Raw genomic sequence first — 55,178 nt, forward strand, 5'->3', positions numbered from 1 at the left:
TCGCCCCCGCTTCGGCGTCTCGGCGACGCGGTGCGGGAGGAGACGCCGGCCGCACCGGGGCCGGCACCCGCCCCGTCCGCTCGCCCCGGCGGGCCGCGGCCTGCGCCGCCGAGCGCCCGGGCGCGGACCACGGCGGGACGGCCGCAGGGGCGAGGATGCGGCAGGCACGGCCACGGTCCGCGCGCAGCGGCCGCCCGACCGCCCCGCCGTGCGGATCGCGCCCCTCACCCCGCGCGGGCCCGGCGCCGCGGCCACGCGCCCCGGCACACGCCTTACCCGCGCTCCTCCCCCGCAGGACATCTCACGCCGCGCCGGCCCTGAGGCGACGTTTTTTTCGTGACCGGGCGGGTCGCACGGGACAACGAGCGGCGATTTTGCGCCAGAACGGCGCATCCCCGACCATGGGCCCGTCCCGGCGACCCCGGGGACGTCAGTTCCATGAGAGGCGCACCACCCATGCACGACACCGGAACCGCCACCCCGTCGGCTCCGGCCCCCGCGAAGAGCCTCACGGCTCACGCGGAGGACCCGCACGGCGACACCGGCAGGCACGCCCGCCGGTTCGGCCTGCCCGTCGCCACCGCGCTGGTCATGGGCAACATCATCGGCGGCGGCATCTTCCTGCTGCCCGCCTCCATCGCCCCCTACGGCACGGTCAGCCTGGTCGCCTTCGCGGTGCTCACCGTCGGCGCCGTCGCCCTCGCCCTGGTCTTCGGCCGGCTCGCCGCGCGCGATCCCCGCACCGGCGGGCCGTACGTCTACGCCCGGGAGGCCTTCGGCGACTTCGCCGGCTTCCTCGCGGCCTGGTCGTACTGGATCACCACGTGGGTGTCGAACGCCGCGCTCGCCGTCGCCGCCGTCGGCTACCTGGACGTGCTGATCCCGGTGGGCGGCCACCGGTGGACCGCGTGTCTGGCCGCGCTGGCGCTGCAGTGGCTGCCGGCCCTCGCCAACTTCGCCGGCACCCGGTACGTGGGCGCCGTCCAGCTGGTGTCCACGGTGCTGAAGTTCGCGCCGCTGCTGCTGGTCGCGGTCGGCGGGCTGTTCTTCTTCGACCCGGACCGGCTCGGGCCGTTCGACGCGAGCGGTCACGGCGCGGTCGGCGCGGTGTCCGCCTCCGCCGCCCTGCTGCTCTTCTCGTACCTCGGCGTGGAGTCGGCCGCCGTCAGCGCGGGCGAGGTCAAGGACCCCCGCCGCAACGTCGGGCGGGCCACCGTCATCGGCACCGCGGGCGCCGCGCTGGTGTACCTGCTGGGCACACTGGCGGTCTTCGGCACCGTCCCGCACGACCGCCTGGTGCATTCCACCGCGCCGTTCTCCGACGCCGTGAACTCGATGTTCGGCGGCGGCTGGGGCGGTACGGCGGTGGCGCTGGCGGCGCTGGTGTCGATGACCGGCTGCCTCAACGGCTGGACGCTGCTGAGCGCGCAGACGCCGTACGCGGCGGCACGCGACGGCCTGTTCCCGGGCGCCTTCACGCGCCGGCGGCGGGGCGTGCCCACGGTCGGCGTCGGGGTGACCGTCGTCCTCGCCTCGCTGCTCACCGTGTACAACTACCTCTCGGGCTCGGGCAAGGTCTTCGAGATCCTGGTCCTCGTGACCACGTTCACCGCGACCGTGCCGTATCTGCTGGCCACCGCCGCGCAGATCTTCCACCTGGTCGCCGGTCGCCCCGAGGCGGTCGACCGGGCACGCCTGGTGCGGGACTCGGCGGTCACCGCGGTGGCGGCCGCCTTCTCCCTGTGGCTGATGGCGGGCGCCGGTTACGCGGCGGTCTACCAGGGCGTCCTGTTCCTGTTCGCCGGGGTCGTCGTGTACGCCGTGATGGCGGCGCGGCGCGAGCGGAAGCGGACCCCGGCCGCCACGGCGCCGTAGAGCGACGGCGGCCGCCCGCCCCGCCACCGCGGTCCGGCCGCCGTGCGGGCCCACCCGGCGGCACGCCGCGACACGCCGGAAAGGCCGGGGGCCGTCCCAGATCGCTCTGGAACGGCCCCCGGCCTGCGTTTCCCCTGTCGGGACGACAGGATGTGAACCTGCGACCCCTTGACCCCCAGGAGTAAGGGGTATCCAGTTTGTCCGCATATACAGCGAGAAAGCCGGGTGCACAGCGTGCGGTGCCGTGCGTGCCGTTCAGGTGCGCGGACTCGCGCTGGCCGAGCACATTGCGATGCACCGGGCGTCAGACACAGGAGCCATTTCGAAGAGGCAGGACGGCCGCGCCCCTTGTGGACCAGTTGGGGACCAGACGGCGGCTCTATTGGTCTCAGGCCACGACGGCCATCTGTCTGCGCGGTCGGGGAGCACAGGGCTCCCCAAGTGTCCGGCTCCCCCCTCGCCTCCGCGGCAGCCGTCGCCGTCGACCTGTATGCCGCAGTGTGCACTGGGCACTGGGGGGGACGCGGGCGCCGCCCTGGATACGGGAAAGGATCTGCGGCCCGAGCAGTTTGCCACAGCTGAGCGGAAGGCACGCCTGAGCACCGACATGGCGCGAGCCTGGTGGGCATGGCAGCGCCCCGCCCAGGCGGCTCAGGCGCTGCTGTCCGCATATCGCGCCGGCCCCGGGGAAGTCCGGGACCGGCCGGCCATCCGCAGCATCGTCAGCGAGCCGGCGGAACGGCACCCGCGCGCTGCCGGGGTCCGGGAACTGCATACCGCCGTCTTCTCGCGGTCGCGCTTCAGCTCCACAGCCACCGCCTGAGATCCCTACCGAACCCGGGGCGGTTCACCCACTCGCGCAGATCGCCGCCGGCTTCGGCATATTCGCCGGCACCGCCCACGCGTACGTGACGGCCGCCGGCGATCACCTGTCCCGGCGGGCACCTGGACTGCTGCGAGTCCTGCGGGAGACCGGTCCTGAACACGTCCTGCTCGACGACACGCTCGCCGAATGCGACCGAGTCGGCGACAGCCGGGCGGACTTCTCCCGGAAGCACCGCTGTCACAGGGTGAATGTACGGGTTGTGACCGATCCCGTGGCAAGCCGCTGTGGATCTCGCCCATGCCGCCCGGCCGCACCCATCACCCGGCCGCGGCCCGCACCCACCATGTCTTCCGGTGTGCGAAGTGGGCCGGGTACGGTCCCGGATTCACCGGCCGTGGCCGGCCCCGCGCTCACGTCAGGTCGCGCGTGCGGCGCAGCGGGGGAACCGCGGCGCGCACGGTGTCGCCGACGCGGTCGGCGATGATCTGGCGGCACTCCTCGGGGCTGAGCTTCTTCAGGAACGACTCCGCAAGGCCCGTCTCGTTGTCGAGCCGCTGGTAGACGTACTCGGTCGCCTCACTGCCCGGGTCGTCGCTCTCGATCGTCTTGAAATTCTCGATCGAGAAATTGAACGGGTTCACGTTCCGGTTGAAGTACAGCAGGATTTCGGAGGCGTCCTCGAAATCGGCGAGAGTACGGTCGAGCGAGGGCGAAAGACGCGGGTCGCCACCGGATTTGGGCACCACATAGGCCGCCACCGCGGACCAGGGCACATGGTTGCGGCCGAGGATGTCGATCAGGCGCTCGTCGGCTCCGCCACTCAGCAGCTGCCGACCGTGCGAGGTCACAACGGAAACCTTGGGGAGCTCGCGTGCGAAAGTGTCGGTCATGACCTTGTCCTATCCGGCGACGAAAGACGGGATATCGCGGAGCGATGGGCTCCGAGGTGCGTTCGGGTACTGCGGCAAGTGCCGGACGGGCCGCCGGCTCACGCTGTACGACCCGCCCGGCAGCTCGATTACTAGGCGCCGGCCTCGCAGCTCGCGCCGGTGATGACCTCGAGGCCGTGCTTCGAGGCCGGCACGAAAGAACCGGCGGCGCGGAAGGCCTCCAGCTCACGGACGCCCATGACGGCGCGCTCGGCGGCAACACCGGAAGGAATGAGCTCGACGAGCTCGTTCTTCGGGAAGGGATTTCCCGCTGCCGGGAATTAACCGGATAGTGACAGCGATCGTCAAGGGACGGCCGCGGCTCCCCGGACACATATACGCCGGGATTTCTTTACCTGGGGCACCCTCGGCGACCCCAACCGAACCCGGACCTCATCGAATATGTCCGGATTGACCCGGCGCACCCACGCCGGACGATGCCGGTGGGCACTTCAAACATGGAAGTCGTCTCGTCTGGAGGGGTGCCGGGGCCGCAATCCCAAATCGCGTCTCACGTGATTCCGTCCCGAAATGCGCTCCCTGCTAGAGTCCCGGCGACGGCAGACCTGACACACCGACACCGACGCAACTGACACACCGGCACGACGGAAGGGTCCGATGGCAACGCTCAACTGGTCGGAGCTGACGCGCAGTCAGAAGAAACAGGACCTGTACGCCCGCGAGACCTGGTTCCGCGAAGGACTGCGGGACGCCGAAGAGGTCCTGGGCCCCCAGCGGCTGCCCGCCGTGCTGCGGGAGACCGCCCTGCTCATGCTCAAGCCGGACGGCCTGGCCGCGGCCAGACTGGATCCGGTGCTGAAGTTCGTCACCGAGCACGACTTCGAGGTGGCCGCGGTCCGCGACTTCCGCTTCGAAGGGCACCACTGGCGGGAGCTGTGGCGCTACCAGCTCACCTCGGCCACCCTCGACCGCCTCGCAGTCAACGAACTCCTGCTCGGCGCCGGCCGCGCCCTGGTGCTGTTGCTGCGCAGCGGCCCGGGTCACGAACTCCCCGCGACCGTACGGATGTCCACGCTCAAGGGGTCGGCCACGGTGGAGGCCCAGCGGCCCGGCACCCTGCGCAGCCTGCTCGGCCAGCCGAACCGGGTGCTCAGCCAACTGCACGTGGCGGACGAGCCCGCCGACCTGCTACGCGAACTGGGCCTGCTCTTCGGCGAGTCCGCCCGCCGCGGCCTGTACGCCGCGCTCGCCGCCGGCGACGCCGCGCCCGAGGACAAGACCACCCTCGACCGCGCCCTCCACGACTTCCCCGCCCCCGGCCGTTCCCTCGCCCTCTCCGACGCCCTCCGCGCGGTCGCCGAGGCCGTCGCCGCCGCCGGGCCCGGACCGGCGAGCGGCAGCGTCCAGGAGGCGCTGGCGCGAATGGAGCGCGGGGAACGCATCGCGTGGAGGCAGTTCACCGCAGACCTCAAGGCCCTCGGCGCCCGCCCCGACCGCTGGGACCTGGCGGTCCTGGGCACCTACGTCATCGAGTACGACGAACCAGGCCACCCCAAGGTGCTCACCAACCCCGACCCGCAGTCCTGGAAGCGAGCGACCGCATGACCAGTACCCCCGCAACACACGACCCCCGGGTTCCGGACGAGGCGCAGTGGTCCGCCCTGACCGCCTCGGCGACCAAGCGGGAGCTGTTCGCCGAGGATCTGTACTTCCGCGAGTGCTGGGCGGACGCCCTTGACGTGTTCGGCGCGCAGCCGCCGGCGGGCGCCGCCGACGGAGCCGGGACACGGGAGCCGGCCGGCGCCGCGGCAGCGGCGGCGCTGGGCCCACTGGGGCTGTTCAGCTTCAAGTGCGACGGCCTGGCGGCCCGCCGCGCCGATCGCACCCTGCGCTACCTCACCGAGCAGGGCTTCAGCATTCTCGCCAGCTCCCGCATCCGGCACAACCGGCACTCCATGCGTGAGCTGTGGCGGTACAACTGGCACGTCTACACCACCGACCGGCTCGCGTTGATGACGCTCATGCACAGCGTCACCGAGTCCCTGCTGCTGATCGTCCACGACGACCGGTACGACCCCGCCGTACCCGGCTCGGTCCGGCTGGCCGACCTCAAGGGCTCGGCCGACCCCGCCGCACGCGGCCCCGAGCACCTGCGCACGGTGCTCGACCCGCCCAACAAGATCATCAACTTTGTGCACGTGGCGGACGAGCCCGCCGACATCGTCCGTGAAGTCGGTATCTTCCTCGACCGCATGGAGCGGCGCGCGCTGCTCACCCGCGTCCGTGAGGCGGACCCGCGAAGGGCCCGGCAGCAGGCGTACGAGGAGGTGGCCCGCCTCGAAGCCGAGCTGCCCGCCAACGACTTCGACCTCGACGCCGCCCTGAAACGGCTGGGAGCCATCGCCGACGCGGACGCCTTCGCCCGCGTTACGTCCGCTGTCTCAGGTGGTGCCCGCCTCTCCTGGGACGAACTGTGCGGCCTGCTCGACCCGGCCGACCCGGCCGTCGACACCTGGGACTTCGTACGGGTCGCCACAGAGGTCCTGGACGCCGAACGGCCGGCCTCCGCCGACCTGCTCCCGCCCAGCTCCGCCGCCGAATGGCGGGGCCGCCGGCACTGGCCTGGCCGGTCCTGACCGTCCCCGGGGCCCTGCACGCCTGAGCAGCCAGTGGCGCGTGCGGGGTCCTGGTGTTTTCAGGGGCGCCGTGGTGTTCCGCTGACTTCACAGGTGAAGACGGACACCGTCCGACACGGCGGATGCGGTTCCGGTCGTAGCCGGTCCTGGAGAACGTGTCGGCGCCGGCGGCACGCTTGCGCGACGGCTTGATGGCGGCGGCGCCACTCCTGGAGCGCCGGCCGCTGTTCTCACTGATCGCCGCCGCCGTCCTCGCACTCCCAGCTGCTGCCACGACCACCGTCCGCCCTGCGGGCCGGCCCGGCTCGCCCCGCTGCCCTGCCCCGAACTCGTACGGCCCCCGCGGGCGTTCGTTCCAGCAGGTCACCTGGCCCTGGTCCAGGCGCCGGCGGGCGACCAGGACGCCGGTGCCGTTCTCCCGCTGTCCGCCGGGGTGTCGCCGGCCCGGACGTCGAGCCGGGCCCGGTCGTACTCGCGGGTGCCGCTCCAGCGCCTGGACCGGCGTCCAGCGGTTCCGGGTGTCCGACTCCGTCAGCAGCCGGTGATCATCTCCATCGCCGTCGCGCGCGTCTCAGGCCGCGCGAAGCAGTCCGCGATCACGTCCATCGCCGCCCCGAACACCCGCTCCCAGACGGCCATACCCTCATCCAGCCCCTGCGGGCAGCAGACCAAACTTCGCCCGTACACGGTTCACTTCATATATGGCATCTGTCGGCAGGCTGGTCAACGCCGACCTCGTCCTTCCGCAGCCACCAACGTCAACCGCACGTCGCCCATGGCTGCTTCGGCGGCCCGCATGTCCGCTACGTCTTGCACGAGAGCCCATTGAGTCCACCGTGCACGAGCTCGTTGACTTTGAAGCAGACCCGGGTCCGGCGCGTCTGGCCTCGGCGGTGTGACGACTGTGACGACTTCGTTCACGAGCAGTTCGGTCAGGAGGTCCCGCACATCCTCTTGAACTTCCTCCAACTCCGCGTCGTAATGGCTCGCCACCACGGTGGAGATTTCCTCCAGCGTTCGAACTCCGTCGATCTGGCGGAATATGAAGGCGGCGGTGTCGCTCAACTCCAGGACTTCGCCCGACCCGGACACTCAGAGGTTGCCCTGGGCTTCCGAATTCGGATATCCACGACCCGGTCGACCACCGCATCCGGCTTGAGTTCCGGTAGGTCAGTCTCGGGCGGTGGCCGAGTTTGCAGCAGGTCACGGCGGCAGTCGAGATGCGTCCTCGGGAGCGGCCGCGGACCCGCCCCACCGGGGTCCGGACGCGCTGGCGCAGGTACACGAGGTTGACGAGTGCACGGCGGTGTGGCGGGAGTCTGCACCGCTGCTGAGTTGAGACGCCGAACACCTCCCTCAACGGCACGGGAGCCCTGTCCGTTGCGCACCCCGAACCCGCCTCGCCTCGGGCGAACCGCTCAGCCGCCCGGAGCCGTAACTCCTCACGGAACTGCTGACGATCGGCGGTCAGCCCGCCACCCGTATTCAGTCTGAGTAACAGAATTCATGCGGTAGTTCGAGGTTGACAACAGATCGGTTAGATTGCCAAGATCGATCCTCGGCGGGAGATGGCGAACCCTTTGCCCATATTCACGATTGACGTGAATTGAGACTCACCCAGAGAGAGTTGATTTTCGGCATGCAAAAACGCTTATATCAGGCTTTAAAGGGACCCTTTAGGCATCTCAATTCCCGTCCTTTACTACTCCTCTCGGCTGCCACACTGGTGAACACCGTGGGGAACGGGATGTTCGTTGCGACGAGTATCCTGTTCTTCACCCATGTCCGAGGGATACCCCCGCAGCAGCTCGGTATCGGCCTCACAGTGGCTGGGATCTTCGGTATCGTCGCCGGCTATCCGGTGGGAATTCTCGCCGATCGCCTGGGGACCGTCCGGGTGCTGACCACCCTGCTCATTGCCGAAGGCATCGGCGTAACCGGATATCTATTCGTCAGCTCCTTTCCCGCCTTTCTCGCGGCCGTCGCCGCTGTTACGTTCCTGGATCAGGGCGCGATCTCGGTACGTAACGCTCTCGTCTACGAGGTATTTCCGCCTGCTGAACGCCTGCGCGGTCGTGCCTACATTCGCGCCATCGGCAATGCCGGCACCGGCCTAGGAGCGGCGCTGGCGGCCATCGCGCTGGTAGCAGACACCCCGCTGGCTTACAGCACCCTCATTGCCGTCGATGCGGCAACGTTCCTGATTACTGCCGGATTCATGGCGAAGATCAGGTCCGTTCGGCCCGGCGATCAACGCGAACCACACGCAAAGGCCGGATCCGCCAGCGTCAACCCGCTACGCAATCCCCCGTTCGTTGGGCTAACGCTGCTGAGCGCGATCCTGGCACTGCACATAGCCATACTGCAGACCGGCCTTCCCCTGTGGGTGACCACAGCCACAAAGGCACCACCTATCATAATCTCCGGTTGCCTCATTCTCAATACGGCGTTGGTCATCCTTCTTCAGGTGCGCCTAAGTCGAGGTCTAGATGACCCGAAGCGAGCCACCACCGCATGCTTTCGCTCCGGAGTCAGTTTCGCGGTCGCCTGCGCCGCATTCGGTTGTGCCGCGTTTTTCGGACAACTGGGGAGCAGCGTGCTGATACTGATGGGTGCGGCGGTGCTCACCTTGGGGGAAATCCAGTCTTCCGCTGGCGTATGGAGCCTTAGCTTCACGCTGGGTAATTCAACGGCATCCAGCTCCTACCAGGGCGTTCTCAACAGTGGAACCGCCACCGGCGCACTGCTCGGCCCCATCGCTGTCACCTCATTCGTTCTGCCGCTTCGAGTGCCTGGATGGCTGACCATCGCCGTACTGTTCTTTCTGGCCGGCAGCGCCTTTCATCCCCTTTCTCGGGCGACCTTCAAGGACAGGGTTGATCAGCGATCCGCCGCGTCATGATCGGCCGGACGAAAGGGCTCTGTCGCTGATCTTGTGAGCGAGTGCATGGACGGCACGAACGACGCCTCGTGGACGCTCCATGCTGAGGTTGAACTCGTGTGTCGTGGGGCGGCCGTGCGGTTCGCCCGGGGCGAGGCGAGTTCGCTGACCGCCAAGGACCTGCGCGTCAGCGTCCGGTCGGTGCGGCGGCGGTGGCGGCAGGCGCGGGAGGAAGGCGGACCGCGCGCTCCGCGGTCACGGGGGCCGGCGTCGCTCCCGGGACAGAGCCGCAAGCAGTTCTCGCGGCTGGAGGCGGAGCCGGCCAGGAGGCCGGCAGTGCACTGCTGGGAGGACCAGCGCCGGACCCCGGGCCGGATCAGAACCGTGCCGGCAGGCGCTTCCGCCTGACCTGCACCATTCAGGGCGTGCGCGAGCTGCTGGGTCCGCAACGGCTGGTCCTGCCAGGCCCCCGCCCGCCGGGCCCTGGAACGCGACGACGAGGCCGCGGCCGGCCAGGGGAAGGAGACCCGGCCCTGCGCGCAAGCCTCGCGGCGGTGAGTGGAGCCTGGCTCGTCCGAGAGGACGAAGCCGGCTCCTCCATGACGCCGCCGCACACGAAGACCTGGTCCCAGCGCGGCCGCACCCCGGCAGTGCGGGTCCGCGGCCGCTCCCGCGGACGCGACTCCATCGCCGCTCTGACCTGCTACAGACCAGGCCACCACCCGAGGCCGATCCACCGGCCCCACCGCGACGACGCAAACCGCGACGGACGCACGAGCTTTTCCTGGCGCGACTACCGGGACCTGTTGATTGCCGCACACCAGCAGCCCGGCCGCCCGACCGTCCTCGTCTGGGACTGCCTCAACCTCAACGTCCACAAGGCCGCCGATCCACGGGAGTCGCCGCCGCCCAAGAATGGGCGACATCACGGAGTTCCCCCTCAGTAGGCAGTGTTCCGGTGGTGATCGCGATGGTCGTACGGCGTGTCAAGTGCCCGGCTGTCGACTGCCCGGTGGTGACGTTCGCCGCAGGATGCACGTGACAGCCGACGGCAGCGGCTCCAGCGGGGACAAATTGATCTTACAAAGCGGATGTCTGCTGGCTCAGTAACTGACGACGACCACGATGTTTGTCAGGAGCAGAGCTACGAGCACGGCGAGGACGAAACGGTTGAACGTTCGGGACCGCCTCACTGCCACAACGGCAACCTCTTCGGCCGTCCTACCATCAGAGTTCGGGTAATCACGCCACCTGCCTGTCGCCGCCCACAGCACCCCCAGGGACACGAGGACGTCGACCGTCCACTCACCCATGCGAAATGGCGTCACCTGCGAAACCCCCTCTTCTCGCCCCGGCGGGGAGCCTAGCGCAGCGGCAGGGGTCCAGAGGTCCGGGCATGTCACGCTGAGCGTCTACAAGCAGGCCGAGGACGAACTCCGTAATCCGCGCGCGCTGGCCCTGCCCGACTGGGACAGCCTCATCGAGCTGGCCGACGCGCTCGTGGCCGCCTCCCACGACCAGTACCGCGGGTGGGGAGACGTCGTCGTCTTCGCCGCGTGCACCGCCGCCCGAATCGGCGAGGTCTCAGGCTGCCGCGTCCAGGACATCGACACCGACCAGTGGATCTGGACCGTGCGGCGCCAGACCACACCCGCACCCGGCGGACTGACCGACAAGGGCACCAAGGGCAAGCGGGCCCGCAAAGTCCCCATCATCGAGGAGATCCGTCCCCTCGTCGCCCAGCGCATCCTGTCCGCCGGCACCGACCCCGACGCCCGCCTGTTCACCGGCCCGCGCGGCGGACGCATCTCCACCGCCGTCCTGCGCGACGCCACCCACTGGGACGACGTGGTCATCCGGCTCGGCTACGAACACCTTCGCCGCCACGACCTCCGGCACACCGGCCTCACCTGGTTCGCCGACGCGGGAGTCCCGGTCCACATCAGGCGGCGCATCGCCGGCCACGGCTCCCTCATGACCACCCAGCGCTACCTCCACCCCGACGTCCACAAGATCACGGCCGCCGGCGCAGCACTCTCCGCACACCTCAGCGCGGTCCGCGCCCCCCGCTCGCTCCCGGGACCAATCGTCATGCCCCGCTGACACCGGTCAAGGGAGCACTGGTCCCCGACTGGTCCCCAAAAACGATCAAGGGCCGGTCTCGGATTGCTCCGAAACCGGCCCTGACCTGCGACTGTCTCCAGTCGGGACGACAGGATTTGAACCTGCGACCCCTTGACCCCCAGTCAAGTGCGCTACCAAGCTGCGCCACGTCCCGCCGCGGATGCACACGGAGTCTCCCGCGTGATCGCGCAGGTCAACCCTACCGCACCCGGACGGGTTCCCGTGCCGTCCCCGGCACGGCGACCCGCGTGGGCGAGCCGGAGCGGCGGACCGGGACGAGGAGGGCGGCGCCGGCCGCGGCGAGGCAGAGGAGGGCGAGCAGCGCCCAGCCGTGGGTGTAGCCGGAGGCGTAGGGCAGGCCCGAGGGCTGGAGCCGGCCGGTGACCAGGACGCTGGTGAGCGCGGCGCCGATCGAGCCGCCGATGGTGCGGATGTTGGCGTTCATGCCGGTCGCTGCGCCGGTCTGCTCGGGCGGGACGCTGCCCACGATCAGGTTGGCCATCGAGGCGAACGCCAGCCCGACACCGAGGCCGAACAAACCCGCGACGACGGCGATCTGCCACTGCGCGTCATGCCACAGGGTGAGGAAGCCGCAGGCCAGCGCGCCGAGTGCGGCGCCGGTGGTGAGCAGCGCCTTGGCTCCGACGCGGGGCTCCAGGCGGCCCGACAGGACACCGGAGACGAACATCGCCACCAGCATGGGAAGCATGAGCAGGCCCGAGGCGGTGACGCTGGCGCCGAAGCCGTAGCCCGCCGCTGCCGGGGTCTGGACGAACCCGGGCAGGAAGGACCAGATCGCGTACATGCCGGCGCCGAACAGCAGGGCGGCCGTGTTCGTGGTCCACACCGCGGGCAGCCGCAGCACCCGCAGATCGATGAGCGGGGAGCGCGAGCGGGCCTCGGCGGCCAGCCACACGGCGAAGAGCACGACCGCGGCGGCGAACAGGCCGAGCACCTTCGGCGAACCCCAGCCCCACTGCCCGGCCTGGCTCAGCGGGAGCAGCAGCGCCACCAGCCAGCCGGAGAGCAGCAGGGCGCCGGTCCAGCTCACCCTGCCCTGCGCCCTCCGGGGCGACTCGGGGACACCGCGCACGGCGATCAGGACGGCCACGGCGACGATCCCGACCGGGATCCAGAACAGCCAGCGGTAGTCGAGCGCCGAGACGATCGGCCCGGCGGCCACCATGCCGACCCCGCCGCCGGCGGCGATCACCGCGGAGAGGTTGCTGATGCTGCCGCTCACCTCCGCCGGGGCGAACTCGTCCCGGATGATGCCGAAGGACAGCGGGAACAGGGCGCCGCCGACGCCCTGGACGACGCGGGCGACGATGAGCACGCCGATGTTCGGGGCCAGCGCGGCGACGAGGCACCCGGCGAGGACGGCCAGCAGGACGGCGACGAGGGTCTTCTTCTTGCCGACCAGGTCGCCGACCCGGCCGAGGATGGGGGTGAAGACCGAGGCGGACAGCAGGTAGGCCGTCATCACCCAGGTCGCGGTGGACTGGGAGGTGTGCAGGGCGTGCTGGACGGTCGGCAGGGCCGGCGCGATCAGCGACTGCAGCATGGAGAACACGCCGGCGCCGGTCGCGAGGATCGCGAAGGTGAGGCGAGTGGACGTGCGTTGCATGGAGAAGCCTCTCCGGAACAGGGACGCGGTGGGTCGGACGGGGGCACGGCCGCCCGGGCCGTGCGGTGGAGTGCGGGCGGGGTGCGCGGGCCGCGTCCGGCCACGGCGGAGCACCCCCCGCACTGCTAAAGTGGAGGTACCCCTCCACTGTAGCGGAGGTGAACCTCCGCTTCAATCGACCCTCTCCCCCTGGAGGCACCAGTGCCGGCCACGTCGTTCCCCGTCAGCGAGATCGTGGCGGCCCGCCGGCCGCACCGCAAGGACGCCGCCCGCAACTACGACGCCCTGCTCACGGCCGCCCGCGAGGCGTTCGCCGAGCACGGGGCGGACGCCTCCCTGGAGGACGTCGCCCGCCGCGCCGGCGTCGGCATCGGCACGCTGTACCGCAATTTCCCGACCCGTCGGGACCTGTTCGAGAGCGTCTACGCCGACGAGGTCAACAGCCTGTGCCGGGCCGCCGTCGACCTCGGGGAGGGGGACCCGTGGGAGGCGCTGACCGCCTGGCTGAACCGGTTCGCCGGGTACATGGTCACCAAGCGCGCCGTGCGGGAGGCCCTCGACGGCACGTCGGACATCTTCCAGTCCTGCCGCGACTCCATGTACGCGGCCGGCGGCCCGCTGCTGGAGCGCGCCCAGCGGGCCGGCGTCGCCCGCACGGACATGGACTTCGGCGATCTGCTGCGGATGGTCGCCGGGATCACCGCGACGGCGTTCGAGGACGACGCCCAGCGCGACCGGGTCCTCGCGATCGCACTGGACGGCGTCCGCACCGCCCGCTGACCGCACCCGCTCCACCGCCCGCACGCCTGATCGCCCGATCGCCTGCGCGCCTGATCGCCCGCGCGCCTGTTGGTCCGCGCGTCTGGTCGCCGGTGCGTCCGGGCACGGCCGGCGGGTTGACACCGGAGTTTGTCCGTACAAAGGTGAGCCGGACGGAACCGGGACCGGTCCCCGCGGAAGGGGAGGTCCCGCGGAGCCGGGATCCGCGCGCGCCGAGCGGGCCCGCGCGGACCGGAGAGGGAGCTGCCATGGCGGACGCGCTGGGTGTCGCCGTCGTCGGGTTCGGCTGGATGGGCCGGGTGCACACCCGAGCGTACGCCCGCCTCCCGCACCACTATCCGCGGCTCGCGCTGCGGCCCCGGCTGGTCGCGGTCGTCGAGGAGGTGCCGGGCCGGGCCGAGGAGGCCGCCGAGCGGTACGGGTTCGCCTCCGCCACCCGCGACTGGCGCGACGTGGCCGCCGACCCGCGCGTCCAGGCGGTCAGCGTCACCGCGCCGAACTTCCTGCACCGGGAGATCGGCGTGGCGATGGCCGAGGCGGGCAAGCACCTGTGGATCGAGAAGCCGGTGGGCCTGACCGCCCGGGACGCCCGCGCGGTCGCCGACGCCGCCGCCCGGGCCGGGGTCCAGGGCGCGGTGGGCTTCAACTACCGCAACGCACCCGCCGTCGAGGCCGCCCGCGAGCTGATCGCCTCCGGGGAGATCGGCGCGGTCACGCACGTCCGCATCCGCCTGTTCAGCGACTACGCGGCCCACCCGGACGGTGCCCTGACCTGGCGGTACGAACGCGCGCGCGGCGGCAGCGGCGTGCTCGGCGACCTCGCCTCGCACGGCGCCGACCTGGCTCGCTTCCTGCTCGGCGACATCACCTCGCTGACCGCCGACACGGCGGTCTTCGTCCCCGGCCGCCCCCGTCCGGCCGGGACGACGGCCGGTCACGCCCTGGCCCCCGGCGGAGAGCCCGGACCGGTCGAGAACGAGGACTACGTCGGCTGCCTGCTGCGCTTCGCCTCCGGCGCGCGCGGGGTCCTGGAGGCCTGCCGGGTCTCGGTCGGCGAGCAGAACTCCTACGGCTTCGAGGTGCACGGCGCCCGCGGCGCGGTGTCCTGGGACTTCCGCCGGATGAACGAACTGCGGGTGAGCCGCGGTACGGGCTACCAGGACCAGCCCGTCAGCACGGTCCACGTCGGCCCCGGCGCCGGCGAGTTCGCCGCGTTCCAGCCCGGCGCCGCCAACGCGATGGGCTACGACGACCTGAAGGTGATCGAGGCGTACCGCTTCGTCCGCTCCATCGCCGAGGGCACGCCGCACGGCGCCACGCTCGCGGACGCCGTGCATGCCGCGGTGCTGCTCGACGCGATGGCGGAGTCGGCGGCAAGCGGCGGATGGGTGGACGTGTAGGCGGGCCGCCGCCTCGGCTTCCTCCGGGGTCTTCGACGGGTGCCCGCCGGTGACCGACCGCGCCCGGGACGCCCTCGGACCCGCCCCGCCCGCCCGCAGCCCCTTCCGCACTCAAGGAGCACCATGCGCATCGGAATCCTCGGCCTCGGCCGCATCGGCGCCTTCCACGCCGAGACCCTCGCCGGGCTCGACGCCGTCGAGTCGCTCGTCGTCGCCGATCCGTTCGCGGACGCGGCCCGGGCCGTGGCCGAGCGCTTCGGGGCACAGGTCGCGGACTCGCCTCAGGCCCTGCTGGCGGCCGGGGTGGACGGCATCGTGGTGGCGGCCGCCACCGACGCCCACCCCGGCCTGATCCTGGCCGGCGTCGAGGCCGGCGTCCCCGTCTTCTGCGAGAAGCCCGTGGCCCGGACGATGCGCGAGGGCCTGGAGGTCCTCAAGGCCGTCCGGGGCGGCGGGGTGCCGGTCCAGATCGGCTACAACCGGCGCTTCGACGCGGGCTTCGCCGCCGCGCGGGCCGCCGTGCGGGCGGGTGAGCTGGGCACACTGCACACCGTCCGCTGCACGACCCTGGACCCGGCGCCGCCGCCGGCCGCGTACGTGGCGGCGTCCGGCGGCATCTTCCGGGACTGCTCCGTGCACGACTTCGACGTCCTGCGCTGGGTGACCGGCCGGGAGGTCGCCGAGGTGTACGCGGTGGGCGGCAACCGGGGCGCGGTCCACATCGAGGCGGCGGGCGACGCCGACACCACCGCGGCGGTCCTCACCCTGGACGACGGCACCCTCGCAGTGGTGTCCAACTCCCGTCACAACGGCCGAGGTTACGACGTGCGCATGGAGCTGCACGGCTTCCGGGACTCCCTGGCCGTCGGCCTGGACGACAAGCTGCCGCTGCGCTCGGCGGAACCCGGGGCCACCTTCCCGTCCGGCGCCCCGCACGACTTCTTCATGGACCGCTTCGCCGACGCCTACCGTGCCGAACTGGCCGCCTTCACGGAGATCGTGGCCGGCGCCCGCCCCTCCCCGTGCACCGTGGAGGACGCGCTGGAGGCCGGCTGGATCGCCGAGGCGTGCACGCTCTCCCTGCACGAGCACCGGCCGGTGACGCCGGCCGAGGTCAGGCGGGCCTGAGGCCGGCTGCGGCGCCTCGCGCCCGCCCGGCGCGCCCGGTCAGCCGCAGTACCGGATGAGCCACTCGTCGGGGTTGTACGTGTCCCGGGCCGGGTCCGGCGCGGTCGCCGGCTTCGTCTCCACCGTGTCCTGCGGGCGTATCCGCTCCGGCAGCGTGCCGAAGCGGTCGCGGCGCGACGCGTCCGCTTCGGCGGTGTCCTCCGGCGCCGTGCGTGAGTGCGCGCGGTGTGTCATCTCGTCCTCCCGTCCTCGCGGGCGTCCCCCGTCATCGAGCACAACGCCCATGTGCCCCCGTTGGTTCCCGCGCCCCCGGCGGCCGAATCCGTCGGACGTCAGCAGGAACACGGATCACGGCGGCTCCCCGGGCAGCGCGGAGACCACGGCGGCCCCTCCGCCCCCCGGCCCCGCCCGGCCCCGCCCGGCCCGCCGAGACGCCGACCGCTCCTCAGGCCCCGCAGGACCGCAGGAAGCGCCGGGTGCGCACCGCGATCGGCAGCGGCTCGTCCGGCTCGCACGGGTACATGTCCTGCTCGACGATCGCGAACAGCTCCACGCCCAGCCGCTGTGCCGCCCGCAGCACCGGCTCCAGCTCCGGGACCCCGGACGGCGGTTCGCACATCACCCCGCGCCGCACGGCCGGCCCGAACGGCACCCCGTCCGCGACCACCCCGGCGAGGACGGCGGGGTCGACCTGCTTGAGGTGCAGATAGCCGATGCGCTCGCCGTAGGTCTCGATGAGCTGCACGCTGTCCCCGCCGCAGTAGGCGTAGTGGCCGGTGTCCAGACAGAGGTTGACCAGCTCGGAGTCGGTCGAGTCCAGGAACCGCTCGACGTGCTCCTCGGTGTCGATGTGGGTGTCGGCGTGCGGGTGCACGACGATGTCCAGGCCGTACGCCTCCTTGACCTCGTGGCCGAGCCGCTCCATGCCCTTGGTCAGGTGCGCCCACTGCTCGAGGGTCAGCTCGGGCGGTTCGAGGAGCTCGGCGGTCCTGTCGTCCCGCCAGAAGGACGGGATGACGACCAGGTGCCGGGCGCCCATCGCCCGAGTGAGCGCGGCGACCCGGCTGACGTGCGCCCAGGTCTCCTCCCAGACGGCGGGGCCGCGGTGCATGCCGGTGAAGACCGTGCCCGCCGAGACCTTCAGGTTCCGCTTGGCCACTTCCTCCGTGAGCCGGGCCGGGTCGGTGGGGAGATAGCCGTAGGGGCCGAGCTCGATCCAGTCGTATCCGGCCTCGGACACCTCGTCGAGGAAGCGTTCCCAGGGCACCTGCCGCGGGTCGTCGGGGAACCAGACGCCCCAGGAGTCGGGGGCCGAGCCGACCCGGATGCGGTCCAGGACAGGGGGGTGGGCCATGGTCAGGTCGTCCCTTCCTCAGAGGTCGCCACGGGCGCGGTGAACTCGCCCCCGTCGGGCAGCTTCGCCACGTCGACCCCGCGCACCCGGGCCAGTTCGTGCTTGAGCGCGGCGAGTTCGGCGCCGCCGGCCATGTGGTCGGTCAGCTCTTCGAGGGTGATCCCGCTGCGTTCGGCGCTCAGTTCCAGGGTGCCGAGGCGCAGGACGCTGAAGTGGTCGCCGACCATGTAGGCATGGTGCGGGTTGTGGGTGATGAAGATGACGCCGAGGCCGCGGTCGCGGGCCGCGGCGATGTACTTCAGGACCACGCCGGACTGCCGGACGCCGAGGGCGGCGGTCGGCTCGTCCAGGATGAGGACACGGGCGCCGAAGTGGACGGCGCGGGCGATCGCCACGCACTGGCGCTGGCCGCCGGAGAGGGTGCCGACGGGCTGTTCCAGGTCGTCCAGGACGATGCCCATGTTGCGCAGTTCGCGGTCGGCGGTCCGCTTCATCCGGGCGATGTCGAGACGGCGGACCGGCCAGGGGCCCTTCGTCATCTCCGATCCGAGGAAGAAGTTCCGCCACACCGGCATCAGCGGGACGGTGGCCAGGTCCTGGTAGACGGCGGCGATGCCTCGGTCGAGGGCCTCCCGCGGGCTGCTGAAGCGCACCGGCCGCCCGTCCACGAGCAGTTCGCCCTCGGTGTGCTGGTGCAGCCCTGAGATGATCTTGATGAGGGTGGACTTGCCGGCGCCGTTGTCGCCGAGCACGCAGGTGACCCTGCCGGCGTGCACGCGCAGGTCGACGCCGTGCAGGGCGCGGACGTTGCCGTAGGACTTGCCGGCGCCGCGCAGTTCGACCAGCGGGCCGTCCGGGGCGGGCGCGCCGTCCGGCAGGACGGCGCCGTGGGTTCCGGCCGTGTCGTCAGTCATGGCTCACCTCCGGGTCGCCGAGCGCTGGACCCACAGATTGATCAGGACGGCGCCGAGGAGCATCACCCCGAGGAAGGCCTTGAACCAGTCGGGGTTCCAGCCGGCGTACACGATGCCCTGCTGCACCATGCCGAACATGAAGGCGCCGAAGACCGGGCCGATCGCGGAGCCGTGGCCGCCGGTGAGCAGGCAGCCGCCGATGACGGCCGCGGCGATGTAGATCAGCTCCTGGCCGACGCCCTCGCCGGACTGCACGGTGTTGAACGAGAACAGGTTGTGCATGCCGACGAACCACGCGCCGAAGCCGACCAGCATGAACAGGGTGATCTTGGTGAACCGCACCGGGACGCCGACGGCGCGGGCGCTGTCCTTGCTGCCGCCGACGGCGAAGACCCAGTTGCCGTACCGGGTGCGCAGCAGCACCCAGGTGGCGAGGGCCGCGAAGACCAGCCACCAGACGACGGTGATCTTCACCTGGACCCCGCCGACGCCGAAGGAGGAGGCGAAGACCGCCTTCGCCCGGCCGAAGCCGTCCATGTCGCTGACGTCGTCGCTGGCGACGTTCCCGGTGATCAGCTTGGTGACGGCCAGGTTGGCGCCCTGCAGGATGAGGAAGGTGCCGAGAGTGACCAGGAAGCTGGGCAGCCCGGTCCGCATCACCATCCAGCCGTTGAAGGCGCCGATCGCCAGGGACACCACCAGGGCGACGACCACGCCGGTCCACACGTTCACGGTCAGCTGGTAGCTGAGCATGCTCGCGGTGAGCGCCGAGGAGATCACCGCGACGCCCGAGGAGAGGTCGAACTCGCCGCCGATCATCAGCAGGGCCACCGGCAGGGCCATGATGCCGATGGTCGAGGACTGGTACAGGATGTTCGCCATCGAGCTTCCGTCGCGCACCGGCGGCGCCGCGATCAGGAAGAAGACCAGGACGGCGACGGCGCCGAGGAAGACGCCCACCTCGGGACGGGCCAGCAGCCGGAGCGCCGGCGGCCGCCGGGCGGTGCGGCCGCCGGTCCGCCCGGGACCGGACGCCGGCGGTGTGCCCGCCGCCGGCTCAGCCTGCCGGGCCACGCTCATCACCGGGTGCCCTTCGCGGCGAACCCGGCGACCTCGTCGACGTTGGACCTGTCGACGAAGGCCGGGCCGGTGAGCACCGGCTGCACCCCGCCGCCGCTGTAGTTGCCGTTGTTCTTGTAGAGCCACAGGGAGTCCACCGCCAGATAGCCCTGCAGGTAGGGCTGCTGGTCCACGGCGAACTGGATGCTGCCGCTCCGCACGGCCTTGACGAGCTGGCCGTTGAGGTCGAAAGTGGCCACCTTCGCCTTGCTGCCCGCGTCTCCCACGGACTGCGTGGCGGTCAGGGCGATGGGCGCCCCGAGGGTGACGACGGTGTCCAGGGAGTGGTCCTGCTTCAGCTTCGCCGTGATGGTCGACTTCACGGACGGCATGTCGGTGCCGTTCACGTACAGGGTGTCCGTGGTGCCCTTGAACGTCTTCTTCACGCCGTCGCAGCGCTGGGTGAGGCCCACGTTGCCCTGCTCGTGGATCACGCAGACGATCTTCTTGGCGCCGGTGGTGTTGAGCTTCTCGCCGAACGCCTCGCCCGCCACGCTCTCGTCCTGCCCGAAGAACTCCAGCAGGCCGAGCTTCTTCCAGTCGGCCAGCCCGGAGTTCAGGCCGACGACCGGGATGCCGGCCTGCTTCGCCTTGCCGATCACGCTCTTGAGGGCGTCCGGTTTGGCCAGGGTCACCGCGATGCCGTCGACCTTCTGGTCGACGGCGTTCTGCACCAGGTTGGCCTGGCTGCCGGCGTTGGGGTCGGCGGAGTAGACGAGCTTGATGTTGTCCTTGGCCGCCGCGGCCTGAGCGCCCTTGCGCACGGTGTCCCAGAAGGTGTCGCCGGGCGCCTGGTGGGTGACGAGCGCGACGGTCATCCGGGGGGTGCCGGCCTTGCCCGCCGAGGCGTCCGCCGCTCCCTCCTCGGCCTTCTTGCCGCCGGAGCTGCTGGAGCAGCCGGCCAGGGTGAGGGCTGCCGCGGCGGCCACGGCCACGGCGGGGGCCAGTCCGCGGGAGCGCGAGCGAGAAGAGCGGTCCATCTTTCCAGCACCTCACTGTGCGTGCGACGGGGGAAGGACGCTGTTGCGTTGGGACGGGATACAAGCCTGTGCCGGGGCCCCTGTCAATACTTTGTCAAGACATCATTTCAGGCACAGGTCCGTACGTCCGTATGTGTGTATGTCCTCATGTACATACGTCCTTCGGTCCGCCGCGCGACTCGTCGGTCTCCCTCGCGGTGCGCACCGGCGCCTGGAAGCCAGTACACCGCAACCGGCGCCGGACGGCACCGGCTGGACGCGAAGCCGCGCCCGGCCCGGCCGGTCCCCCCGTCGCCGGGGACCGGGCCGGGCCGGGCGCGGCGCGGCTCAGGCGGCGGGGTGCGTCGGCGGCGACACCGGCTCCTGCTCGAACCGCGCGTGGAACCTGCGGTCGTGGCCCACCTGGCGTTCGGGGCCGGTCAGGGTCACCGTCGCCGTCAGGCGGGTGTCGGCGCTGGACGCCGCGAGGCGCAGCCGGAGCTCCCCCGGTTCGACCACCCGCCGCCCGTCGCGGCCGGTGAAGGAGGCGAGATCGGCGGGCACGGCCACGCGCAGCCGGCGGCTCTCACCGGCGTGGAGCGGCACCCGGGCGTAGCCGATCAGGCGCTGCACCGGCTGGACGACGGAGGCGACCGGGTCGTGCAGGTAGAGCTGGACCACCTCGGTGCCGGCCCGCTCCCCCGTGTTGCGCACGGTGAAGGCGAGGGAGAACTCGCCGCCGGTGTCGGTCTCCGGCCGCTCGACCGCCAGGTCGTCCCACGCGAAGGACGTGTAGGACAGACCGTGGCCGAACGCGAAGGCCGGGGTGGGATCGATGCTGGACACGTCGCTGGCCTGGGCGAGCCGGGCGCCGAGGTAGGTGGCGGGCTGGCCGCCGGTGTCGCGGGGCACGCTGACGGGCAGCCGTCCGGAGGGGTTGGTCCGGCCGCTGAGCACGCCGGCGATGGCGGTGGTGCCCTCCACGCCGGGGAAGAAGGACTGCACGATCGCGGCCGCCTCGTCCACGGCGCGGCCGAGGGCGTAGGGCCGGCCGGACAGCAGGACCGCCACCACCGGCGTCCCCGTGTCGAGCAGCGCGTCGAGCAGAGGCTGCTGGGCGCCGGGCAGGGCCAGCGACCCGGTGTCGCAGCCCTCACCGCTGGTCCCCCGGCCGAAGAGACCCGCGCGGTCGCCGAGGGCCGCGACGACGACGTCGGCCCGGCGCGCGGCGTCGGCGGCCTCGGCGATGCCGGAGAGGTCCCCGTCGTCGACGCCGGTGCCGCGGGCGACGGTGATCTCCGCGTCGGGGAACTCCCGCGCGAGGGCGTCCGCCAGGGTGGGCAGGTCGATGCCGGGCGGTGTCTGCGGGTGGTGCACGCCGACGTGCCGGGGAAAGGAGTAGCAGCCCAGCACGGCCGCGGGATCGGTCGCGTTGGGCCCGACCAGGGCGATGCGGCGGGGCCGGCCGAGGGGCAGGGTGCCGTCGTTGGCCAGCAGGACGACCGCTTCCTCCGCCACGGTCCGGGCCAGATCCCGGTTCCCGGCGGTGTCCAGGTCGACGGTGCCGCGCAGCGCGTCGGGGTCGTCCAGGTCCGCTCCGGCCAGCACCGCCGGGACCGGGTTCCAGTCGGCGTCGAGCAGGCCGAGCCGGGCCTTCTGGGTGAGCACCCGGCGCAGGGCGCGGTCGACGAGCGCCTCCGGCACCCGGCCGGCGGCGACGGCTTCGGCGAGGGGCGTGCCGAAGGTCTTCACGGTCGGCAGTTCCACGTCGACACCCGCCCGCAGGGCCGTGCCGGCGGCGTCGGCCCAGTCCCCGGCGACGCCGTGCAGGGTCTTGAGGAAGGCGATGCCGAAGTAGTCGGCGACGACCGTGCCCTCGAACCCCCAGGTGTCGCGCAGCAGTCCGGTCAGCAGGTCCTCGTCGGCCGCCGAGGGCATCCCGTCGGTGTCGGTGTAGGCGTGCATGACGGAGCCGGCTCCGCCCTCGCGCACGGCCATCTCGAAGGGGGGCAGGACGACGTCGGCCCGTTCACGGGGTCCCATGCCGACGGGGGCGAGGTTCCGGCCGGCCCGCGAGGCGGAGTAGCCGGCGAAGTGCTTCAGGGTGGCGACGACGCCGGCGGACTGCAGACCCTGGACGTAGGCGGTGCCGATGCTGCCGACGAGGTAGGGGTCCTCTCCGATGGTCTCCTCGACGCGGCCCCAGCGGGCGTCGCGCACCACGTCCAGGACGGGGGCGAGGCCCTGGTGGACGCCGACGGACCGCAGGTCGCGGCCGATGGCGGCGGCCATCCGGCGGATGAGGGCGGGGTCGAAGGTGGCGCCCCAGGACAGCGGCACGGGGTAGGCGGTGGCGCCCCAGGCGGCGAATCCGGCCAGGCACTCCTCGTGGGCGAGGGCGGGGATGCCGAAGCGGTTGGCGGCGGCGATCCGGGTCTGGGTGCGCAGCAGGGAGAGCGCGCCGAGCGCGGGGTCGACGGGCACCGTGCCGAAGGGGCGGGTCAGCTGCCCCAGGCCGGCGGGCAGGAGGGCGTCGAGGTCGACGGCCTCCTCCATGTCGTGCTGGTGCGGTGCGACTTCCCCGCCCTCGTCGGAGGCGCCCACCCACACGCCGTACAGCTGGGCGGTCTTCTCCTCCAGGGTCATCGCGTCGATCAGCGCGGAGACGCGGGCGCCGATCTCCTGGGTGGGGTCCTTCCACAGGGGGACGTCGGGGGTGGTCTCTACGGCCACGTTGGCGGTCACTTTCCTCCCATCCCCATCAGACCCTGCACCAGGGCCCGGCGGGCGAACAGGTAGACGAGCAGGACGGGCACCATGGACAGCGTCACGGCTCCCAGCAGGCCGGGGATGTCGATGCCGTGCGCGGTCTGGAAGTTGTACAGACCCAGGGTGATGACCTTGGTCGACTCGGACTGGGTCAGGACGAGCGGGAACAGGAAGCCGTTCCAGGCCTGGAGCGCGGAGAACACCACGATCGTGGACAGGCCGCCCCGCGAGAGCGGCACGACGAGCCGGAAGAACATCCGCGCGGGACCCGCTCCGTCCACCGTCATGGCCTCGAACAGCTCCGGGGAGATGTCGCGCATGGTCCCGCTGAGGACGAGCGCCGACATCGGCAGGCAGAACGCGGCGGTGGGGAGGATGACGCCGAGCAGGTTGTCGTACAACCCCGCCTCGCTGATGAGGAAGAACATCGGCACGACGACGGCCTGGGCGGGGATGGCGAGGCCCAGCAGGAACAGCCGGAAGATCTGCGAGGTGACGCGGCTGCGGCTGCGCACGATCGCGTACGCCAGCGGCGGCACGAGCAGCAGCACCACGCCGACGACGCAGACGGTGACGACGACGGTGTTGAGGAGGTACCGGCCGAACCCCGAGTCGAACGCGCCGGTGTAGTTGTCGAGGGTGAGGTCGCCGGGGAGGGAGACCGGGCCGCGTGCGGCGTAGTCCTGCCGGGTGCGCAGGGTCGCGGCGAGCATCACGTACAGCGGCAGGGCCACCAGCACCAGCCAGACGAGCGAGCCGGCTCCGGCCAGGTAGTGGGGGCGGCGTCTCATGACACCCCTTCCGCGTCGCTGCGCATCCTGTCGTAGCCGGAGACACGGACGACGATCAGTGAGACGAGGGTGGCGGCGACGACCAGGCAGAGGGCGATGGCCGAGCCCGCTCCGAAGTCGAAGCCCTTGAACGCCTTCTGGTACATGTAGTAGGCGCTGATCGTGGTGTCGGTGCCCGGTCCGCCCTGGGTGAGGATGAGCACGGTCTCGAAGGTGGTGAGCCCGCCGGCGGTCATCAGGATCGTCGAGGTGATGACCGCGTTGCGCAGCTGCGGCAGCGTGATGTGGAAGAACTGGCGATAGCGCCCCGCGCCGTCGATCGCCGCCGCCTGGTAGAGCACCGGCGGGATCGCCCGGGCTGCGCCCTGGTAGATCAGCGTGTGGAACGGGGTGAACTGCCACGTGCTGACGAAGGCGAGCACTCCGATGGCCGTGGCCTGCTCACCGAACAGGTTGCCGTCGCCGAACAGCCAGGTCATCCGCGCGGGAATGCCGAAGTTCGGGTCGAGGAGCGCCCGCCAGAGCACCGACACGGCGGTGGAGGAGAGCAGCAGCGGGACGAAGTAGACCGCCGAGAGGACGGCGCGGTTGCGCTGGTGCCCGGCGGCCCAGACGCCGAGCACGATGCTCAGCGGGGTCTGGATCACCACGCCCAGGGCGGTGAGGAGCAGGGTGAGCCAGATGCTGTTGATCATCACCGGGTCGTCGAGGATGCGTCTCCAGTTGTCCGTCCCGACGAACCGCGGTGTGCCCAGGCCGTTCCAGCTCATGAAGGACAGCACCGCGACCATGATCAGCGGTGCCACGGCGAAGACGGTGAAGAACACGGTGGCGGGCAGCGCCCAGAGGAACCCGGGACGCGTCCCGTGGGCGGTACGGCGGTCCGCCGGCCGCCGCCGCGCCTTCCCGGTGGCCGCGGCGGCGGGCGGAGCGCTCGTGAGCTGTGTGGTCATGGGCGGTTCACTCGGTGGGGAGGGCCTGCATGGCCTTGATGAAGCCGTCCGTGTCGAGTTGCCCGTCGAAGAACTGCTGGACGGCCTGGCGGATCGGCGTGATGGCGGCCGGCGGGTAGGCCTGGTCCCAGGAGAGCTGGAAGGACTTGGCCCTGGCGACGAGGTCGTACTGGAAGCGGGAGTACTTCGGGCTGGCCGACGTGTCCAGGAACCTCGGCGTGTTCGTGGTGGTGGGCAGGTTGCCGATGGCGAGCTGCGCCTTGACGAACTCGTCGGAGTACATCAGCTTCAGGAACTTCGCGACCGCCTCGGGGTGCCGGGTCTTCTTCAGCACCGAGTAGAAGTTGTTGGTGTTGCCGACGACGTTCGACGGGTCGCCCTTGCCGCCGGGGACGGTCGGGAAGGTGCTGTAGCCGAGGCCCTTGGCGGCGAAGCCCGCGGCGTCCTGCTGCTGCTGGGCGTAGTACCAGGACCCCATCAGCTCGAAGCCGGCCTTGCCCTGGGCCACCAGCGCCGGCGAGGCGCCGTTGGTGTACTTCACCGAGTCGTAGTTCTTCCCGAAGGCGCCGGCGTCGACGAGCTCCTTCAGCATGCCGAGCGCCTTCCTGCTGTCCGCGCTCGCCCAGGCGGCCTTGTCGCCGTCGAGGGCGCGTCGGAACAGCTCGGGGCCGGCGACGCGGTCGTAGACGTACTCGAACCACATGAGCGTCGGCCACTGGTCGCCGCCGCCGAGGGCGATGGGGGTGACGCCCGCGGACTTCAGTCTCCTGACGGCGTCGAGGAGTTGGTCCCAGGTCTCGGGCTGCCGCACGCCCGCCTCGTCGAGCACGGTCTTGTTGTGGAACAGCAGCACCGGCTGCGTGCCGCGCATGGGGATGCCGTAGGGCTTGCCGTCGACGACGGCGCTGTTGTAGACGGACGGCAGGAACTTGTCGTCCAGGTTCGGGTTCTTCTCGACGAAGCCGTCCAGCGGCATGAGCAGCCCGGCCTCGACGAACGGCTGGATGCTGCCGCCGCCCCAGTTGAAGAAGACGTCCGGCGCCTGCGGCGTGTTGATGATCGTCTGCAGCTTCTGCTGGTAGTCGGCGCCGGGAATGGTGTCGAGGACGGCCTTGACGTCCGACGTCCTGTTGAAGGCGTCGATCATCTGTTTCTCGACCTTGTTGCTGGCGTCCCCGTAGACCAGCACATGGATCCTGCCGTCGTTCGAGGTGCCCGCGCCGTTCGAGTCCCCGCAGGCGGCGAGGCTCGCCGCGAGGGCGAGCGTGGCGCCGCAGACCAGCGCTCTGGGCATCCGTGTACGCATGACTGTCCCGTCTTCCGAAAGTTTCGCTGCCTTGGTCGAAAGTACGGCTGGACAGTAGGAGTCACCAGGACAAACGGTCAACGGTCGTGCACGCACGCAGCCAAACCGTTATCCGGCGGCACACGGCCCCGACCGGCCCACCGCTGCCGAAAGTTGCGACAGCACACCCCTGGTCGGGACCAATAACTTTCGAAGAAGTTTCGGAAACAGATGCATTGACCGCCGTTTCGCGCGCGCTCCATACTCTCCAGCAATCAGCCCCTCCCCCGGCAGGGAACCGCTCCCGTCGTGGCGTATGGCGTGGACATGACACATCGAGCTCTCGCCTTCCGCCGTGCTCGCGCGCCCTCGCCGGCCTTCACCCAGGAGGAAGCATGGACATGAACGACGCCCTCTCAGGGCCCATGAACCGCAGGAACTTCCTGACCCGCGCCGGCACCCTGGCCCTGGCCGCGTCCGCGTCCGGGCTGCTGCTGCCCGGCACCGCCCACGCCGCCACCACCATCACCACCAACCAGACCGGCACCCACAACGGCTTCTACTACTCCTTCTGGACCGACGGCGGCGGCTCGGTCTCGATGACCCTCAACAACGGCGGCAACTACAGCACTTCGTGGACGAACTGCGGCAACTTCGTCGCGGGCAAGGGCTGGAGCAACGGCGGGCGCAGGAACGTGCAGTACTCGGGCAGCTTCAACCCGTCCGGCAACGGCTACCTGGCCCTGTACGGCTGGACCTCCAACCCGCTGGTGGAGTACTACATCGTCGACAACTGGGGCAACTACCGGCCCACCGGCACCTACAAGGGCACGGTCACCAGCGACGGCGGAACGTACGACATCTACCAGACGACGCGCTACAACGCCCCCTCCGTCGAAGGCACCCGGACCTTCAACCAGTACTGGAGCGTCCGGCAGTCCAAGCGCACCGGAGGCACCATCACCACGGGCAACCACTTCGACGCCTGGGCCCGCGCCGGCATGCCCCTCGGCAGCTTCAGCTACTACATGATCCTCGCCACCGAGGGTTACCAGAGCAGCGGCTACTCCAACATCACGGTGAGCGGCTGAGCCCTCCCGTCCCCGTCCCTCCCGCCCCCCACCGCGGCCCCGCCCGCCCCGAGGAGGACCCACCCTCATGCGCGCCGCCCCCCGCTCCCTGCTGACCGGACTCGCCGTCGCCGCGACGGCCGTGGCCGGCACCGTCACCTCCGCCGTCGACGCCGCCCCGGCGCACGCCGCCGCCTGCACCGGCTACGTCGGGCTCACCTTCGACGACGGCCCGTCCAACGACCACACCCCGGCCCTGCTCAACGCCCTGAGGCAGAACGGCCTGAGGGCCACGATGTTCAACGAGGGCCAGTTCGCCGCCGCCTACCCGGCCCAGGTCCGGGCCCAGGTGAACGCCGGCATGTGGGTGGGCAACCACAGCTACACCCACCCCCACCTGACCCAGCTGGGCCAGGCGCAGATCGACTCCGAGATCTCCCGCACCCAGCAGGCGATCGCCGCGGCCGGCGGCGGGACGCCGCAGTTGTTCCGCCCGCCGTACGGGGAGACCAACGCCGCCGTCCAGGCGGTGGAGGCCAAGTACGGCCTGCGGCAGATCATCTGGGACGTCGACTCGCAGGACTGGAACGGCGCGAGCACCGACGCGATCGTGCAGGCCGTGTCCCGGCTGTCCAACGGCCAGATCATCCTCATGCACGAGTGGCCGGCCAACACCCTCGCCGCCGTGCCGCGCATCGCCCAGACGCTGGCGGCCAAGGGCCTGTGCGCCGGCCGGATCTCCCCGCAGACCGGCCGCGCGGTGGCCCCCTGACCGCGGGCCCCCGCTGACGCGGCCAGGCGCCCGGGGAGAGTGCCCGGTCCGCGAGAACGGGTCAGGGGTGGTTCCGGATCTCTCCGGAACCACCCCTGACCCGTGCGTTCACGAGTCGGGACGACAGGATTTGAACCTGCGACCCCTTGACCCCCAGTCAAGTGCGCTACCAAGCTGCGCCACGTCCCGTCACGGTTCACCCGGGTGCCCGCGTGATCGTGCGGACAGCACTTTACCCCACGCCCGGGGGTGCGCCGAAAGAAGGCCCCGGCGGAACGGGGCACAATCGCGGTATGACGAACGCCGACGCATCGGACGCCCGGGACCGCGACGGGGCCGGACGGGCCCGCAACGCCCGGCCCCGGGACGGGCTGGGGCGCCCCCTGCCGTACGGCGCCGAGGGCGTCCCCCGGCAGCCCGAGGGAGTGGTGCGGACGCCGCGGGAGACGGTCGCCGAGGCGCAGGCCCTGCTCGCCGCGGGACGGCCGTTCCACGCGCACGAGGTGTTCGAGGACGCCTGGAAGTCGGGCCCGCGGGACGAGCGGGCGCTGTGGCGGGGGCTCGCGCAGCTGGCGGTGGGGCTCACCCACGCGGCCCGCGGGAACGCCGTCGGCGGGGCGCGGCTGCTGCGGCGCGGCGCGGACGCGGTCGAGGAGTGGGAGACCGGGCAGGGCGAGGACCGGCCGTACGGAATGGATCTGCCGGGGCTCGCCCGGTGGGCGCGGGAGCTGGCCGGACGGGTGGAGCAGGGCGCGGCCCCGGTGGACGCCCGGGCCGAGGCGCCCCGGCTGGGCCCTTGACCCGGGCCGGGTCGCGGAGGGGCGCGGAGGCGGTGGACGCGCCGGCCGGGGCGTGCGGCAGACTCGGGGCGTGCGAACCATTCATGTCATCGGTATCGGTGCGGGCGACCCCGAGCAGCTGACCCTGCAGGCGGTCAGGGCGCTGCGGAGCACGGACGTGTTCTTCCTGCTCGACAAGGGCGAGACGAAGAGCGATCTCACCCGGCTCCGCCGGGACATCCTCGACGCGCACCTGCCCGAGGGGTCGTACCGGGTGGTGCGGGCCCGGGACCCGGAGCGCGACCGGAAGGCGGGCGGGGCGGCCTACTCGCCGGCCGTCGGTGACTGGCGCAGCGCCCGCGCCGGGATCTACGAGCGGCTGATCGCCGAGGAGCTGGACGAGGACGGCACCGGCGCCTTCCTGGTGTGGGGCGACCCCGCGCTCTACGACAGCACGCTGGGCATCCTCGAGGAGGTGCTGGAGCGGGGCGCGGTGGAGTTCGCGTACGACGTCGTGCCCGGCATCAGCAGCGTCTCGGCGCTGGCCGCCCGGCACCGCACGGGCCTGAACCGGGTCGCCCGGCCGGTGCAGATCACCACCGGGCGGCGGCTCGCCGATGGCTTCCCGGACGGGGTGGACGACGTGGTCGTGATGCTGGACGCGCACCAGGCGTTCCGGCGGTACGCCGGGGAGGACATGGACATCTACTGGGGCGCCTACATCGGCACGCCGGACGAGATCCTCGTCTCCGGGCCGCTCGCGGAGGCCGCCCCGCGCATCGAGCGGCTGCGGGCCGAGGCCCGGGAGCGCAAGGGCTGGATCATGGACACGTACCTGCTGCGCCGGCGCCCCGCCGAGGACTGACCGCGCCCCGGCGGCCGGCCGCGCCCCGGCACGCGGGGGCGCTCAGGGGGCGCCCGGTGGCGCGGGCTCGCCGAAGCCGAGCCGCCGCAGCACGCCCGCCACGTCCGGCACCGCCGCCACGCCCTCCGGCAGCGGGGGCCGGCGCACCACGACGACGGGCAGTCCGAGGTCGCGCGCGGCCGTCAGTTTCGCGGCCGTCGCCTCCCCGCCGCTGTCCTTCGTCACCAGGACGTCGATGCGGTGGGCGCGCAGCAGCTCCCTCTCCCCGGCGGCCGTGAACGGGCCGCGGGCGAGGATCACCCGAATGTCCGGCGGCAGCGGCGGCTCGGGCGGCTCCACCGACCGGACGACGAAGTGCAGGCCGGACAGGTGGGCGAAGGCCGCGAGACCGAGGCGGCCGGTGCTGAGGAACACCCGGCGGCCGAGGCCGGGCAGGACCTCGGCGGCCCCGGCCAGGGACGGGACGTCGTGCCAGCGGTCACCGGGACCCGGCCGCCAGCCCGGGCGGCGCAGGACGACGGCCGGCACGCCGGTGGCCCGTGCCGCGCGGGCCGCGTTCGCCGTGATCGTCCCGGCGAAGGGGTGGGTGGCGTCCACCAGGGCGTCCACCCGGTGCGTGCGCAGCCAGTCGGCCAGCCCGTCGGGTCCGCCGAAGCCTCCGGTCCGCACCTCGCCGGGCAGCGCCGCGGGGCGGGCGACCCGGCCGGCGAGCGAGGTGGTGACCCGCACCCCGGGCCGTGCGGCGAGGTCGGCGGCGAGGCGGCGGGCCTCGGCGGTGCCGCCGAGGACGAGGACGTGCACGGACATGGGGGTGAGCGTACGAGGTCGTGCGCGGCTCGCCGCCGCCCGGGTCGCCCGGGTCGGACCATGCGCTCCTCGGCGTCCGCGCGTGCCGTCCCGCTCGGGGACGGCAGGTGCCGGCCCCGGACGCTCCGGGACGCCGGCGGCGCCCCGACCACGTCGCGGACTCCTTCGCCGGCCTCCCGGCGCTGCCGGGGCGCTAGGCCGTGTATCGAAAGTGGATCTCGGGCTGTGAATGATCACGTTCATGGGTCGGGGAGATCTCACGGACGAGCAGTGGGCGGTGCTTGAGCCGTTGTTGCCGAAGGGAGCCAGGGCAGGGCGGCCGCCCGTCTGGCCCCGGCGGCGACTGATCGACGGCATACGGTTCCGGGTCCGGACCGGTGTTCCGTGGCGGGAGGTTCCTGTCGAGTACGGACCGTGGAGCCGGGTCTATGACCTGTTCCGCCGGTGGCAGCGAGACGGAACCTGGCACAGGGTCCTCACCCGGCTCCAGTCCCTGGCCGATGCAAAGGGGGCGATCACGTGGGACCTGAGCGTCGACTCCACAGTCTGCCGCGCCCACCAGCACGCGGCCGGGGCCCGCAGGCAGGGCGACCTGCAAAAGGCCCCCCCCGGTGGCGTCTTCATCGAGCCCCGTGATCACGGGCTGGGACGCTCGCGTGGCGGGTTCACTACCAAGCTGCACTTGGCCGTCGAGCAGGGCCAGAAGCCCCTGTCGATCGTGATCACGGCCGGACAGCGCGGGGACTCGCCGCAGTTCGAACCAGTGCTGGACAAGGTCCGAGTACCCCGCCTCGGGCCGGGCCGGCCACGTGTGCGTCCCGATCGAGTGCGTGCTGACAAGGCGTACGCCTCCCGCAGGAACCGTGCCTATCTGCGTCGCCGCGGGATCCGCTGCACCATCCCGGACAAGGTCGACCAGGCACGCAACCGCCAGAAACGCGGCTCCCGCGGCGGTCGGCCGCCGCACTTTGACCCGGCCGACTACCGCCAGCGTCACGCGGTCGAGTGCGGGATCAACCGACTCAAGAGGCACCGCGCCGTCGCCACGCGGTACGACAAGCTCGCCGTCCGCTACGAGGCGACAGTCCTGGTCGCGGCGATCAACGAGTGGCTGTAACCCTTCACTGAAAAGGCATGGGGGTCCACGGCAACGCCTCCCGCCATCCCTGTCGATCGTGAGCCCAGTCCATCATCACCTTGGCGGTCGACTCTTCCGGGCCGAACACTTCATGGAGCCTTGGAACGTGGGCCTGGTAGTGCTTGTCTGCACTGCCTTCACGGTACTCGACCTGGTAGCTGAAGTCGTCGTTCAGGTACACCTGAATGTAGTGCTGATCCACAGGCTCCAGATCGAGTCTTTTCAGGATCACAAACCGGTGCGACAGATTCATCTCAGACAGCAGGTCATGGACAGCCTCCTCGGTCGGATCGTCCACGGTACGACCGCCCGCTTCAACTACACGCAGCACTGGCTTAAGCATGCACGCGACTGTACCGACCCACAGGATTCAGCTGCCCAGCGGTGCACTTCCGCAACAGGCCCTAGCGGAGCAGCAGCTGGAACCCGCCCGCGACGGTGGCCGCGATCACCAGCCGTTCGAAGAGCCGCTGGTCGATGCGGTCCACCGCCCACCTGCCGAACCAGGCGCCGGGCAGGACGAACGCCACGAGCGCGGCGTCCAGCAGCAGCGAACGCCCGTCGATCAGGCCGAGGCCCGCGCTGAACGGCACCTTCGAGACGTTGACGACGAGGAAGAAGAAGGCGGAGGTGCCGAGGAAGCCGAGCTTGCGGAAGCCCGCCGACAGCAGGTACAGCGACATCACGGGGCCGCCCGCGTTGGCCACCATCGTGGTGAACCCGCCCAGGACGCCGTAGAAGCGCGCCTTGACGCGGCCCGCGCGGGTGGGGGCCGCGCCGGGCGGCTGCGGCGCCCCGGCCGTGCGCCGGCGCCATATGGTCACCCCGGCCATCAGCAGCAGGATCGCGCCGATCGAGGTGCGGACGACCCCGTCGCCGGCCCACACCAGGAACAGGGTGCCCGCCGCCACGCCCGCCGCGACGGCCGGGAACAGCCGCCACAGCGTGGGCCAGTGCGCGTGCCGCCGGTAGGTGGCGACGGCGAGGAGGTCGCCGGCGATCAGGAGGGGCAGCAGGGCGCCGGTGGAGGCGCGGGCGGGCAGGACCGCCGCGAAGACGGCGAGGCTGACCGTGTTGGCCCCGCTCACGGCGGTCTTGGAGAAGCCGACGAGCAGGGCTGCGCCGGCGAGCGCGGCGAACCCCCACCCGGAGATGTGCCAGAGGGTCATCGTGTCCATGGAGGAACCGATGCTATGCGCACGCATGCTGGGCGGCCGGAGTGCGCCCCGCCCGCACTGGCCGGCGCCTTCCGCGGACGAGAATGCCGCAGAGGGGTCAGTGCCTTTCGACCAGCACCGCGCTGCCCTGCCCCACTCCGACGCACATGGTCGCCAGGCCGCGCTCCGCGCCCGTGCGCCGCATCCGGTGGAGCAGGGTGGTGAGGATGCGGGCGCCCGAGCAGCCGAGCGGGTGGCCGAGCGCGATCGCGCCGCCGGTGGGGTTCACCAGGTCGGGGTCGATGCCCAACTGGTCGACGCAGGCCAGGGCCTGGGCGGCGAACGCCTCGTTGAACTCGGCCTCCTGGAGGTCGTCGATCTTCCAGCCGGCCCGGGCCAGCGCCTTGCGGGTGGCGGGGACGGGGCCGAGGCCCATCACGTCGGGGTGGACGCCCGCGGAGGCGCCCGCGACGTAGCGCCCGAGGGACTCCAGGCCCAGCTCGTTCAGGGCCTCCTCGCTGACCAGCAGCAGACCGGCCGCTCCGTCGTTCATCGGCGAGGCGTTCCCGGCCGTGACCGTGCCGTCCGCGCGGAAGACCGGCTTGAGCCGGGACAGCTTCTCCAGCGAGGTGTCCTCGCGCACGCACTCGTCCTGCTCGACCACGATGCCGTCCGGCCGCTCGACCGGCAGGATCTCGTCGTCGAAGTGGCCCTTCCTGCGCGCGGCGGCGGCGCGCTGATGGCTGCGCAGCGCGAAGGCGTCCTGGCGTTCGCGGGAGACGCCGTGCCGTGCGGCGACCTCCTCGGCGGTCTCACCCATGGAGAGCAGCCCGTGCAGCTCCTTCATGGCGGGATTGACCAGCCGCCAGCCCAGCCGGGTGTCGTGGGTCTCGATGCGCTGCGGCAGCGCCTCGTCGGGGCGGGGCAGGACGAACGGTGCGCGGCTCATGGACTCGGAGCCGCCCGCGATCACGATGTCGGCCTCGCCCGCGGCGATGGTCCGGGCGGCGGTGGTGACCGCTTCAAGGCCGGAGGCGCACAGCCGGTTGACGGTGGCGCCGGGCACGGAGTCGGGCAGTCCGGCCAGCAGTGCGGCCATGCGGGCGACGTTGCGGTTGTCCTCGCCCGCCTGGTTGGCGGCGCCCCAGTAGACGTCGTCGATGCGGGCGGGGTCGAGCGCGGGCACGTCGGCCACCAGATGGCGGATCACGGTGGCCGCCAGGTCGTCGGGGCGGACGGAGGCGAGGGCTCCGCGCAGCTTGCCGATGGGGGTGCGGCGGGCGGCCGCGAAGTGGACGGGACGCACGGCTGGTACTCCTGACCTACGACACCTGAGACACCTAGGACGCTGTGCACCGGCACCGGACTGCACAGCACCTTAATTAGCACTGCTAGTTTTCGACTATAGACTCCGAGCGGCCCGCTGGGAAGACTCCCCGCCCGTCCGCGGACGAGCCGAGGGCCCGCACGGCGCGCTGCTCCCCGATCGGCAGCCGGCGCGCTGAGCAGCCGGTTTGTCCGCCCGGCGGCGGGGCACCCGCGTTGACGGACGTGACCGCAGACCACCGACGAAAGGGGACCCGCCCACCATGACCGTGGTCAAGAGCACGCTGCCCGAGGAGGCGCTCCGCGTCACCGGGACCGCCCTGCAGGAGACCCTGGTCGACCTGCTCGGACTGTCGCTGATCGGCAAGCAGGCGCACTGGAACGTCGTCGGCCCGCGGTTCCGGTCGATCCACCTCCAGCTGGACGAGGTGGTCGCCGCCGCCCGGGCCCACTCGGACACGGTCGCCGAGCGTGCCGCCGCGCTGGGCGTGCCGCCGGACGGCCGTCCGGAGACCGTCGCGGCGTCCTTCGCGCTGCCCGGCGCCAAGGACGGCTGGCTGCGCGACACCGAGGCCGTGGAGCTGATGGTGTCGGCGCTGGAGGCGGCCATCGGCCGGCTGCGCGAGCGGATCGGGGCGACCGAGAAGGCCGACCCGGTCACCCAGGACCTGCTGATCGCCGTCACCGCCGACCTGGAGAAGCAGCGCTGGATGTTCGAGGCGGAGAACCACCCGCACGACGACGCGTCCCGCTAGCGCATCCGGTCCCGCACGGAAGGGGAGACCCGTGGCCGACACCCTGGAACTCGACGCGCTGTGGGAGGACTTCCACCGCGTGGTCAACATGACCTCCGCGGAACTCGCGGCCTGGCTGAGGGTCCGGGACGCCGACGAGGAGACGGAGGCCCTGCCGGAGGAGTCCGGCACGCCCACCGGGCGGCATGTCCTGGCGATCCTGCAGAAGCGCCGTACCGACCTCACCGACGACGACCTCCGGGTGATGCGGAAGGTCGTCGACACGGTCGGTGAACTGGCGGACCTGGAGAACGAGCCGCAGCCGGTCAGCACGCCGGAGGACACCCGCCGCCGGCACCGGCTGATGACGCTGGGCCACGACCCGCTCAAGCCGTAGGACCGCGCACCGCGAGGAGCGGGGCACGGCGTCCGGGCGCGACCCGCCCGGGGACGAGCACGCGGGCGTTCCGCGGCCGACGCACCGGCCGCGGGACGCCCGCCGTCGTGAGCGGGCCGGCGGCGCCCGGCCGGCCGCGCGGACCGCAGTGCCGCAGCGTCGGCCGGCGCCGCCGGGCGGGTGGCCGAAACGCCCTGCGCGCGCACCGCATGATCGTGTCAGACTGCTCCCCGTACGTCCCGGAGCGACCACCGGGGCCGGACGGGCGAGGAGCGGGTACGTGACGGGGACCGGGCCGGGCATGCAGCACATCGACACCACGCGGCCGCACCCGGCCCGGGTGTACGACTGGTTCCTCGGCGGCAAGGACAACTATCCGGTCGACGAGGAACTCGGCCGCGCGATCACGGCGATCGACGGCAGCGCCCCGCGCGCCGCCCTGGCGAACCGCGCGTTCATGCGCCGGGCCACGTGCGCGGTGGCCGAGGAGGCGGGGATCCGCCAGTTCCTGGACATCGGCACCGGCATTCCGACCGAGCCGAACCTGCACCAGATCGCCCAGTCCGTCGCCCCCGACGCGCGGGTGGTCTACGTCGACAACGACCCCATCGTGCTGGCCCACGCGAACGCGCTGCTGCACGGCACCCGCGAGGGCGTCACGGAGTACGTGCAGGCGGACGCCCGCGATCCGCGGGCCATCCTCGAACAGGCCGCCGAAGTCCTCGACTTCGGCCGCCCGGTGGCCCTGTCCCTCATCGCCCTGCTCCACTTCGTCGCCGACGAGGACGGCGCCCACGACCTGGTGGCCACCCTCGTCGACGCGCTGGCGCCGGGCAGCTGCCTGGTGCTGTCCACCCTGACCGCGGACCTCGAACCGGAGAACGTCGAGAAGGGCATCGCGGCCTACGCGGCCGGCGGAGTGACCCTGGTGGCCCGCTCGCACGCCGAAGTGGGCGCGTTCTTCGCGGGACTTGAGCTGCTGGAGCCCGGCATCGTCCCCGTGACGCGATGGCGGCCCGGGGGCGAGCCGGAGGCCCCGGTCTCGCTGTACGGCGGGGTCGCGCGCAAGCCCTGACACGGCCACCGGCGCCGCCGGCCCGTGCGGCGGACGCACGCCCCGGCCCGGGTCACAGCCCGAGCACCCGCGCGATGGTCCGCACCACCCCGTCGTCGTTGTTGGACGGGGCCAGCCGGCGGGCCCGGCGGATCACCTCGGGGTGGGCGCCCGCCACGGCGAAGGACCACTCGGCGGCGTCCAGCATCTCCAGGTCGTTGAGGTAGTCCCCGAACACCATGGTCTGCGCCGGTGTGACGCCGAGGGACCGCTGCAGGCCGCGCAGGGCGGCGCCTTTGTTCGCGGTGCGGTTCATGACGTCCACCCAGTGCTCGCCCGAGACGACGACCCGGTGCGTGCCCGCGAACTCCGCCAGGGCCGGGGCGGTGGTGTGCTCGGCGGACCCGAAGTCGAACAGCGCCACCTTGAGCACGTCGTCCTCGACCGCCGTGACGTCCGCCACGATCCGGTGCTCGACGTAGTACCTGCGCACCTCCTCCAGGAACGCCTCGTCGGTCCGCTCGACGTACGCCGCCCGCTTGCCGCAGACGACCGCGCCGACGTCCGCGCCGTGAGCGACCAGCCGCCGTGCCGTGCGGGCGATGGCCGCGGCGGCGGACCGGTCCAGCGGGTCGCAGCTCAGCTCCACGCCGTCGCGGACCACGTACGCGCCGTTCTCCGCGATGAACACCATGCCCTCGGCGACCTCGGCGAACTGCCGGGCCAGCGTCGCGTACTGGCGGCCGCTCGCCGGGCCGAACAGCACCCCGCGGCGGCGCAGTTCGGCGAGCACCGGCCACAGCCCGTCGGATATCCGCTTGGCGTCGTCCAGCAGCGTGCCGTCCATGTCGGTGACGATCAGCCGGATGTCCGCCGGGCCCGCGGGCGGTCCGGACGAGTCGAGGAGGGGCGCGGGCGTGGTGGACATGTCCTTCTTCCGGTCGGGGTCGGGATACCGGTCCAGTGTTCCTCATGGCGACAGGCGCGCCCGCAGCCGCACGGGCCGTGCCCGCGCCCGCCGGTGACGCCCGCTTCCCAGGACAGCACGATCGCCGGGCGGCACAATGGCGGCGGAGACCCGCACGGGAGAAGGGCGGACATGTGAGCGAGGGCCACTCCCCGGCCGCAGGGCCGGCGCGCCTGAACACCTCCGTGGCGCACAACGCGCGCGTCTGGAACTACTGGATCGGCGGCAAGGACCACTACGAGGTCGACCAGCGGGTCGGCGAGCACGTCGCCGGGATGTTCCCCGTGATCCGCGCCGTGGCCCGCGCCGACCGCGCCTTCCTGGGGCGGGCGGTGCGCTTCCTGGCCGCCGAGCGGGGGATCCGGCAGTACCTCGACATCGGCACGGGCCTGCCGACGGTCGACAACACCCACGAGATCGCGCAGCGCATCGCCCCCGAGTCGCGGATCGTGTACGTCGACAACGACCCGATCGTGCTCGTCCACGCCCGCTCGCTGCTCACCAGCTCCCCCGAGGGCGTCACGGACTACATCGACGCCGACGTGCACGACCCGGAGGGCATCGTCCAGCGCGCCGCGGACACCCTGGACCTGACCCGGCCGGTCGCGGTGATGATGCTGGGCATCCTCAACTTCGTGCTGGACACCGGGGAGGCCCGGGACATCGTGCGGCGGCTGCTGGACGCGGTGCCCTCCGGCAGCCACCTGGTGCTGACCCACCCGACGTACGACGGGGACGTGGGCGGCGAGGGCAACGTGGCCGCCATGGAGTTCTGGAACGCCCACGCCACCCCGCCGATCACCGCCCGCAGCCGCGCGGAGATCGCCGCGTTCCTGGACGGTCTGGAACCGGTCGAGCCGGGCCTGGTGCCCTGCTCGCAGTGGCGCGCGGGGCCGGCGCCGGCCGCCCCGGTGCCGCAGTTCGGCGCGGTGGCCGTGAAACCCTGACCGCGGGCGCACCGGCCGGGGCCCGCCGAGGAGGACGCATGACGACGTACGCCGACCCCGTGCCCGGCGGACGCCCCGGCGATCTGCGCCGGGCCGCCGCGCTCACCGCCGGCCTGGCCGCGCGGGGCGTGCGCGGCATCGTGCTGGGTTGCGTCGACACGGCGGGCGTCGGCCGGGTGAAGACGATCCCGACGGCCCGGCTGGAGGCGGCCGTGTCCTGGGGGATCGGCATGTCCCCGGTGTTCGACACCTTCCTCGCCAAGGACGCGATCGTCACCACCGACGTCCTCGGCTCCCCCGACGGCGACCTGCGGCTCTACCCGGACCTGGACCCGCTGGTCGCGCTGGCCGGACAGCCCGGCTGGGCGTGGGCGCCGGTCGACCGGATCACCCAGGTAGGCGACCGGCATCCCGGATGCAGCCGCACCTTCCTGCGCCGGATCGTCACCGACGCCGCGCAGCGGCCGGGCCTCGCCGGTCTGCTGCAGGACCGGGTGGCGGCCGACGAGATGAGCCCGGCCGGCGCCCTGCGCATCGCGGTCCGGGCGGGCCGTGACAACGCGCGCCGGGTGTACGGGCCGTCCCTGTACGAACCGGCCCGTGAACCCAGCGGGCGCCCCGCCCGGAAAGTATGATCAAGCAATGTCTGACATGACCGAGACCACGCCCGGCTGGCTGACCACGGACGAGCTGGAGATGGCCAGGGCCCGTATGCCGATCCTGTACGTCGAGGCCGTGCCCGTGCGCGTGGACGACAGCGGCGAAGTCACCAGCATCGGACTGCTGCTGCGCATCGGCCCGGACGGAACGGTCAGCAGGACCCTCGTCTCCGGCCGGGTCCTGCACCACGAGCGGGTCCGCGACGCGCTGCTGCGCCATCTGGAGAAGGACCTCGGCCCGGTCGCCCTGCCCCGCGTCCCCGCCTCCCTGCAGCCCTTCACGGTCGCCGAGTACTTCCCCACGGCGGGCGTCACGCCGTACCACGACCCGCGCCAGCACGCCGTGTCCCTGGCCTACATCGTCCCGGTGACCGGTGACTGCCGGCCCCGCCAGGACGCGCTGGACCTGGTCTGGTTCAGCCCCCGGGAAGCCGCCTCCCCCGCCGTGCAGAACGAGATGCCCGGCGGTCACGGGGTCCTGCTGAAGCAGGCGCTCGCCCACGTCGGCCTGGCGTACTGACGCCCGCCGGCAGCCGCCGGAACAACCGGAAGGCGGCTTCGGATCGCTCCGAAGCCGCCTTCCGATCTGCGACTCCCATCAGTCGGGACGACAGGATTTGAACCTGCGACCCCTTGACCCCCAGTCAAGTGCGCTACCAAGCTGCGCCACGTCCCGGTGCCGTTTGACCTGGGGTTTCCCCGGCCGAACGCGCAGAGAAACAATACCGCACTCGGCTCGGTGGTCGCGCGCCACTTCTCCCGTTGACCTCAAGCATGGTCGAGGTTGCAGGATCGCTGCATGACCATCTCAGAGACGATCTCAGCGGACGGAAGCCGTGTGCACGGCTACGACGACCTGCCCCGCCTGATGGCGCTGATGACCGGCGACGAGAAGCACGGCCCGGCGGCCACGTCCACCCTCGACGTCCTGTGGGTGCTCTACGACCGGGTGCTCCGGGTCGGTCCCGAGCGGCTCCACGACCCGGCCCGGGACCGCTTCCTGCTGAGCAAGGGCCACGGACCCATGGCGTACTACGCGGTGCTGGCCGCCAAGGGGTTCCTGCCCGTCGACTGGCTGCCGGGCTTCGGCTCGTACGACTCCCCGCTCGGGCACCACCCGGACCGAATGCTGGTGCCGGGCGCCGAGATCGGCAGCGGATCGCTCGGGCACGGGCTGCCGATCGCCGTGGGCACCGCGCTGGGCCTGCGGGCACAGGGCCGGCCCGACCCCGCGGTCTGGGTGCTGATCGGGGACGCCGAACTGGACGAGGGCAGCAACCACGAGGCGATCGCCTTCGCCGGGCCCGCCGGACTGGACCGGCTGCACACCGTGGTGATCGACAACTCCTCGGCCAGCCATGCGCTGCCCGGCGGGATCGCCGCCCGGTTCGAGGCCGCGGGCTGGTCCGCGGTGACGGTCGACGGGCGCGACCACGAGGCGCTGTACGCCGCGTTCACCGCGCCGCATCCGGGCCGGCCGCACGTCGTCGTGGCCCGCGTCGAACCGAAGAACGCCTGATCACGGGAAAGGGGCCCTGTGATGGACACCATGCGTGACCGTTTCGCACCCGTCGTCTCCCGGCTGCTGGACGAGGACCCGCGGGTCGCCGTCGTCCTCGCCGAGATCGGCGTCGACGGCTTCCGGGAGGCCATGCGCCGGCATCCCGACCGGGTGATCAACGTCGGCATCCGTGAGCAGCTGCTGGTGGGGGCCGCGGCGGGGCTGGCGCTCACCGGGCTGCGGCCGGTCGTGCACACCTTCGCCAGCTTCCTCGTGGAGCGGCCGTTCGAGCAGGTCAAACTGGACTTCGGGCACCAGGACACGGGCGCGGTGCTGGTGAGCGCCGCCGCCTCCTTCGACTGGCCGGCCGGGGGCTTCACCCACATGGCCCCGGGCGACGTGGCCCTCCTCGACACGCTGGACGGCTGGACCGTGCACGTGCCCGGGCATCCCGACGAGGCCGAGACACTGCTGCGCCACGCGGTCGCCGCGGGCGACGACCGGGTGTACGTGCGGCTGTCCGTGCAGTCCAACCGGCGGGGCCGGGCGGTCGACGGGCACCGCTTCCTCACGGTGCGTGAGGGCCGTTCCGGTGTCGTCGTCGCCGTGGGGCCGATGCTGGACGCGGCCCTGGCCGCCACCGAGGGCCTGGACCTGACCGTGCTGTACGCGACGACCGTACGGCCGTTCGACGCGGGCGGGCTGCGCCGGGCCACGCAGGCCGCGGGCACGGACGTCGTGCTGGTCGAGCCCTATCTCGCGGGGACGTCGACGGCCGCGGTGAGCGAGGCGCTGTCCGATGTGCCGCACCGGGTGCTCGGCCTCGGCGTCGGCCGCCGCGAGCTGCGCCGCTACGGCACGATCGAGGAGCACCTGACCGCGCACGGCCTGGACCCGGCGAGCCTGCGGGACCGCATCGCGGGCTTCCTGTCCCCGGACCGGTCCGCCCCGCGCAGCTGAGCGGGGCGGGGGCTCACGGGCGTCGGCGCGGGCGTCGGAGCCACCGTCGGCGCGGGCGGCGAAGAGCAGCGCGACGCCGTGTGACCGCACGCCCGGTGGGCCGGCCGCGGTGCCTCGCGCGCTCCGGGCGGTTCTCCCGTCGCGCGGGATCATGCCACGCCGCGGCCGGGGCGCCGGGGATTTCAGTCCCTGGGCGGGCGCGTCGGCTCGGGGTGGGCGTCCAGGAGCCGGGGCGGAGCGGCCTGGCGCCAGGAGTCGGCGAGGATGTCCCGCAGCTCCTCCTCGTCCTCCAGGGCGGCGAGTCTCGCTCTCACCCAGGCGAACTGGGCCTCGTGGCCGGCGATCCAGAACTTCTCCGGCTCGGCCAGCACCAGTTCGTCCCGTTCCTCCTTCGGGCAGCGCACGGCGACCGACGTCTCGTCCTCGGGCAAGGTCGCGAACATCTTCCCGGCCACCCGGAACGTGGGCATGTTCCAGGCGACCTTCTCCGTGGTGTCCGGCAGGGACAGGGCGATTCGGCGTACGTCTTCTGCGTCCGGCATGCCGTGCACGGTAGCCCCTGCCACCGACAGTCCCCCGGCCGGAGCGTCCGGCCGCGCGCAGCGCAGGACCGGGGGCACCGCGGCGCGCCGGGCGGTGGAGGTGCACGGCGGGGGGCGCGGAAGGGCCGGACGTCACCCCTGCGCGGCCTCGCCGAGCGCCTCCAGCACCTGGCTGATCAGCGGGTGCCCCTCGGCTCCCCGGCGTACCGCGGCGAAGACCCTCCGGGTCGGGGCGACGCCGTCGACGGGCCGTACGACGACACCGGTCAGGTCCATCCCGCGCAGCGCGGAACGCGGGACGAGGGCCACGCCCGCGTCGGCGGAGGCGAGGGCGACGACCGCACGGAAGTCGTCGGAGGAGTGTTCGAGGCGGGGCTGGAAACCGGCGCTCTCGCAGGCGAGGACCACCACGTCGTGGCAGGGGTTGCCGGGGTACGGGCCGATCCACGGGTCCTTGGCCAGTTCGGCGAGGGGGACCTGGGGGGCGTCCGCCAGGCGGTGTGCCACGGGTACGACCGCGTCGAACGGCTCGGCGTAGAGCGGCACGTGGGTGAGGCGGGGGTCGTCGGCGGGCGGCGCGCCCCGGTACTCGACGGCGACCGCCACGTCGACCTGCCGGTCCAGGACCATCGGCAGGCTCTCGTCGCCCTCGGCGTCGCGGACGCGGATGCGTATGCCGGGCGCCCGGGACGACAGACGGGCCACCGCCGGGGCCACGACCTGGGCGATGCCCGTGGCGAACGCCGCCACGGTCACCGTGCCCGCCTCCCCCGCGCCGTACGCGGCCAGTTCGGCCTCGGCCCGCTCCAGCTGGGCGAGGACCGCGTGGGTGTGGCCGAGCAGGATCTCACCGGCCGGCGTGAGCCGTACGCCCTTGGCGCTGCGCTCGACCAGCCGGTGACCGGTCTCCTGCTCCAGGGCCGTCAGCTGCTGGGAGACGGCGGACGGGGTGAGGTAGAGCGCGGCGGCCGCCGCGGTGACCGTGCGGTGGTCGGCCACCGCACGGAGGATGTGGAGCCGCCGCGCTTCGATCATGCCCTCCATTATCCCAGGGATCCGCCCTGGTCAGGCCTCCAGCTCGGCGCGCGCCGCGATGAACGCGTCGACCGCGCGGTCGACGTCCTCGGTGGAGTGCGCCGCGGACAGCTGGACGCGGATGCGGGCCTGGCCCTGCGGGACGACCGGGTAGGAGAAGCCGATGACGTAGACGCCGCGCTCCAGCAGCAGTTCGGCCATCCGGGCCGCCTTCGCCGCGTCGCCGATCATGACGGGGGCGATGGCGTGGTCGCCGGGGAGGACGTCGAAGCCCTCCTCGGTCATCCGGCGGCGGAACAGCGCGGTGTTCTCGGCGAGGCGGACCCGCAGGTCGTCGGCGGACTCCAGCAGGTCCAGGACCTTCAGGGAGGCGGCGGCGATCACCGGGGCGAGGGTGTTCGAGAACAGGTACGGGCGGGAGCGCTGGCGCAGCAGGGCGACGATCTCGGCGCGGGCGGCGACGTAACCGCCGGAGGCGCCGCCGAGCGCCTTGCCGAGGGTCCCGGTGACGATGTCGACGCGGTCCATGACGCCGTGCAGCTCGGGGGTGCCGCGGCCGGTGGGGCCGACGAAGCCGACGGCGTGCGAGTCGTCGACCATGACCATCGCGTCGTAGCGGTCGGCGAGGTCGCAGATCTCGCGCAGCGGGGCGACGTAGCCGTCCATGGAGAAGACGCCGTCGGTGACGATCAGGCGGCGGCGGGCGTCGGACGCCTCCTTGAGCTGCGCCTCCAGGTCCGCGAGGTCGCGGTTGGCGTAGCGGAAGCGGCGGGCCTTGGACAGGCGGATGCCGTCGATGATGGAGGCGTGGTTGAGGGCGTCCGAGATCACCGCGTCCTCCGCGCCGAGCAGGGTCTCGAAGACACCGCCGTTGGCGTCGAAGCAGGAGGAGTACAGGATCGTGTCCTCCTGGCCGAGGAACGCCGACAGCCGCGCCTCCAGCTCCTTGTGGACCTCCTGGGTGCCGCAGATGAAGCGGACGGAGGCCATGCCGTAGCCCCAGCGGTCCAGGGCCGCGTGGGCCGCGGCGATCACCTCGGGGTGGTCGGCGAGGCCGAGGTAGTTGTTGGCGCAGAAGTTGAGGACCTCGCCGGGGCGGCCGCCGGCGGTGACGTTGACGGTCGCGGACTGCGGGGTGTCGATGACCCGTTCGGGCTTGTGCAGGCCGGCGGCGCGGATCTCGTCGAGGGTGGCGCGCAGGTCGTCGCGGACGGTGTCGAACATGGGGGCTCCTGAAGGTACCGGCGGGAAAGGGGGGTGCGTCGGGTACGGCTCACGTGGTCCAGTCGAGGATGACCTTGCCGCCCGTGCCGCTCGCGGCGTCGGCGAAGGCCGCCTCGAAGTCCCGGTAGTCGTACCGGCCGGTGATCACCGGGGCGAGGTCCAGACCGCCCTCCAGCAGCACCGACATCGCGTACCAGGTCTCGAACATCTCCCGGCCGTAGATGCCCTTGATGGTGATCATCGAGGTGACGATCCGCGCCCAGTCGACCGGGAACTCGGCGGAGGGCAGGCCGAGCATGGCGATCCGGCCGCCGTGCGTCATGTTGGCGATCATGTCGCGCATGGCCTCGGGGCGGCCGGACATCTCCAGGCCGACGTCGAAGCCCTCGCGCAGCCCCAGCCGGCGCTGCCCTTCGGCGATCGTGGTCCGGGCGACGTTCAGGGCCAGGGTCACCCCCGTCTTGCGGGCCAGTTCCAGGCGCTCCTCGCTGACGTCGGTGATGACGACGTTGCGGGCGCCCGCGTGCCGGGCCACCGCGGCGGCCATCAGACCGATCGGGCCGGCTCCGGTGATCAGCACGTCCTCGCCCACCAGCGGGAAGGACAGCGCGGTGTGCACGGCGTTGCCGAACGGGTCGAAGATCGCGGCGACGTCGAGGTCGACGGGGACCCGGTGCACCCAGACGTTGGACGCGGGCAGGGCGACGTACTCGGCGAACGCGCCGTCGCGGCCGACGCCGAGGCCGACGGTGGCCCGGCACAGGTGGCGGCGGCCGGCCAGGCAGTTGCGGCACTTGCCGCACACCAGGTGGCCCTCGCCGCTGACCCGGTCGCCGACGCGGATGTCGGCCACGTCCCGCCCGACCTCGACGACCTGCCCGACGAACTCGTGTCCGATGACGAGCGGCGTGCGGATCGCCTGCTGCGCCCAGCCGTCCCAGGCCCGGATGTGCAGGTCGGTGCCGCAGATACCGGTCCGCATGACCTTGATCAGGACGTCGCCGGGGCCGATGACGGGCTCCGGGACGTCCGTCAGCCGGAGTCCCGGCTCCGCCTTCTCCTTGACCAGCGCCTTCAACGCTACGGCTCCTGTGGGTGAGGCCCGGCCCGCGGGCATGCCGAAGGAGCCCGCACCGGGTCAGAGGGGTGTGATCACCCTGCAATCTGCCGTATGTGCGGGCGGGGGTCCATCGAGCTTTTCTTAACCGCCGCCACAGCTTTCCTTCACGCCCCGCACGTCCGTCCCTCACCGTGACCCGGCGTCAGAGCGGAAGGCCGTCCTCCGCGCTTCGTTCGAGGCGTACGACGAGGTCGGCGGCGAGCGCCTTGATGGTCTCCAGGCCCGGTCTGCCCCAGGCGCGGGGCATGGTGTCGGCTGCGCACACGGTGCCCAGCGCCATACCGCAGCTGTCGATGAGAGGCGCCCCGAGGTAGGAGCGGATGCCGTAGTCGTCGACGACCGGGTTGCCCGCGAAGCGGGGGTAGTCGCGGACGTCCTCCAGGACCAGTGCCTTGCGGCGCACCACCACATGGGGGCAGAACCCGTGGTCGCGCGGCAGCATCCGGCCGATCAGGGCCCGGCTGCCGTCCTCCCGCACCACCGGGGCGGTGGCGGGGGCGCAGAGCCCCGCGAAGAACTGGTGGTCCTCGCCGATGAAGTTGACCATGGCGTAGAGCGCACCGGTGAGCTGGGCGAGGTGCCCGGCGAAGGCGTCGAGCGCGGGGTCGGGCCGGTCCCCGAGACCGAGGCGGCGCAGCCGGTGCACCCGGGCGGGCGCCTCCTTGTCCTCGGGGGTGAGCAGCAGCCCCCGGATCGGCCGGGGCGGCTGGTAGCTCATGGCCTGGCTCCGTCGCTGTGGGCGTACCTCATATAGGGGCTCCGTGGGCGGTAGGGCGAAATCACATGTGGGCGCCATGGGTGGGGGCGGTTGCGGGGGCGTGGGCGAGGAGATGGCGGACGAGGGTCAGCAGGGTCTGGACGCCGGAGCTGGAGATCCTGGCGTCGCAGCGGATGACGGGGACCCCCGGGTCGAGGTCGATGGCGGCCCGCACCTCGTCGGCGTCGTAGCGGCAGGAGCCGTCGAACTCGTTGACGGCGATGATGAAGGCGAGCCCCCGCTCCTCGAAGAAGTCGACGGCGGCGAAGCAGTCCTGCAGGCGCCGGGTGTCGGCGAGGATGACCGCGCCGAGGGCGCCTTCGGACAGTTCGTCCCACATGAACCAGAAGCGCTCCTGCCCCGGCGTGCCGAACAGGTACAGCACGTGGTGCGCGTCGAGGGTGATCCGCCCGAAGTCCATGGCGACGGTGGTCTCCATCTTGTTCTCGATGCCGTCGAGACTGTCCGTGCCGACGCTGACCGTGGTGAGCAGCTCCTCCGTGCTGAGCGGCGCGATCTCGCTGACCGCGCCCACGAAAGTCGTCTTGCCGACTCCGAACCCGCCCGCGACCAGGATCTTCAGCGCGGTCGGGAACGGGTCAGAGCTGTCGTCGTAGTCCATCGAGCACTGCCTCCAGCAGAGACCGGTCAGTGGGAATGTGGTGGTGGACGGGCGGCTTCGTGGTCAGCGCCCCGCAGTCGAGCAGGTCCGCGAGCAGCACCTTGGTGACGACGGCGGGCAGTTTCAGCTGCGCGGCGACCTCGGCGACCGAGACCGGGGCGCGGCACAGGTCGAGGGCGTGCGCGTGCTCGGGTCCGAGGTAGCCCAGCGGGGTGCCGCCGGTGGCCATCACCTGGGACATCAGGTCGAGGGCGACGCTGGGCTCGGTGCGCCCGTTGCTGACCGTGAACGGCCGCACCAGCCGTCCGGCCGCGTCGTCCAGCCAGGGCCCGTCGCCGGCCGCGGCCACGCTCAATGCCTCGTCGCCGTTGATTCGACGGTGTGCTGCCGGGGTGCGGTCACGAGGTAGGGGCGGACGCTCTTGACCAGCATCGCCATCTCGTAGCCGAGCACCGCCGCGTCGGCCTCGCGGCCGGCGAGCACGGCGAGGCAGGTGCCGGAGCCCGCGGTGGTGACGAACAGCAGGGTCGAGTCGAGTTCGACGACGACCTGCCGGACGTCTCCGCCGTCACCGAACCGGACCCCCGCGCTGCGGCCGAGGGAGTACAGGCCGGAGGCCAGGGCCGCCATGTGGTCGGCGCTGTCGGCGTCGAGACCGTGCACGGACTTGACGAGCCCGTCGCAGGACAGGAGCACCGCGCTCGCGGTGTGCGGTACGCGCTGCACGAGGCCGCTCAGCAGCCAGTCGAGGTCGGATGCCGGGGCGGTCGGCGCATCGCTCGCCATGGTGGATCGACTCCTTGGGGTACGAAGGTCTGCGGGAGCGCTGGGGGTGGGGGTACGACGTACGCGTGCGGGGGCGGTCATCCGGCCGGTGCGCTCCTGTCGGTCCGGCCGGTGCCGCGGGTGCCGTCGGCTGCGGGCACGGGGGTGTGCGGCTGGGCTGTGGGGGGCGGGGTCATGTGCTCTGCGTCCGTGCGGTCGGCGGGCGTGCGGTCGGGCGCCGTGCCCGGTGCCGCGTGGGGGAACGCCGTGTGCGGTGGGGCCATGTGGGGTGAGGTCATGTGGTCGGGACCGGTGTGCTGTGCGTCCTCGTGGTGGAGTTCGGCGTGAGGTCCGTCCGGGTCAGGCGGGTCGAGGTGTCGGTGACCCCTGTGCACAGGGCTCATGTGCTCGGGGCCCAGGTGCTCGACGCCCATGAGTTCGTGACCGGTGCGTTCACGACTGAGGGGTGCCGGACCGCCGTGCTGGGGACGCGTGCGCGCCGGTTCGGTGGCGTCCGTCGCGGAGGGCACGATGTGGCCGACCGCCATGTGCTCGGCATCCATGTGGGGCGCCCGGGGAACCTGCTGATCCCGCGGCCCCGCGCCCGCCGGCCACCCGGCGCCGGGCTCCCCGTCCTGCTGTGCCTCGGCGAGCCCGATGCCGCGCTGGAAGGCCGCCATCAGACCGGGGTCGTGCTCGGCGACGGTGCCGGCGTCCTGGCGGGGCACGGGTCCGCCGCGCAGCTGGGGCACGAGGTGCTCCTGTGCCCGGCGCCGGGGCAGTCGGGGTTTGTCGGTGGTGCTGCGCTCGGTGCCGCTGCGCGGCGTGGGCAGGATGCCGGCGTGTGCTTCCACCACCGCCCGGTCCTCGGCGCTGACGCCGGGCACGGCGTCGGCAGGGGTGGGCCGGGTCCCGTGCGCGCCGCGCACGGGAAGCGGTGCCGGGGCCTCTCCGCCCCGGCCGCGGGCGCCGCTGTCGGCCCCGCGCCGCCCGGACCCGCGCTGGGCGTGCCGCCGCCGCCCGGTTGCCGGAGCCTGTCCGGCGTCCGGCCCGGCCGCAGCCGCGCCCTGCCCGGCGGGACCGCTCCCGGCACGGCCCCCCGGTCCGGCGTCGGGCCCCGCGGTGCCCGGCACGCCCTCGGGCGCACTGCCGGCTCCGACCGCACTCCACGCTTCGGCCGGCCCGCCGCCCGGGCCCCCGGTGCCGCTTCCGGCGGGCAGGGCCATCGGTGCCTGTGCGAGGGACGGCGGCGGCAGCACAGCGGCGCCGGCGCCCGTGCCCGGTGCCTCCGGCGCGTTGCCCAGCAGGGCCTGCGGGACGACGAGCACGGCCTGCACCCCGCCGTAGATGTTGCCCTGCAGCCGGACGTGGATGTGGTGCCGGCGGGCGAGCTGTGAGACGACGTACAGGCCGATGCGGCCGTCGGCGAGCAGGCTGGCGACGTTCACCTGGTCGGGGTCGGCCAGGACGGCGTTCATCCGGTTCTGCTCGACCACGGGCATGCCGAGCCCGCGGTCCTCGACCTCCACGGCCAGCCCGGAGGTGACGAGGTTGGCGCGGAGCAGCACCTGCGTGTGCGGGGCGGAGAACACCGTGGCGTTCTCGATGAGTTCGGCGAGCAGGTGGATGACGTCGGCGACGGCGTGGCCGCGCAGTTCGCCGTCCACGGGCGGCACCAGCTTCACCCGGGAGTACTGCTCGACCTCGGCGATGGCGGAGCGCAGCACCTCGGTCATGCTGACCGGGTTGCTCCACTGCCGCCGGGAGACCGCGCCGCCGAGGACCGCGAGGTTCTCGGCGTGCCGCCGGATGCGGGTGGCGAGGTGGTCGACGTGGAACAGGCCCTTGAGCAGGTCGGGGTCCTCGATCTCGTTCTCGAGGTCGTCGAGGATCGAGATCTCGCGGTGGACGAGGGACTGCAGCCGGCGTGCGAGGTTGACGAACACCTCGAGTTTCTGTTCGCTGCCCGCCTGGCTGGAGAGCTGGGCGGCGCGCACGACGGCGGTGACGGCGCCGTCGTGCGCACGGGCGAGGTCGGCGGCGAGCAGTTCGAAGTCGTCGGCGTCCACGGGCGGCCGGCGGCGCGGGCCGCGCTGCGGCGGGGGCTGCCCCTGGCGCAGGGCGTCGACCAGGCCGTGCAGATCGGCTTCGCCGCGCGCGGCGGTGCGGCGCAGCGCGTCGACGCGGTCGGCGACCGAGCGGGCGGCGCGGTCCGCGGCGACGGCGGCGATGACGATGCCGGCGGCGGCCACGGTGACCGCGCCGGCGAGCACCGCCCACAGGGTGGGGCCGGTGCGCGCGCCACCGGAGCGGATGCTGAACAGGACGGCGGCGGTGGCGCTGAGCGCGACGGCGAGGGGCGGCAGGACGGCGAGCCGCATCAGCTGGGGCCGTATGTGCGTCTCGGGCAGTGCGGGAGCGGGTCGGGCGCCCGGTCGCCCGTGCCGGCCGCCTTCGCGGCGCTCGGCACGGGTGGCCGGTGCTCGGAGGTGAGACATCTGCGTCCTCGTACTGGTCCGTCGGGCCTGGGTGTCCTGCGGTGCGCGCCGCGGGCATGCGTCGTCGCACGATCGGCCGACGGCACCGGCGGATCCGGTCGCGCGTCGCCCGACGGACACTCACAGTAGTCGCCTGCGCATCACGTGCGGTGGGCAGTTGACAAAGTCCCCCGAGGACCGTCCTCCTCTGGTATGAGGGGTCGTACGACAGTCCGATGACCGTCACATGACACCGGAGTACCGCCGATCAGAAGCGATCCGCCCTGCTCAGAAGCGATCACCAGGCATACGGCCATCCGACCGCCCTCACCCTTGGCGCACGCCCGTCAAGCGCCCCCGCGAACCGTCCACCCGCCCCCGGCACCCCCCACAGCCCACCTCCCTCACGGCGCAGCCATCACGGAGAGTGCACGTTCTGGCCTGAGACCGCAGAGGGAGAGATGTGCAAGGTGATCGAGCAAGGTGCACGGCCATGTCCACCTCGGCGTCACCAAGCGCAGAAGCCCCGCCAGGAATACCTGGCGAGGCTTCTCCTCGTTCTCTGCGTTCTCTGCTCGCGGGTCTCTGCTCGCGGTTCTCTGCTCGCGCTTCGGCGGGTCTCCCGCCACCGCGTCCGCGTTCCGGCTGTCCGGGTCAGGCCTCGCCCACCAGGTCGAGGTCCTCACGAGCCGCAGGCGGTGCCACCTCCGGGACGGGCCAGGTGCGGTTAAGGGGCGCGGAGACGTCCCGCCACCAAGGGCGCGCAGGCACATCTCCCGCGGGCTCGAAGGGCCGGCCCGGCACCGGCAGGGCGACCGGCTGCGCGACCGCCTCGGCCGCGGCCAGCGTCCACTCGCCCGGCTCGGCCCAGGGGTGCGGGGCGAGGTTGAAGGTGCCCCAGTGGATCGGCAGCAGCACGCCGTGCGGCGTACCGCCCTGCAGGTCGAGGTGGGCCCGGACTCCCTCCTCGGGAGTCATGTGGATGTCCGGCCAGAACTCGCTGTACGCCCCGATCTGGATCATGGTGGCGTCGAACGGGCCGTGCGCGGCGCCGATGTCCTTGAAGCCGTCGAAGTAACCGGTGTCCCCGCTGTGGTAGATCCGGTGTTCCTCGCCGGCGACGGTCCAGGACGCCCAGAGGGTGTGCTGGGTGTTGCGCAGGCCCCGGCCGCAGAAGTGACGGGCCGGGGTGGCGGTGAGGGTGAGGCCGCCGACCCGCGTGGACTCGTGCCAGTCCAGCTCGCGCAGCCGGTCCGCGGAGACGCCCCAGCGTTCCAGGTGGGCCCCGACGCCGAGCGGCACGGCGAAGAGGGTGTCCGTGCCCGCCAGCGCCTTGATCGTGGGCAGGTCGAGGTGGTCGTAGTGGTCGTGCGAGATGACGACGACGTCGACCGGGCCGAGGGCGGCCAGCGGCAGCGGCACCGGGTGCAGCCGCTTCGGACCCGCGAAGGGGAACGGGGAGCAGCGCTCGCCCCAGACGGGGTCGAACAGGACCCGGTGGCCGTCCATCTCGGCGAGCACGCTGGAGTGACCCGTCCAGGTCAGCCGCAGTCCCGTGGCGGGCGGTCTGGCCAGGTCGGCGTAGGTCGTGGGGTGCACCGGGACGATGCCCTGGGGGGCGCGCAGCGGCCGGGTGTCCCGGTCGAGGAACACCTTGGCGAGGTCGAGGCCGGAGCCTGAGGGCCGGGTGCGTGCGGGGCCCCCGGGGTTCTGGAAGACACCGTTCTTGAAGTGCGGCGAGCGGCGTATGCGTGCCAGGCGCTCACCTTCCGGGTCCGCGCCGAACGCCTCGGGCCTCAGCGCACGGAGCCCGGCGCTCGGATGACGCAAACCGGTCACAGTACCTCCCGGTGGAGTGGGTGAGGCCTTCCATTATGGTCGGCGTCCCGCGGCGGCCCGGAGGCGGTGCGGTACGACGGGGCCTGTGCTGATGATCCGTTCAGTACGGTGACGGCGGCGCGACCGGCTCGAAGACCGGGCCGGCGGTGACGGTGCAGCAGCTCCGGAAGGCCGTCGCAGGACGTCCACGCTCCTGCGCCGCGGCCGCCCCGCAGGGGCGTGCGGGAGCGAAGCGGCCGGGTTCGGCGCCGGTGGGGCAGCGACTAGGGTGATCGCGTGGCGAGAGTGCGGTTGAGCGTGGCGGAGCGGCGGGAGGAGCTGTTGCGGGCCGCCATCGAGCAGATCGGGGCGCGCGGCGTGGCGGCGGTCAGGATCGCCGACGTGGCCTCGGCCCTCGGGGTGAGCAACGCGCTGGTGCTGTACCACTTCTCGACGAAGGAGAAGCTGGTCGCGGACGCGTTCGCGTACGCGGCCGCGGACGACCTCGCACACCTGCGCCGGCTGCTGGGGCGGCGGACGTCCGCGCTGCGCCGGTTGCGGGCCGCGGTGCGCTGGTACGCGCCGACCGGGCAGGCCAAGGGCTGGCGGCTGTGGATCGAGGGATGGGCCGTGTCCCTGCGCGAGCCCGCCCTGCGCGAGGTCACACGGGACCTGGACAGGCAGTGGAAGGCGGCGATCGCGGAGGTGATCGCCGAAGGCGTGGCGGCCGGCGAGTTCACGTGCGCGGATCCGGCCGGGTCGGCGCTGCGGCTGACCGCGCTGCTGGACGGGCTGGCCGTGCAGCTGACGTCGTACCCGGGTGCGGTGCCGCGGTCCCGGGCGCAGGAATGGGCGGACGAGGCCCTGGCCCGCGAACTGGGCCTCGAACGGGAGGCGTTGACCCGGCGGGTGCGGTGAGCGCGCTCGCGGCCCGTCCGGAGCCGCGCGCACGTCACCGCACCCCCCTCCCCCGCAGCGTGGGCGGCGGCCTCAGGCCACGGGAGCGATCCGCAGCTTGATGTCGTCCGGCGACAGGGCGCCCTTGGCGGTCACATGGTCCCCGGAGGACTCGCCGCGCAGCCTGCGCCCGATCCACGGGACGAGGTGCTGGCGGGCCCAGTGCACGTCGTCGCGGCGGATCTCCAGGGTTCCCCGCGGCGGCAGGGGCGGCCACGGCTGCTCGGGGTCGGCGGGGACGTCGAGGCCGAGGACCTGGCCGGCCCGCAGCGCCACCCGCGTGTGCCCCTCGGGCGAGAGGTGCAGCCGGTCGCTGTCCCAGGCCCTGCGGTCCTGCACGGACTTCAGGGACCACAGGTCGAGCACGGGGCAGCCGTACCGGTCGGCGATGGCACGGACGTGCCCGTTGTAGGTGGCGATCTTGCCGCGCAGGTGCTTGAGGAGGGGGACGCCACGGGTGTCGAAGCCGGTCGTGACCATCACCGTGCCGGCGGCGTCGGCCAGCCGGGCCACGGCCCGCTCGAACCGTTCGGCGACCTCGTCCGGGTCGGTGCCCGGCCGGATGATGTCGTTGCCGCCCGCGCAGAAGGAGACGAGGTCCGGGGCCAGTTCGACGGCCTTCGGAAGCTGCTCGGCCACGATCTGGTCCAGCAGTCTCCCGCGCACGGCCAGGTTGGTGTACTGGAAGTCGCCCTCCGGACGCCGGTCGGCGAGCAGTACCGCGAACCGGTCGGCCCAGCCGACGAACGCTCCGTCGGGGCCGGGGTCGCCGACGCCCTCGGTGAAGCTGTCCCCCACCGCCACGTACGACCCGATCACTGATCTGTTGTCATTCTTCGAATCGTCTGCCACGTCGGGCCATGATTCACCTTGGTATGTGACCTACGCGACCGTAGGCAGGGATTGACGCACGGTGAGATGAGCCACTCCCCAAGAGATCGTCAACCGGGGAATAGGTCTGCGTGCGGGCGCGTTGGGCGTGCGATCGCCGTGCGCGCGCGGCGGGACCGGCGTTCGGCGGGCCACCCCGACAGGCGGGACGGGCGGGACAGGTCAGCCGACGAAGACGCCGTGCCGGCGGAGGCAGTCGACCGGGTCCGGGTCGGAGTCGGCGAGTCGGAGTGAATCGATCAATTCGGGCAGACGCCTCGGACGGGGCGGAGCCGGAGGGCCGCCGCGGCCTCGCCGGCGCCGGCGGAAGCCGCCCGAGCCCGGCGCCACGGGGGGCCGCGGGTCACGCCCACGACCCCTGTGGACGACTCGCCGTCCGGCTGAACCGATGTCGTATCGTCTTCGGAGCGCCCGCCGACGAGCCGTGACGGCGGGGCCGACCGGGAGGAGCCCCCGTGACGCAGCAGGTCCCGTCGACCGAGCCGGAACTGACCGGAGTGCGCAATTTCCGTGACGTGGGCGGGCTGCCGACCGTGGACGGCCGGCGGGTGCGGTACGGGGTGCTGTTCCGCAGCGGGCATCTGGCGCACGCGACCGAGGAGGACGCGGCGTTCCTGGCGTCCCTGGGCCTGCACACGGTGTTCGACTTCCGCAACGCGGCCGATCAGCGGCTGGAGGGCCCCGACGTCGAACTGCCCGGCGTGCGGAACGTGAATCTGCCGCTGAGCGACCCGGCCGACGGCGCCGAGTTCTGGAAGATGGTCCGCGACGGCGACCTCGGCCAGTTGCGGGAGATCCTCGCCGACGGCAAGGGCGCGGCCCGGATGATCGCCTCCTACCGGCAGATCGTCACGGAGCGCACCGCCGAGCACTCCCGCGTGCTGCACGCGCTCGCCGAGGACAGCGTGCCCGCGCTGATGCACTGCGCGGCCGGCAAGGACCGCGCGGGGATCTCCATAGCGGTGACGCTCCTCGCCCTCGGCGTGGAGCGGGACGCGATCCTCGCCGACTACCTGGAGTCCAACGCCAAGCACCGCCGGTACAGGGTCCGCCGCAGCGGCAGCGCGGACACCGCGTACACCCCTGAGGTGATGGAGCTGCTCGACCCGCTGTTCGACGCCCGCGCCGAGTATCTGGAGGCGGCCTTCGCGAGCATCGAGGAGACCTGGGGCGGCGTCGACGCCTACCTGGAGCGGGGACTGGCCCTCAGCCCCGCGACCCGGGAGCGGCTGCGGGCACGCCTGCTGGACTGAGCCGTCACGGGGCGCGCCGCCGGCCCGGCCTGCCGCCCGCTCAGCCCTTGGCGCCCAGCGCGAACAGCAGGTACAGGAACGCGGCCAGCACGTGCCCGAGGGCGATGTAGACGATCAGCCGGATCCACAGGGAACGGGGGAACTTCTCCTCGAGGTCGGTCATGGCAGCTCTCCGGTCGGCGGACCCAGGCACAGCGCGGCCGTGGGGCTCTGCAGCAGGGTGTGGACGAACAGCAGCTCCACGCCGTCGTGGTCCTCGGCGGCGAGGCGGTG

General features: G+C 72.3%; 51 protein-coding genes, 3 tRNA genes and 6 pseudogenes (1 of these 60 only partly in view). 25 read left to right on the forward strand and 35 right to left on the reverse strand.

The window, feature by feature from the left end:
• Positions 1-456: 456 nt before the first annotated feature.
• A complete protein-coding gene (locus ABZ261_RS19220) occupies positions 457-1,875 on the forward strand; it encodes an amino acid permease (RefSeq protein WP_356860622.1) in 1,419 nt (472 codons plus the stop codon).
• 854 nt (positions 1,876-2,729) lie between these two features.
• Positions 2,730-3,055 (forward strand): annotated as a pseudogene (locus tag ABZ261_RS19225) (transposase family protein); the annotation flags it as partial.
• Positions 3,056-3,111: 56 nt separating this feature from the next.
• Here ABZ261_RS19225 and ABZ261_RS19230 read toward each other — a convergent pair.
• Positions 3,112-3,591, reverse strand: a complete 480-nt coding sequence (locus ABZ261_RS19230; RefSeq protein WP_356860624.1) for a hypothetical protein — start codon at positions 3,589-3,591, stop codon at positions 3,112-3,114.
• Between the two features lie 657 nt (positions 3,592-4,248).
• On the opposite strand from ABZ261_RS19230, the gene ABZ261_RS19235 reads away from it, so the two are divergent.
• On the forward strand, positions 4,249-5,196 hold the full coding sequence (locus ABZ261_RS19235) for a nucleoside-diphosphate kinase (protein ID WP_356860626.1): 948 nt from the start codon (positions 4,249-4,251) through the stop codon (positions 5,194-5,196).
• Positions 5,193-6,227, forward strand: a complete 1,035-nt coding sequence (locus ABZ261_RS19240) for a hypothetical protein (RefSeq protein ID WP_356860628.1) — start codon at positions 5,193-5,195, stop codon at positions 6,225-6,227. Before ABZ261_RS19235 ends, ABZ261_RS19240 begins: the two co-directional genes overlap by 4 nt.
• Positions 6,228-6,950: 723 nt before the next feature.
• On the opposite strand, the gene ABZ261_RS19245 is transcribed toward ABZ261_RS19240, so the two are convergent.
• A complete protein-coding gene (locus ABZ261_RS19245; protein ID WP_356860630.1) occupies positions 6,951-7,319 on the reverse strand; it encodes a PqqD family protein in 369 nt (122 codons plus the stop codon).
• Positions 7,320-7,389: 70 nt separating this feature from the next.
• Positions 7,390-7,512 (reverse strand): annotated as a pseudogene (locus ABZ261_RS19250) (IS630 family transposase); the annotation flags it as partial.
• Positions 7,513-7,833: 321 nt separating this feature from the next.
• On the opposite strand from ABZ261_RS19250, the gene ABZ261_RS19255 reads away from it, so the two are divergent.
• Both ABZ261_RS19255 and ABZ261_RS19260 read left to right on the forward strand, forming a co-directional pair.
• Positions 7,834-9,129, forward strand: coding sequence for an MFS transporter (locus ABZ261_RS19255; protein WP_356860632.1), 1,296 nt, complete (start codon positions 7,834-7,836; stop codon positions 9,127-9,129).
• Positions 9,130-9,707: 578 nt separating this feature from the next.
• Positions 9,708-10,033, forward strand: a pseudogene (locus tag ABZ261_RS19260) (IS630 family transposase); the annotation flags it as partial.
• A gap of 178 nt (positions 10,034-10,211) precedes the next feature.
• Here ABZ261_RS19260 and ABZ261_RS19265 read toward each other — a convergent pair.
• On the reverse strand, positions 10,212-10,421 hold the full coding sequence (locus tag ABZ261_RS19265) for a hypothetical protein (RefSeq protein ID WP_356860634.1): 210 nt from the start codon (positions 10,419-10,421) through the stop codon (positions 10,212-10,214).
• A gap of 97 nt (positions 10,422-10,518) precedes the next feature.
• On the opposite strand from ABZ261_RS19265, the pseudogene ABZ261_RS19270 reads away from it, so the two are divergent.
• A pseudogene (locus ABZ261_RS19270) lies at positions 10,519-11,211 on the forward strand (site-specific integrase); the annotation flags it as partial.
• Between the two features lie 101 nt (positions 11,212-11,312).
• Here the strand turns inward: ABZ261_RS19270 and ABZ261_RS19275 are convergent.
• Together ABZ261_RS19275 and ABZ261_RS19280 are read right to left on the reverse strand one after the other, a co-directional pair.
• Positions 11,313-11,386, reverse strand: a tRNA-Pro gene (locus tag ABZ261_RS19275).
• Positions 11,387-11,431: 45 nt separating this feature from the next.
• Entirely contained in the window at positions 11,432-12,859 is a 1,428-nt protein-coding gene (locus ABZ261_RS19280; protein WP_356860636.1) for an MFS transporter, read from the reverse strand.
• 201 nt (positions 12,860-13,060) lie between these two features.
• On the opposite strand from ABZ261_RS19280, the gene ABZ261_RS19285 reads away from it, so the two are divergent.
• The 3 genes from ABZ261_RS19285 (at position 13,061) to ABZ261_RS19295 (ending at position 16,167) form a co-directional block, all read left to right on the forward strand.
• Positions 13,061-13,639, forward strand: a complete 579-nt coding sequence (locus ABZ261_RS19285; protein WP_356860638.1) for a helix-turn-helix domain-containing protein — start codon at positions 13,061-13,063, stop codon at positions 13,637-13,639.
• A gap of 248 nt (positions 13,640-13,887) precedes the next feature.
• Positions 13,888-15,039 (forward strand): Gfo/Idh/MocA family oxidoreductase, encoded by a 1,152-nt coding sequence (locus ABZ261_RS19290; RefSeq protein WP_356860640.1) that lies wholly within the window; start codon positions 13,888-13,890, stop codon positions 15,037-15,039.
• Positions 15,040-15,162: 123 nt separating this feature from the next.
• Positions 15,163-16,167 carry a Gfo/Idh/MocA family oxidoreductase gene (locus tag ABZ261_RS19295; RefSeq protein ID WP_356860642.1) on the forward strand — a complete coding sequence of 335 codons (1,005 nt, stop codon included), beginning with the start codon at positions 15,163-15,165 and terminating at the stop codon, positions 16,165-16,167.
• Between the two features lie 39 nt (positions 16,168-16,206).
• Here the strand turns inward: ABZ261_RS19295 and ABZ261_RS19300 are convergent, their stop codons facing one another.
• The 9 genes from ABZ261_RS19300 to ABZ261_RS19340 form a co-directional block, all read right to left on the reverse strand.
• A complete protein-coding gene (locus tag ABZ261_RS19300; protein WP_356860644.1) occupies positions 16,207-16,401 on the reverse strand; it encodes a hypothetical protein in 195 nt (64 codons plus the stop codon).
• A gap of 211 nt (positions 16,402-16,612) precedes the next feature.
• Entirely contained in the window at positions 16,613-17,521 is a 909-nt protein-coding gene (locus ABZ261_RS19305; protein ID WP_356860646.1) for a sugar phosphate isomerase/epimerase, read from the reverse strand.
• 2 nt (positions 17,522-17,523) lie between these two features.
• Positions 17,524-18,435 (reverse strand): ATP-binding cassette domain-containing protein, encoded by a 912-nt coding sequence (locus ABZ261_RS19310; protein ID WP_356860648.1) that lies wholly within the window; start codon positions 18,433-18,435, stop codon positions 17,524-17,526.
• Between the two features lie 3 nt (positions 18,436-18,438).
• Complete coding sequence (locus tag ABZ261_RS19315; protein WP_356860650.1) at positions 18,439-19,515, reverse strand: ABC transporter permease; 1,077 nt, start codon at positions 19,513-19,515, stop codon at positions 18,439-18,441.
• Positions 19,515-20,534, reverse strand: a complete 1,020-nt coding sequence (locus tag ABZ261_RS19320) for a substrate-binding domain-containing protein (RefSeq protein WP_356860652.1) — start codon at positions 20,532-20,534, stop codon at positions 19,515-19,517. The genes ABZ261_RS19315 and ABZ261_RS19320 overlap by 1 nt, the downstream gene beginning before the upstream one ends.
• A 327-nt stretch (positions 20,535-20,861) precedes the next feature.
• The gene (locus ABZ261_RS19325) at positions 20,862-23,258 is read right to left on the reverse strand and encodes a glycoside hydrolase family 3 N-terminal domain-containing protein (protein ID WP_356860654.1); all 2,397 of its coding nucleotides are present in this window, start codon (positions 23,256-23,258) and stop codon (positions 20,862-20,864) included.
• Complete coding sequence (locus ABZ261_RS19330; RefSeq protein WP_356860656.1) at positions 23,255-24,073, reverse strand: carbohydrate ABC transporter permease; 819 nt, start codon at positions 24,071-24,073, stop codon at positions 23,255-23,257. Before ABZ261_RS19330 ends, ABZ261_RS19325 begins: the two co-directional genes overlap by 4 nt.
• Entirely contained in the window at positions 24,070-25,026 is a 957-nt protein-coding gene (locus tag ABZ261_RS19335) for a sugar ABC transporter permease (RefSeq protein WP_356860658.1), read from the reverse strand. The genes ABZ261_RS19330 and ABZ261_RS19335 overlap by 4 nt, the downstream gene beginning before the upstream one ends.
• 7 nt (positions 25,027-25,033) lie before the next feature.
• Positions 25,034-26,320, reverse strand: coding sequence for an extracellular solute-binding protein (locus ABZ261_RS19340; protein ID WP_356860660.1), 1,287 nt, complete (start codon positions 26,318-26,320; stop codon positions 25,034-25,036).
• Positions 26,321-26,706: 386 nt separating this feature from the next.
• On the opposite strand from ABZ261_RS19340, the gene ABZ261_RS19345 reads away from it, so the two are divergent.
• Positions 26,707-27,402, forward strand: a complete 696-nt coding sequence (locus ABZ261_RS19345) for a glycoside hydrolase family 11 protein (protein ID WP_356860662.1) — start codon at positions 26,707-26,709, stop codon at positions 27,400-27,402.
• A gap of 67 nt (positions 27,403-27,469) precedes the next feature.
• Positions 27,470-28,150 (forward strand): annotated as a pseudogene (locus tag ABZ261_RS19350) (polysaccharide deacetylase family protein); the annotation flags it as partial.
• A 118-nt stretch (positions 28,151-28,268) separates the two neighbouring features.
• On the opposite strand, the gene ABZ261_RS19355 reads toward ABZ261_RS19350, so the two are convergent.
• Positions 28,269-28,342 (reverse strand) — tRNA-Pro (locus ABZ261_RS19355).
• A gap of 104 nt (positions 28,343-28,446) precedes the next feature.
• Here ABZ261_RS19355 and ABZ261_RS19360 point away from each other — a divergent pair.
• Together ABZ261_RS19360 and cobF are read left to right on the forward strand one after the other, a co-directional pair.
• Positions 28,447-28,953 (forward strand): DUF309 domain-containing protein, encoded by a 507-nt coding sequence (locus tag ABZ261_RS19360; RefSeq protein WP_356860664.1) that lies wholly within the window; start codon positions 28,447-28,449, stop codon positions 28,951-28,953.
• Between the two features lie 70 nt (positions 28,954-29,023).
• The gene (cobF, locus tag ABZ261_RS19365) at positions 29,024-29,797 is read left to right on the forward strand and encodes a precorrin-6A synthase (deacetylating) (protein ID WP_356860666.1); all 774 of its coding nucleotides are present in this window, start codon (positions 29,024-29,026) and stop codon (positions 29,795-29,797) included.
• A gap of 42 nt (positions 29,798-29,839) precedes the next feature.
• Here cobF and ABZ261_RS19370 read toward each other — a convergent pair whose 3' ends face one another.
• A complete protein-coding gene (locus ABZ261_RS19370) occupies positions 29,840-30,604 on the reverse strand; it encodes a cobalt-precorrin-6A reductase (protein WP_356860668.1) in 765 nt (254 codons plus the stop codon).
• A gap of 241 nt (positions 30,605-30,845) precedes the next feature.
• Here ABZ261_RS19370 and ABZ261_RS19375 point away from each other — a divergent pair, with 241 nt between their 5' ends.
• On the forward strand, positions 30,846-31,721 hold the full coding sequence (locus tag ABZ261_RS19375) for an IS5 family transposase (protein WP_356860731.1): 876 nt from the start codon (positions 30,846-30,848) through the stop codon (positions 31,719-31,721).
• A 4-nt stretch (positions 31,722-31,725) separates the two neighbouring features.
• On the opposite strand, the gene ABZ261_RS19380 is transcribed toward ABZ261_RS19375, so the two are convergent.
• From ABZ261_RS19380 to ABZ261_RS19390, 3 genes are all read right to left on the reverse strand, one after another.
• Positions 31,726-32,085 carry a hypothetical protein gene (locus ABZ261_RS19380; RefSeq protein WP_229869656.1) on the reverse strand — a complete coding sequence of 120 codons (360 nt, stop codon included), beginning with the start codon at positions 32,083-32,085 and terminating at the stop codon, positions 31,726-31,728.
• 61 nt (positions 32,086-32,146) lie between these two features.
• Positions 32,147-32,920 carry a sulfite exporter TauE/SafE family protein gene (locus tag ABZ261_RS19385; protein ID WP_356860670.1) on the reverse strand — a complete coding sequence of 258 codons (774 nt, stop codon included), beginning with the start codon at positions 32,918-32,920 and terminating at the stop codon, positions 32,147-32,149.
• Positions 32,921-33,017: 97 nt separating this feature from the next.
• Complete coding sequence (locus tag ABZ261_RS19390) at positions 33,018-34,205, reverse strand: thiolase family protein (RefSeq protein WP_356860672.1); 1,188 nt, start codon at positions 34,203-34,205, stop codon at positions 33,018-33,020.
• A gap of 283 nt (positions 34,206-34,488) precedes the next feature.
• Between ABZ261_RS19390 and ABZ261_RS19395 the strand changes: the two genes are divergently transcribed.
• From ABZ261_RS19395 to ABZ261_RS19405, 3 genes are all read left to right on the forward strand, one after another.
• A complete protein-coding gene (locus ABZ261_RS19395; RefSeq protein WP_356860674.1) occupies positions 34,489-34,980 on the forward strand; it encodes a DNA starvation/stationary phase protection protein in 492 nt (163 codons plus the stop codon).
• A gap of 31 nt (positions 34,981-35,011) precedes the next feature.
• The gene (locus ABZ261_RS19400; RefSeq protein WP_356860676.1) at positions 35,012-35,356 is read left to right on the forward strand and encodes a DUF3140 domain-containing protein; all 345 of its coding nucleotides are present in this window, start codon (positions 35,012-35,014) and stop codon (positions 35,354-35,356) included.
• 280 nt (positions 35,357-35,636) lie between these two features.
• A complete protein-coding gene (locus tag ABZ261_RS19405) occupies positions 35,637-36,431 on the forward strand; it encodes an SAM-dependent methyltransferase (protein ID WP_356860678.1) in 795 nt (264 codons plus the stop codon).
• Positions 36,432-36,483: 52 nt separating this feature from the next.
• Here ABZ261_RS19405 and ABZ261_RS19410 read toward each other — a convergent pair whose 3' ends face one another.
• Positions 36,484-37,338 (reverse strand): Cof-type HAD-IIB family hydrolase, encoded by an 855-nt coding sequence (locus tag ABZ261_RS19410; protein WP_356860680.1) that lies wholly within the window; start codon positions 37,336-37,338, stop codon positions 36,484-36,486.
• Positions 37,339-37,511: 173 nt separating this feature from the next.
• Here ABZ261_RS19410 and ABZ261_RS19415 point away from each other — a divergent pair, with 173 nt between their 5' ends.
• From ABZ261_RS19415 to ABZ261_RS19425, 3 genes and pseudogenes are all read left to right on the forward strand, one after another.
• Complete coding sequence (locus ABZ261_RS19415; RefSeq protein ID WP_356860682.1) at positions 37,512-38,324, forward strand: SAM-dependent methyltransferase; 813 nt, start codon at positions 37,512-37,514, stop codon at positions 38,322-38,324.
• A gap of 38 nt (positions 38,325-38,362) precedes the next feature.
• Positions 38,363-38,797, forward strand: a pseudogene (locus ABZ261_RS19420) (glutamine synthetase); the annotation flags it as partial.
• Between the two features lie 169 nt (positions 38,798-38,966).
• Positions 38,967-39,503, forward strand: a complete 537-nt coding sequence (locus ABZ261_RS19425) for an NUDIX hydrolase family protein (RefSeq protein ID WP_356860684.1) — start codon at positions 38,967-38,969, stop codon at positions 39,501-39,503.
• An 82-nt stretch (positions 39,504-39,585) separates the two neighbouring features.
• Here the strand turns inward: ABZ261_RS19425 and ABZ261_RS19430 are convergent.
• A tRNA-Pro gene (locus ABZ261_RS19430) sits at positions 39,586-39,659 on the reverse strand.
• A 123-nt stretch (positions 39,660-39,782) separates the two neighbouring features.
• On the opposite strand from ABZ261_RS19430, the gene ABZ261_RS19435 reads away from it, so the two are divergent.
• Both ABZ261_RS19435 and ABZ261_RS19440 read left to right on the forward strand, forming a co-directional pair.
• Positions 39,783-40,502 (forward strand): transketolase, encoded by a 720-nt coding sequence (locus tag ABZ261_RS19435; RefSeq protein ID WP_356860686.1) that lies wholly within the window; start codon positions 39,783-39,785, stop codon positions 40,500-40,502.
• A 21-nt stretch (positions 40,503-40,523) separates the two neighbouring features.
• On the forward strand, positions 40,524-41,444 hold the full coding sequence (locus ABZ261_RS19440; protein ID WP_356860688.1) for a transketolase C-terminal domain-containing protein: 921 nt from the start codon (positions 40,524-40,526) through the stop codon (positions 41,442-41,444).
• Positions 41,445-41,626: 182 nt separating this feature from the next.
• Here the strand turns inward: ABZ261_RS19440 and ABZ261_RS19445 are convergent, their stop codons facing one another.
• From ABZ261_RS19445 to ABZ261_RS19490, 10 genes are all read right to left on the reverse strand, one after another.
• Positions 41,627-41,986, reverse strand: coding sequence for an MmcQ/YjbR family DNA-binding protein (locus tag ABZ261_RS19445; RefSeq protein WP_356860689.1), 360 nt, complete (start codon positions 41,984-41,986; stop codon positions 41,627-41,629).
• A gap of 132 nt (positions 41,987-42,118) precedes the next feature.
• Positions 42,119-43,021, reverse strand: coding sequence for a LysR family transcriptional regulator (locus ABZ261_RS19450; protein WP_356860691.1), 903 nt, complete (start codon positions 43,019-43,021; stop codon positions 42,119-42,121).
• A gap of 30 nt (positions 43,022-43,051) precedes the next feature.
• A complete protein-coding gene (locus ABZ261_RS19455; RefSeq protein WP_356860693.1) occupies positions 43,052-44,245 on the reverse strand; it encodes a glycine C-acetyltransferase in 1,194 nt (397 codons plus the stop codon).
• A 49-nt stretch (positions 44,246-44,294) separates the two neighbouring features.
• Entirely contained in the window at positions 44,295-45,323 is a 1,029-nt protein-coding gene (tdh, locus tag ABZ261_RS19460; protein ID WP_356860695.1) for an L-threonine 3-dehydrogenase, read from the reverse strand.
• Between the two features lie 184 nt (positions 45,324-45,507).
• Positions 45,508-46,083 (reverse strand): GAF domain-containing protein, encoded by a 576-nt coding sequence (locus ABZ261_RS19465; protein ID WP_356860697.1) that lies wholly within the window; start codon positions 46,081-46,083, stop codon positions 45,508-45,510.
• A 61-nt stretch (positions 46,084-46,144) separates the two neighbouring features.
• Positions 46,145-46,744, reverse strand: coding sequence for an ATP/GTP-binding protein (locus tag ABZ261_RS19470; protein WP_356860699.1), 600 nt, complete (start codon positions 46,742-46,744; stop codon positions 46,145-46,147).
• On the reverse strand, positions 46,722-47,093 hold the full coding sequence (locus ABZ261_RS19475) for a DUF742 domain-containing protein (RefSeq protein ID WP_356860701.1): 372 nt from the start codon (positions 47,091-47,093) through the stop codon (positions 46,722-46,724). Before ABZ261_RS19475 ends, ABZ261_RS19470 begins: the two co-directional genes overlap by 23 nt.
• A gap of 2 nt (positions 47,094-47,095) precedes the next feature.
• Complete coding sequence (locus ABZ261_RS19480; RefSeq protein ID WP_356860703.1) at positions 47,096-47,530, reverse strand: roadblock/LC7 domain-containing protein; 435 nt, start codon at positions 47,528-47,530, stop codon at positions 47,096-47,098.
• 77 nt (positions 47,531-47,607) lie between these two features.
• Entirely contained in the window at positions 47,608-50,007 is a 2,400-nt protein-coding gene (locus ABZ261_RS19485; RefSeq protein WP_356860705.1) for an ATP-binding protein, read from the reverse strand.
• A gap of 633 nt (positions 50,008-50,640) precedes the next feature.
• On the reverse strand, positions 50,641-51,825 hold the full coding sequence (locus ABZ261_RS19490; RefSeq protein WP_356860707.1) for an MBL fold metallo-hydrolase: 1,185 nt from the start codon (positions 51,823-51,825) through the stop codon (positions 50,641-50,643).
• A 276-nt stretch (positions 51,826-52,101) separates the two neighbouring features.
• On the opposite strand from ABZ261_RS19490, the gene ABZ261_RS19495 reads away from it, so the two are divergent.
• The gene (locus ABZ261_RS19495; protein WP_356860709.1) at positions 52,102-52,722 is read left to right on the forward strand and encodes a TetR/AcrR family transcriptional regulator; all 621 of its coding nucleotides are present in this window, start codon (positions 52,102-52,104) and stop codon (positions 52,720-52,722) included.
• A gap of 72 nt (positions 52,723-52,794) precedes the next feature.
• On the opposite strand, the gene ABZ261_RS19500 is transcribed toward ABZ261_RS19495, so the two are convergent.
• A complete protein-coding gene (locus ABZ261_RS19500; RefSeq protein WP_356860733.1) occupies positions 52,795-53,580 on the reverse strand; it encodes an SGNH/GDSL hydrolase family protein in 786 nt (261 codons plus the stop codon).
• 527 nt (positions 53,581-54,107) lie between these two features.
• On the opposite strand from ABZ261_RS19500, the gene ABZ261_RS19505 reads away from it, so the two are divergent.
• Complete coding sequence (locus ABZ261_RS19505) at positions 54,108-54,905, forward strand: tyrosine-protein phosphatase (protein ID WP_356860711.1); 798 nt, start codon at positions 54,108-54,110, stop codon at positions 54,903-54,905.
• 40 nt (positions 54,906-54,945) lie between these two features.
• On the opposite strand, the gene ABZ261_RS19510 is transcribed toward ABZ261_RS19505, so the two are convergent.
• On the reverse strand, positions 54,946-55,068 hold the full coding sequence (locus ABZ261_RS19510) for a DUF6126 family protein (protein ID WP_356860713.1): 123 nt from the start codon (positions 55,066-55,068) through the stop codon (positions 54,946-54,948).
• On the reverse strand, positions 55,065-55,178 hold the 3' end of the coding sequence (locus tag ABZ261_RS19515) for an XRE family transcriptional regulator (RefSeq protein WP_356860715.1). Its footprint extends 510 nt past the window's final position; the window shows 114 of its 624 coding nt (coding positions 511-624); its start codon lies off the right edge, out of view; it ends in the stop codon at positions 55,065-55,067. The genes ABZ261_RS19510 and ABZ261_RS19515 overlap by 4 nt, the downstream gene beginning before the upstream one ends.

This window comes from Streptomyces sp. NPDC006193 (genome assembly GCF_040613915.1).
In the GTDB taxonomy this organism is placed as follows: domain Bacteria; phylum Actinomycetota; class Actinomycetes; order Streptomycetales; family Streptomycetaceae; genus Streptomyces.

Coding starts and splice junctions, on each gene's coding strand:
- ABZ261_RS19345 (WP_356860662.1), top strand. CDS start 26,707: ATGGACATGAACGACGCCCTCTCAGGGCCCATGAACCGCAGGAACTTC.
- ABZ261_RS19230 (WP_356860624.1), bottom strand. CDS start 3,591: ATGACCGACACTTTCGCACGCGAGCTCCCCAAGGTTTCCGTTGTGACC.
- ABZ261_RS19335 (WP_356860658.1), bottom strand. CDS start 25,026: ATGACCACACAGCTCACGAGCGCTCCGCCCGCCGCCGCGGCCACCGGG.
- ABZ261_RS19360 (WP_356860664.1), top strand. CDS start 28,447: ATGACGAACGCCGACGCATCGGACGCCCGGGACCGCGACGGGGCCGGA.
- ABZ261_RS19265 (WP_356860634.1), bottom strand. CDS start 10,421: ATGGGTGAGTGGACGGTCGACGTCCTCGTGTCCCTGGGGGTGCTGTGG.
- ABZ261_RS19220 (WP_356860622.1), top strand. CDS start 457: ATGCACGACACCGGAACCGCCACCCCGTCGGCTCCGGCCCCCGCGAAG.
- ABZ261_RS19510 (WP_356860713.1), bottom strand. CDS start 55,068: ATGACCGACCTCGAGGAGAAGTTCCCCCGTTCCCTGTGGATCCGGCTG.
- ABZ261_RS19280 (WP_356860636.1), bottom strand. CDS start 12,859: ATGCAACGCACGTCCACTCGCCTCACCTTCGCGATCCTCGCGACCGGC.
- ABZ261_RS19445 (WP_356860689.1), bottom strand. CDS start 41,986: ATGCCGGACGCAGAAGACGTACGCCGAATCGCCCTGTCCCTGCCGGAC.
- ABZ261_RS19330 (WP_356860656.1), bottom strand. CDS start 24,073: ATGAGACGCCGCCCCCACTACCTGGCCGGAGCCGGCTCGCTCGTCTGG.
- ABZ261_RS19470 (WP_356860699.1), bottom strand. CDS start 46,744: ATGGACTACGACGACAGCTCTGACCCGTTCCCGACCGCGCTGAAGATC.
- ABZ261_RS19290 (WP_356860640.1), top strand. CDS start 13,888: ATGGCGGACGCGCTGGGTGTCGCCGTCGTCGGGTTCGGCTGGATGGGC.
- ABZ261_RS19410 (WP_356860680.1), bottom strand. CDS start 37,338: ATGTCCACCACGCCCGCGCCCCTCCTCGACTCGTCCGGACCGCCCGCG.
- ABZ261_RS19375 (WP_356860731.1), top strand. CDS start 30,846: ATGGGTCGGGGAGATCTCACGGACGAGCAGTGGGCGGTGCTTGAGCCG.
- ABZ261_RS19385 (WP_356860670.1), bottom strand. CDS start 32,920: ATGGACACGATGACCCTCTGGCACATCTCCGGGTGGGGGTTCGCCGCG.
- ABZ261_RS19440 (WP_356860688.1), top strand. CDS start 40,524: ATGGACACCATGCGTGACCGTTTCGCACCCGTCGTCTCCCGGCTGCTG.
- ABZ261_RS19315 (WP_356860650.1), bottom strand. CDS start 19,515: ATGAGCGTGGCCCGGCAGGCTGAGCCGGCGGCGGGCACACCGCCGGCG.
- ABZ261_RS19305 (WP_356860646.1), bottom strand. CDS start 17,521: ATGGCCCACCCCCCTGTCCTGGACCGCATCCGGGTCGGCTCGGCCCCC.
- ABZ261_RS19480 (WP_356860703.1), bottom strand. CDS start 47,530: ATGGCGAGCGATGCGCCGACCGCCCCGGCATCCGACCTCGACTGGCTG.
- ABZ261_RS19235 (WP_356860626.1), top strand. CDS start 4,249: ATGGCAACGCTCAACTGGTCGGAGCTGACGCGCAGTCAGAAGAAACAG.
- ABZ261_RS19240 (WP_356860628.1), top strand. CDS start 5,193: ATGACCAGTACCCCCGCAACACACGACCCCCGGGTTCCGGACGAGGCG.
- ABZ261_RS19425 (WP_356860684.1), top strand. CDS start 38,967: ATGTCTGACATGACCGAGACCACGCCCGGCTGGCTGACCACGGACGAG.
- ABZ261_RS19485 (WP_356860705.1), bottom strand. CDS start 50,007: ATGTCTCACCTCCGAGCACCGGCCACCCGTGCCGAGCGCCGCGAAGGC.
- ABZ261_RS19435 (WP_356860686.1), top strand. CDS start 39,783: ATGACCATCTCAGAGACGATCTCAGCGGACGGAAGCCGTGTGCACGGC.
- ABZ261_RS19300 (WP_356860644.1), bottom strand. CDS start 16,401: ATGACACACCGCGCGCACTCACGCACGGCGCCGGAGGACACCGCCGAA.
- ABZ261_RS19340 (WP_356860660.1), bottom strand. CDS start 26,320: ATGCCCAGAGCGCTGGTCTGCGGCGCCACGCTCGCCCTCGCGGCGAGC.
- ABZ261_RS19295 (WP_356860642.1), top strand. CDS start 15,163: ATGCGCATCGGAATCCTCGGCCTCGGCCGCATCGGCGCCTTCCACGCC.
- ABZ261_RS19465 (WP_356860697.1), bottom strand. CDS start 46,083: ATGAGCTACCAGCCGCCCCGGCCGATCCGGGGGCTGCTGCTCACCCCC.
- ABZ261_RS19450 (WP_356860691.1), bottom strand. CDS start 43,021: ATGATCGAAGCGCGGCGGCTCCACATCCTCCGTGCGGTGGCCGACCAC.
- ABZ261_RS19320 (WP_356860652.1), bottom strand. CDS start 20,534: ATGGACCGCTCTTCTCGCTCGCGCTCCCGCGGACTGGCCCCCGCCGTG.
- ABZ261_RS19380 (WP_229869656.1), bottom strand. CDS start 32,085: ATGCTTAAGCCAGTGCTGCGTGTAGTTGAAGCGGGCGGTCGTACCGTG.
- ABZ261_RS19455 (WP_356860693.1), bottom strand. CDS start 44,245: ATGTTCGACACCGTCCGCGACGACCTGCGCGCCACCCTCGACGAGATC.
- ABZ261_RS19370 (WP_356860668.1), bottom strand. CDS start 30,604: ATGTCCGTGCACGTCCTCGTCCTCGGCGGCACCGCCGAGGCCCGCCGC.
- ABZ261_RS19310 (WP_356860648.1), bottom strand. CDS start 18,435: ATGACTGACGACACGGCCGGAACCCACGGCGCCGTCCTGCCGGACGGC.
- ABZ261_RS19395 (WP_356860674.1), top strand. CDS start 34,489: ATGACCGTGGTCAAGAGCACGCTGCCCGAGGAGGCGCTCCGCGTCACC.